Raw genomic sequence first — 53,232 nt, forward strand, 5'->3', positions numbered from 1 at the left:
ACCGGCCGGGGAGGCGCTCCGTGCGGCACGGCACGGCCACCGGCCGGGAAGGCGCTCCGCGCGGCGGGGCGGCCCGGGGCCACCGGCCCGGGGAGGGGCTCCACGCGGCGGCACGGCACGGCCACCGGCCGGGGAGAAGACCCCGCGCGGCACCGGTACGGCCACCGGCCGGGGAGGCGCTCCGTGCGGCACGGCACGGCCACCGGCCGGGAAGGCGCTCCGCGCGGCGGGGCGGCCCGGGGCCACCGGCCCGGGGAGGCGCTCCACGCGGCGGCACGGCACGGCCACCGGCCGGGGAGGCGCTCCGTGCGGCGGGCGGTCCGGGGCCGGGCGCCCTGGCAGTGCGGGGGCTACCCGGCGGTACGCCGGTCTGGCAAGCTGCCGCCCATGACATCGGACCGGGCCCGGTACGACCGGGCGACCGCGCATCTCGACGCGCCCCTGGCCATCGTGGATCTGGACGCCTTCGACGCGAACGCCGGCGATCTGGTGCGGAGGGCCGGCGGGAAGCCGGTCCGGGTCGCCAGCAAGTCCGTGCGGTGCCGGGCGCTCCTCGAACGGGTGCTGGCCCGGCCGGGGTTCGCGGGGATCATGTCGTACACGCTGGCCGAGTCGCTGTGGCTCGCGCGGTCCGGTTTCGAGGACGTGCTGCTGGCCTATCCGTCCGCGGACCGGGCGGGGTTCGGCGAACTGGCGGGTGACGCGAAGCTCGCCGCGGCCGTGACCGTGATGGTCGACGATCCCGCGCAGCTGGACCTCATCGAGCGCTCGCGGGCCGGCGGGGCCGAGGAGATCCGGGTCTGCCTGGAACTGGACACCTCCCTGCGGCTGTTGGGCGGCCGGGTCCGGGTCGGGGCGCGGCGCTCGCCCCTGCGGGAGCCGGGGCAGCTGGCGGAGCTGGCGCGGGCGGTGGCCTCCCGGCCGGGGTTCCGGGTGGTGGGGCTGATGGCGTACGAGGGGCACGTGGCCGGGGTCGGGGACGCGGTGGCCGGGCGGCCGGTGCGCTCGCGGATGGTCCGGCTGATGCAGGGCGCGGCCCGCAGGGAGCTGGCGGCGCGGCGGGCCGAGGTGGTGCGGGCCGTACGGTCGGTGGTGCCGGACCTGGAGTTCGTCAACGGCGGCGGTACGGGGAGCGTGGCGGAGACGGCCGCCGAGGAGGCGGTGACGGAGATCGCGGCCGGTTCGGGGCTGTACGTGCCGCGGCTGTTCGACAACTACACCTCGTTCCGGGGGCGTCCGGCCGCGCTGTTCGCGCAGCCGGTGGTGCGCCGGCCCGGGGTGGGGGTGGTGACCGTGCTGGGCGGCGGCTATCCGGCGTCGGGGGCGGCGGGGGCCGACCGGCTCCCCGTGCCGTACCTGCCCGCGGGGCTGCGCTACGACCCGCAGGAAGGGGCGGGCGAGGTGCAGACCCCGCTGCTGGGCAGCCCGGCCGACGACCTGCTGATCGGCGACCGGGTCTGGTTCCGGCATGCGAAGGCCGGGGAGCTGTGCGAGCGGTTCGAGACCCTCCACCTGGTGGAGGGCGACCGGGTCACGGCGTCCGTCCCGACCTACCGGGGCGAGGGGCGGACCTTCCTCTAGAACACGCTGTCCGTCTGGTCGGGGACGACGCTGGTGTCGGCGCGGCGGACGGGGGCCGGTGTGCCGTCGCGGTCGGTGAAGCCGGTGGTGGAGCAGGGGTAGGGGGTCGTCTTCTGCTTCTTCGGCTCGATGAACATCGGGTTCACGATCCACTTGCCGTCGCTGTTGTCGTAGGCGCGGCACATGAGTTCGTTCTTGTTGCGGTTGACCACCAGGCGCAGGGCGGTGGCGTCGCGCAGGAAGGTGACGTCGGTGTCGGAGTCGCCGGCCGCGAAGACCTGGCGCCGGGCGGCCGGCTGGACCTTCTCGGCGGCCGCGCCGCGGACGCCGAAGACCTCCTTGTTGATCCAGCAGCGCTTGCCGTCCACGTAGGTGATCATCGTGTCGGCGCCGTCGGCGACGGACCCGCAGCCCTGGAGGTGGGCGGTGAGCCTGCCGCCCCGGGTGGTGTTGCGGATGCCGATGACGTGGTCGGCCCCGACGCCGGCGCCCTGGGCCCAGGCCTCGACGACGGGCTGGGGGGAGGCGGAACTGATCCAGACGTCGAAGCCGGCGCGCTGGAGGTTCTTGATGAGGTCGCGCTGCTGGTCGTAGTAGCGGACCCAGCCGGTGGCGGTGCCGGTGCCGACCTGCTGCCTGGTGCCGACGGGCGCGGCGAGGTTCTCGGTGCGGGCGGCGGCGGCGAAGCCGCGGACCTGGGGCGCGGTCCAGCCCTGGAGGAGCTGCGGCAGCCAGGCGTAGGCGGGTTCGATGGTGCGGTGGTCCCAGCCGGCGAAGGCGGCGGCGCCGGTGCGGGTGGCGGAGGTGCCGTAGACGGCGTTGATCTCGTCGGCGCAGGCCGCGCCCGCGGGGGTGCCGGTGGGCAGGGGTGCTCCGGGGCGGGCGAGGGGGCCGCAGGCGGTGGTGAGGGCCTGGGCTGCGGCGGGGGTGAGGTAGCGGCTGGTGCCCTTCCAGTCGGCGGGCTGGCGGATCTTCCCGTTGCGCAGGAGCCAGAACATGGTGGCGTCGCCGACGTCGTTCTTGACGACGGTGTTGTCCCAGTCGAAGACGGCGACGGGCTTGGTGCGGCTGGGGCGGTACGGGTTGCAGCTGCCGTACTGGTCGATGAGCTGCTGGAGCCGGGCCTGGTTGTCCCCGTACCAGCCCGCGGCGAGCCTGGGGGTGGTGCAGGCGGGGTGTGCGGCCTGGGCGGGGGCGGCCGCGGTGAGGGCTCCGGCGGCCATCGCGGCGGCGGCGCCGGCCGCCTGGAGGCGGCGCCGGGTACTGAGTCGGGTCACGGGGGTGGGCACTCCTGGTTCTCGTACAAGATCGTCGGGGACGGTAGAGCACGACAGCCGGGCGTCGTGCGACGCCCGGCTGTCGTGGGGGTGGTGCCGAGGTGAACGTTGGGTGTTCACAGGGCCCGTCGGCGGAGCCGCCTACAGGGGGGTGACATACGCGCCGGAGATGCCGCCGTCGACCAGGAAGTCGGTGGCGTTGACGAAGGAGGAGTCGTCGCTGGCGAGGAAGGCGACGGCGGCGGCGATCTCGGTGGGCTCGGCGAAGCGGCCGAGGGGGATGTGCACGAGGCGGCGGGCGGCCCGCTCGGGGTCCTTGGCGAACAGCTCCTGGAGCAGCGGGGTGTTGACGGGGCCCGGGCACAGGGCGTTGACGCGGATGCCTTCGCGGGCGAACTGGACGCCGAGTTCGCGGGACATGGCGAGGACGCCGCCCTTGGAGGCGGTGTAGGAGATCTGGGAGGTGGCGGCGCCCATGATGGCGACGAAGGAGGCGGTGTTGATGATGGAGCCGCGGCCCTGGCGCTGCATGTAGGGGAGGGCGGCCTTGCAGCAGAGGTAGACGGAGGTGAGGTTGACGTCCTGGACGCGGCGCCAGGCGTCGAGCTCGGTGGTGAGGATGGAGTCGTCGTCCGGGGGCGAGATGCCGGCGTTGTTGAAGGCGATGTCGACCGAGCCGTAGGTGTCGAAGGCCGTCTTGAAGAGCGCCTCGACCTGCTCCTTGTCGGTGACGTCGACCTGGACGAAGGTGCCGCCGACCTCCTCGGCTGCGGCCCTGCCGGCGAGGGGGTCGATGTCGGCGCAGACGACGTTGGCGCCCTCGGAGGCCAGGCGGCGGGCGGTGGCGAGGCCGATGCCGCTGCCGGCTCCGGTGATGACGGCGGTGCGGCCGACCAGGCGGCGGCAGATGATCTCTTCGTTGGTCTGGCTGGACATGGGTTCTCAGGCCTCCGTGCTGATGAAGACGTTCTTGGTCTCGGTGAATGCGGTGAGGGCGTCGGGTCCGAGCTCGCGGCCGAGCCCGGACTGCTTGTAGCCGCCGAAGGGGGTCCAGTAGCGGACGCTGCTGTGGGAGTTGACGGAGAGGTTGCCGGCCTGGACGGCGCGGGACACGCGCAGGGCGCGGCCGACGTCGCGGGTCCAGAGGGAGCCGGAGAGGCCGTACTCGGTCGCGTTGGCGAGGCGTACGGCGTCCTCCTCGTCCTCGAAGGGGAGGACGACGGCGACGGGTCCGAAGACCTCCTCGGCGGCCACGGGCGCGGTGGGGTCGACGTCCGTGATCAGGGTCGGCGGGTACCAGAACCCGGGGCCCTCGGGGGCCGTGCCCCGGACGGCCTTGAGGTCGTCGGTGACGTAGGAGCGGACGCGCTCCAGTTGGGCGGCCGAGACGAGCGGGCCCATCTGGGTCTTCTCGTCGAGCGGGTCGCCCACGACCACCGAGGTGAGGGCCGGGGTGACGAGGTCGAGGAAGCGGTCGTACACCGAGCGCTGGACGAGGATCCGGGTGCGGGCGCAGCAGTCCTGGCCGGTGTTGTCGAGGTAGGCCATGGGGGCGGCGGCCGCCGCCGTTTCGAGGTCGGCGTCGGCGAAGACGATGTTGGGGCTCTTGCCGCCGAGTTCGAGGGTGACCCGCTTCACCCGGTCGGCGCACTTGGACATGATCTGCTTGCCGACCCGGGTGGAGCCGGTGAAGACGATCTTCGCGACTCCGGGGTGTTCGACGAGCGCGTCGCCGGTGACCGCTCCGTGGCCGGGGAGCACCTGGAAGAGGTGTTCGGGGATCCCGGCGTCGAGAGCGAGTTCGGCGAGGCGCAGCGCGGTGAGGGGGGTGGTCTCGGCGGGCTTGAGGATGACGGCGTTGCCCGCGGCGAGGGCGGGCGCCAGGCCCCAGGCGGCGATCGGCATGGGAAAGTTCCAGGGGGCGATCACGCCGATGACGCCGAGGGGTTCGAGGAAGGTGACGTCGATGCCTCCCGCGACGGGGATCTGGCGTCCGGAGAGCCGTTCCACTCCCCCGGCGGCGAAGTCCAGCAGGTCGCGGACGTTGCCCGCCTCCCAGCGGGCGTTGCCGAGGGTGTGGCCGGCTTCGCGGACCTCCAGCCGGGCCAGTTCCTCGACGTGTCCGTCGACGACCGCGGCGAAGCGGCGCAGGATCCGCGCCCGGTCGGCGGGGGCGGCCGCGGCCCAGCCGCGCTGGGCGGCCGCGGCGCGTGCGACGGCGGCGTCGACGTCGTCCCGTGTGGCGGCCGGGACGGTGGCGACGAGTTCCTCGGTGGCCGGGTTGAGCACCCTCAGACGGGAGGGGTCCAGCGCTTCGGACACGTGGTGCCTTTCTGGGGTCGGTGCGGGGCGGGTCGGTGCGGGCGCGGGGTTACAGGCGTTCGAAGGAGCGGCGCCGCTCCCAGTCGGTGACGGCGGAGTCGTAGGCGTCGAGTTCGACGCGGGCCATGTTGCGGTAGTGGGCGACGACCTCGGGGCCGAAGGCGGCCTTGGCGATCTCGCTGTTCTCCCAGAGTTCCGCGGCCTCGCGCAAGGTGGTGGGGACGTGGGCGAAGTCGGCGGTGTAGGCGTTGCCGGCGCAGGCCTCGGGGAGTTCGAGGCGGTTCTCCACTCCGTAGATCCCGGCCGCGACCAGGCCCGCGACGGCGAGGTAGGGGTTGACGTCGCCGCCAGGGAGGCGGTTCTCGAAACGCATGGAGCGGCCGTGGCCGACCACTCGGAGGGCGCAGGTCCGGTTGTCGACGCCCCAGGCGACGGCGGTGGGCGCGAAGGATCCCGGCCGGAAACGCTTGTAGGAGTTGATGTTGGGGGCGTAGAGAAGGGAGAAGTCGCGCAGCGCCGCCAGCTGGCCGGCCAGGAAGTGCCGCATCAACGGTGACATGCCCCCTGGTCCGTCCCCGGCCATGGCGTTGCGTCCGTCGGCGTCGGTGAGCGAGAGGTGGATGTGACAGGAGTTGCCCTCGCGCTCGTCGAACTTGGCCATGAAGGTGAGCGAGACGCCTTCCTGGGAGGCGATCTCCTTGGCCCCGGTCTTGTAGACGGAGTGCTGGTCACAGGTGGTGAGCGCCTCGTCGTAGCGGAAGGCGATCTCGTGCTGGCCGAGGTTGCACTCACCCTTCGCGGACTCGACGACCAGGCCGGCGGCCTGCATCTCATTGCGGATCCGGCGCAGCAGGGGTTCGATACGGCCGGTGCCGAGGACGGAGTAGTCGATGTTGTACTGGTTGGCGGGGGTCAGGCCGCGGTAGTCGGCGTTCCAGGCCTTCTCGTAGGTGTCCTGGAAGACCATGAACTCCAGCTCGGTGCCGACCATGGCGGTGCAGCCGTGTCCGGCGAGGCGTTCGAGCTGGCGGCGCAGGATCTGGCGGGGCGCGGCGACGACCGGCGAGCCGTCGTGCCAGGCGAGGTCCGCGAGGACGAAGGCGCTGCCGGGGTTCCAGGGGATGCGGCGGAGGGTGGCGAGGTCGGGGTGCATGGCGAAGTCGCCGTAGCCCCGGTCCCAGGAGGACATCTCGTAGCCGTCGACGGTGTTCATGTCGGTGTCGACGGCGAGGAGGTAGTTGCAGCCCTCGGTGCCGTGGTCGAGGACCTCGTCCAGGAAGAACTGTGCGGCGAACCGCTTGCCCTGAAGACGTCCCTGCATGTCGGGGAAGGCCAGGACGACTGTGTCGATCTCGCCGCTGGCGACGAGGGCACGGAGCTCCTCGGGCGCGAGCGGCGGCTTGCGGTCTACCACGGGGATCTCTCCTTCGGTGAGCCGAGGAGGCCTAAGGTATTGAACAGAACCATTGCTTGGGAAGGGGAGGAGCCGAGATGACCGGGACGGCGGGCGACGGAGGCGCGGTCGCGCGGCTCAATCCCGTGCTGCGACAGGTGCGGGCGGGCAACGGTTTCGAGGAGGCCCTCGAACAGATCCTCCAGGTGGTCCGGCTGGGACTGGTGCCGGGTGGGGAACGGCTGCCGCCGGAGCGGGAGTTGGCCGAGCGGATGGGGATCAGCCGGGTCACCCTGCGCGAGGTGCTGAAGGTCCTCCAGGACCAGGGCCTGGTGGAGGCCCGGCGCGGCCGGTACGGGGGCACCTTCGTGCTGGCCCGCCCGGACACGCCCGCCGGCGGCGCGGAGGAGGAGCTGAGGCGGCGCGTGGCGGGGGTGGACATCGAGGACGTGCTGCGCTTCCGCGAGGTCCTGGAGGTGGGCGCGGCCGGGCTGTGCGCCTCGCAGGGCCTTTCCGAGGAGGGCTCCGAGCGGCTGCTGGCCGCGCTCGCCGCCACCCACGACGCCCCGCTCGCCGAGTACCGCCGCCAGGACACGCTCTTCCACCTGGCGCTGTGCGAACTGGCCGGCTCGGCCAGCCTGACGGCCCAGTACGCGGCCGTCCGGGCCCGGGTCAACGACCTGCTGGACTGCATTCCGCTGCTGGTGCGCAACCTGGAGCACTCCCAGCAGCAGCACAGCGCGCTGGTGGAGGCGGTGCTGGAGCGCGACGCGGAGGGGGCGCGGGCGGTGATGCGCGAGCACTGCTGCGGCACGGCGGCCCTGCTGCGCGGGTTCCTGGCCTGAGCGTGGCGGGTGAGGTTCTTGTTACTTCCGTTTAACGCAGGGGTCTTGCGCGCTCCACGTCCTTGACGCAAAGGTACGCAGCGAAACCTTTCCCCCTGGGCAGGAGCGCACATGGCCGAAGACCTTTCCACCGCGCCCGCATCACCCGCCGTCGGGGACGCCGACGCGGAGTACCTCCAGCGCCGGACCCTGCGCCGGGGCAGCGCCGGCTGGCTGCTGCTGACCGGGCTCGGCGTCGCCTACGTCGTCTCCGGGGACTTCTCCGGCTGGAACGTGGGCCTGTCCAAGGGCGGCTTCGGCGGCCTGGCCGTCGCCACGGCGCTCATGGGCGCCATGTACGCCTGCCTGGTCTTCTCCCTCGCCGAACTGTCCACCATCCTGCCCACGGCGGGCGGCGGCTACGGCTTCGCCCGCCGCGCGCTGGGCCCCTGGGGCGGCTTCCTGACGGGCACCGCCATCCTGATCGAGTACGTCCTGGCCCCGGCGGCCATCGTCATCTTCATCGGCGACTACGTCGAATCCCTGGGCCTGTTCGGTCTGACCTCCAGCTGGCCGGTCTACCTCGGCTGCTTCGTGATCTTCATTGGCGTCCACCTGTGGGGCGTGGGCGAGGCCCTGCGCTTCAGCCTGATCGTCACCGCCGTCGCCGTCGCCGCCCTGCTGGTCTTCGCGGCCGGGGCGCTCACGGACTTCGACGCGGGCTCCCTCGACGACATCCCCGTGGACCCCGGCGCGTTCGGCTCCGGCTCCTGGCTGCCCTTCGGCGTCCTCGGCATCTGGGCCGCGTTCCCCTTCGGCATGTGGTTCTTCCTCGGCGTCGAGGGCGTGCCGCTCGCGGCGGAGGAGGCCAAGGACCCGGTCCGCTCCATGCCGAAGGCCCTGGCCATCTCCATGGGCGTCCTCGCCCTCCTCGCCCTGGTCACCTTCTTCGCCGCCACCGGGGCCCAAGGCGCCGACGCCGTGAAGTCCGCCGGAAACCCGCTGGTCGTGGCCCTGGAGGGGGACGGCGGCCCGACGGCGCTGAGCCGCTTCGTCAACTACGCGGGCCTCGCCGGGCTGGTCGCCTCCTTCTTCTCCCTCATCTACGCCGGCTCCCGCCAGCTCTTCGCCCTCTCCCGCGCCGGATACCTGCCGCGCTTCCTGTCGCTGACCTCGAAGCGCAAGGCCCCGTACCTCGGACTGGTGATCCCCGGCGCGATCGGTTTCGCCCTCGCGGCGGCCACCGGCAACGGGGCGCGGATGCTGAACATCGCGGTGTTCGGGGCGACCATCTCCTACGCCCTGATGGCCCTCTCCCACATCGTGCTGCGCCGCCGCGAACCGGGCCTGGAGCGTCCGTACCGCACCCCCGGAGGGGTGCTGACCTCGTCCGTCGCCTTCGTCCTGGCCCTGTCGGCGCTGGTCGCCACCTTCCTCGTGGACGTCGACGCGGCGCTCATCGCCCTCGCCGTGTACGCCGTGGCCCTCGCCTACTTCGCCTTCTACAGCCGCCACCGCCTCGTCGCCTCGGCCCCCGAGGAGGAGTTCGCCGCGCTTGCGGAAGCCGAGGCGGAGTTGACCCGCGACTGAAATCCTGGCCCCGCACCCCCCGCTCCGCTGTCCGGCACCACCCTGGAGGTAACACCGTGCCCAGGCCGCTCATCGGCATCACCACCTACGTGGAGGCGTCCACCCGCTACGGGGTGTGGGACCTCCCCACCTCCCTCGTCCCGTCCGGCTACTACGAACTGGTCCAGGCGGCGGGCGGCGCGGCCGTCCTGCTGCCGCCGGACGAGCCGGAGCGCGCGGCGGAGGTGCTGGGACGGCTGGACGGCCTCGTCGTCTCCGGCGGCCCGGACGTCGACCCGGTCCGGTACGGGGCCCCGCGCGACCCCCGTACGGGTGCCCCCGCCACCGTCCGCGACAAGTGGGAACTGGCCCTGCTCCGCGCCGCCCTGGCCGACGGGGTCCCGGTGCTGGGCATCTGCCGGGGCATGCAGGCGCTGAACGTGGCACTGGGCGGCACGCTGGTCCAGCACATCGACGGCCACGTCCACACCCCGGGCGTCACCTCCTGGCACCCCGTCACCCCCGTGCCGGGCACCCGGTACGCGGAGCTGGTCCCCGAGGTCGCGGACGTCCCCACGTACCACCACCAGGCAGTGGATCGGCTCGGCCAGGGGCTGGTCGTCTCGGCGTACGCCGAGGACGGCACGGTCGAGGCCATCGAACTCCCCGACCGGGAGCAGTGGGTGGTGGGCGTGCAGTGGCACCCCGAACGGGACAAGGACACCCGGGTGATGGACTCCCTCGTCGAGGCGGCCGGCGCCCGCCTGGCGGTGCCGGTGTCCTGACGGTGTCCGCGGGCCGCGCGGCGGGGTGGCCGTCCGCGCGGCCCGCGGCCACGAATGGCCTTCCGGGCGGACGGCGCGCACGCTGGGAGGATGCGGACGCAAGCCCACGGCAACGCGGCCGGCCGGGTCTCGGACATCCTGGAGAACCCGGTCGTCGGCATGTCCCCCTGGATCGTCTTCTCCCTGCTGGTCGGCCCGGGACGGTTCGAGATCGCGGTCGGGATCGCCCTGGGCATCACCCTCGTCCTGGTCGCGGCGGCCCGGGTGGTGCACCGGGGCAGCTCCTGGAAGCTGCTGGAGCTGGCCGACGTGGTGTTCTTCGCCGCCCTGGCGGTCATCGGCGCCCTGGCGAGCGACGGCACGCTGCGCTGGCTGGAGACGTACGCGGGCGAGGTCGCGAGCCTCACCCTCACGGCGATCGCCTTCGGGTCGATGGCACTCCGGATGCCGTTCACCCTCCAGTACGCCCGCGAGCAGACCGACCCCTCGAAGTGGCAGAATCCCGTCTTCCTCCGCACCAACTACATGATCACCGGGGCGTGGGGGCTGGCCTTCCTGGTCTCGGCCCTGGCGGGCGGTCTCGGGGACCTGGTGCTGCACGCCCCCGACAACATCTGGACGGCCTGGATCGTCCCGGTCCTGGCCATCGTCGCCGCCCTCCGGTTCACCGTCTGGTACCCGGAGGTCGTCCGCGCCCGCGCCCGCGGCGAGCCCGGCCCGGGCCGGGCCTCCCTGCTGCTGCCGCTGGCGGGGCTGCTGGTGCCGATCGGCATCGCGGTGCTGGTGTTCGACGGCGGGGTGTGGTGGCTGGGCGCGGCCCTGATCGTGGCGGGCGCACTGCTCACGAAGGCCCTCCAGGAACGCAGCGGGGCCGCGGCCGAGCCGGGCCGCCGGCTCGGCTGAGACGACCGCCGGCCGGAGCTTCGGCCCGTTCGGCGGGGCTGGTCTTTCAGCCCCGCCGGCGGTCGAGGCGCGGACGCGGTGGCGCCGTGCTCCGAGCCGCGCCCGGCGATCGAGGGCGGAAACGGAGAAAGGACGGGGCGGGCAGACGGCTCCGCGCAGCGGCGCACCCGCACCCGCCGGATGGTCAGCGGCGCCGGGTCAGGGACAGGAGGTCGCGGGCCGGCCCCGCCGGCCGGGTTCCGGTGGGCCAGACGGCGCGCAGGGCGCGGGTGAGCGCGGCCCCCGCCACCGGAACGGGCACCAGCCGGCGGGACGCCAGCTCGTCCACCAAGGCCAGCTCCGACAGGACGCACGGCCCCGCCCCGCTGACCGCCGCCGCCTTGACGGCGGTCGTGGACGCCAGCTCCAGCAGAGGCTGGGCCAGCCCCCCGGACGGGACCAGCGCCGCGTCCAGGACCTGCCGCGTCCCCGACCCACGCTCCCGCAGGATCAGCGGGGCACCCGCCAGCTCCGCCGGCTCCACCCCGCCCGTGCGCCGCGCCCAGGGGTGCGTCGGGGCCACCGCCACCACCAGGCGGTCCTGGGCGATGACGGCCGAGGCCAGCCCGTCGGGGACGGTCAGCCCCTCCACGAAGCCCAGGTCGGCCTCGTGCGCGAGGACCCGCTGGGCAACGTCCGCCGAGTTCCCCGCGTGCAGGGAGACGGCCGTCCCCGGCCGCTCCCCGCGCAGCGCGATCAGCCAGCCGGGCAGCAGGTACTCGGCGATGGTCATGCTCGCCGCGACCCTCAGCCGCGAGTCCCGCCGCCCGCGCAGCGCCTGTGCGCCCGCGTCGAAGGCCTCGGCGGCCTCGACCACCCGCCGGGCCCAGTCGGTGACCAGCGCGCCCTCCGCCGTGAGCGTCGAGCCGCGCGGGGAGCGGTCCACCAGGGCGACCCCCAGCCGGGTCTCCATCGCACGGATCCGGCTGCTCGCCGCCGGCTGCGTGATGCCGAGCCGGCGGGCCGCGCCGCTCAGGCTGCCGACCCGCGCCACGGTGAGCAGCAGCTCCAGCGCGCCCAGGTCCGGCACGCGGTGTGCGAGCGGAACCGTCTCCTCGTTACCCATAACGTCAGTTTATGACCTTATAGACGTGCGGTCTCTGCCGTACGGCCCTGCCCGACGGGACGCTGGACCCATGGCCACCACCGCCCCCGTGCACTTCCGAACCACCGCCCCCGCCGCTCCCCGGGCCCACAAGGCCCCGCGGCTGAGGGACCTCGGCCCCAACTGGTACGCCTCCGTGATGGGCACGGCGATCATCGCCAACGCCGGCGCGACCCTCCCGTACCAGCTGCCCGGCCAGCGCACCGTCTGCGTGGTCCTCTGGGCGCTGTCCGCCGTGGCCCTCGCCGTCCTGCTCGCCGCCCGCGCCGGGCACTGGCGCCACCACCGCGACCGGGCCCGCGCGCACCTCCTCGACCCGGCCGTGGCCCCCTTCTACGGGTGCCTGGCGATGGCCCTGCTGGCCGTCGGCGCCGGTACGCTCCTCGTCGGCAAGGACCTGATCGGTACGGATGCCGCCCTCGCCGTGGACAGCGTGCTGTTCACCGCCGGTACCGCGGTCGGGCTGGTCATGGCCGTCGCGGTGCCCTACCTGATGGTGGTCCGGCACAAGATCGAGGCCTCGCAGGCCAGCCCCGTCTGGCTGCTGCCGGTGGTCGCCCCCATGGTCTCGGCCGCCGTGGGCCCCCTGCTCGTGCCCCACCTGCCCGCCGGGCAGCCCCGCGAGGCGCTGCTGCTGGCCTGCTACGCGATGTTCGGCGTCAGCCTGCTGGCCGTCCTGCTGCTGCTCCCCCTGGTCTTCGGCCGGCTGATCACCCATGGACCCCTGCCCCTGGCGCTGACGCCCGCCCTGTTCCTGGTCCTGGGCCCCCTCGGCCAGTCCACCACCGCCGTCAACCAGCTCGCCGACTGGCGCCCGGCGCCATCGACGCCCCCCACGCCGGGGCGCTCGGCGCCTTCGCGGTCGTCTACGGGGTCCCCGTGATGGGCTTCGCCCTGCTGTGGCTGGCCCTCGCCGCCGCGATGCTGGTACGGGCCGCCCGGGCGGGCATGGGCTTCGCGATGACCTGGTGGGCGCTGACGTTCCCCGTCGGCACCTGCGTGACCGGGGCCGCCGGGCTGGCCCGCCACACCGGGCTGGACGCCTTCGCCTGGCTGGCCGCGGCCCTGTTCCTGGGCCTGGTCGCCGCCTGGGCGCTGGCCGCCGTCCACACCCTGCGCGGCCTGTTCGCCGGACGGCTGCTCCCCGCCGCCGGGTAGTCCCCCAGCGCGCGGGGCGTCCGCTACCGCGCCGCCCGCACGGACGCCCCCAGCACCCGCGGGGCTTCCACCAGCGAAGGCCCGTACCAGGTCAGGTGGCGGCCGCTGACGAGCGCGGCGGGCAGCCCGGGGAAGGCCTCCGGGCCGTCGTCCGCCGTGAAGCGGTACGGCTCGTCGGGGAGCACCACCAGATCGCAGCCGCTCCCGGCGAGCTCCTCCACCGGCACCCTCGGGTACCGCTCGGGGTGCCCGGCGTAGATGTTGCGCACTCCCAGGCGGGCGAGGAGGTCGCCCGCGAAGGTGTCCCGCCCCAGCACCATCCAGGGCCGGCGCCAGATCGGTACGAAGGCGGTGAGGCCCGCGACGGGCTCCACCGCCGCCCAGGCCTCCTCGGCCCGGTCCAGCCACTCGGGCCGCTTCAGCCCCAGCGCCCCCACCACAACCCGGTCCAGCTCGGAGAACGCCTGGGGCAGGTCCCGGACCTCGGTGACCAGGACCTCCAGCCCCGCCGCGCGGAGCGCCGCCAGGTCGGGGGCCCGGTTCTCCTCCTCATTGGCGATCACCAGGTCGGGGCGCAGCCTCGCGATCGCCGGTACGTCGGGGTTCTTCGTGCCCCCGACGCGCACCGCGTCGCCCAGGCCGGCGGGGTGCGTGCACCAGTCGGTGACCCCGGCGAGCAGGCCCGGAGCGCTCACGGCGACCGCCTCGGTCAGCGAGGGGACGAGGGAGACGACCCGCACCGGCTCAGCGCCCCGGCGAGGGTGGCTCGGAGGTGGCGTGGATGTGGTCCCCGACGGCGACCACCAGCAGCCGGGTGTCGTCGCTGACGGCCCTCCAGCGGTGGCGCACCCCGCCGGAGAGGAACAGGGCGTCCCCGCTCTCCAGCCGGTACGCGCGTCCCTCCGCCTCCACCTGGCAGGCGCCGGAGACCACGTACATCAGCTCGTCGTTGCGGTGCTGGTACTCGCGGCCGGCGTCCTGGTCGCCGTTGAACTCCAGCGCGTGCAGCTGGTGGTGACCCCGCACCAGGGGGCGTACGCCGTTGACGGGCGCGAGCCCGGAGTCGTCCCCGGCCCGCACCAGGTCCACCGTGCGAGCCGTGTCGGAGGCGGCGAGCAGGTCGACCGCCGTGGTCTCCAGGGCGTCGGCGACCCGCTCCAGCGAGCGCATGCTGGGGCGGGCCCGTTCGTTCTCTATCTGGCTCAGGAAGGGGACGGAGAGGCCGCTGCGCGCCGACACCGCGGCCAGCGTGAGGTGGAGCGCGCGGCGCCGCTTGCGCACGGCGACGCCCACCCGCAGCGGCTGCTCCTTGGCGTCCTTCTCCTTGTCGTTCACGTCGGGGTCGTCCGCGCCGGGCGCGCCCGCCCGGGCGAAGCCGTATTCCGTGCCGTCCGTGGCGTCCGTGGCGTCCGCGATGTTTCCGTCTTCCTTGCCGTTCATGTCGGGGCTGCCCTCCCCTACCCGTCGTCGCACATCGGTGTGCTGTAAGCACCTTACGCAGCATCCGGCCCCGGATTCGCGCGCAAGGGCCCACCGGGCCGTTCCCCGGCCGATTCCGGCACCCGGGCCGTCACCCTGAGTGACCGTGTCCGGCCCGCCACAGCACTCGGTCGCCGTCGAGGATCACCGCGTCGCCGGACGGGCGGACCAGCAGCCGGGCCCCGGGGTGGCCGGCGGTGCCGCTGCTCCAGGCCGTCGCGCCGTCGGCGGTGCGCACGATGAGTTCGCCGTCGCGGGAGAAGACGGCCTCGCTGCCCTTGCCGGCGGTTCCGGCGCTCCAGCGGCGGGCGCCGGCGGGAGCGAGGAGGACGAGGTCCCCGTCGGCTCCGAGGGTCAGCCGGGCGGCGCCGGCGTCGAGGACGTCTCCCACGCGCAGGACCGTGCCGCGGTGGACCTCCACGGAGACGTCCAGCCTGCCTTCGGCCAGCTCCCGCAGGGCGGGGATCGAGGGGGTGAAGGCGTAGAGGGCGCCCTCGGTGCGGACGAACCGGCCGAAGCGCAGGGTGGTGGCGCGGCTGCCGCCCTCCGACTCGCTCTCGAAGGCGACGGGTGAACCGGGGCCGAGGACGGGGTCGGCGCCGGTGCGCGGGTTGCGGCCGGCCGGGAAGTCCGCCTCGTTGATCCACTGCTTGGCCACGAACTCGAACTGCTGGACCAGGTCGGCCTGGTAGCCGATGAACACCAGCCCGCGCGAGGCCCCGTTCGTGCCCCGGCCGGGCTCCTGGTCCGGGTCGTACGCGGGCCCGTACGGAATGCCGCGCCGGATGATGCGGTGGCCGTCGGTCACGGCGGGGTCCAGCGGGGGGCGGCCGGGGATGGCGACGAGGCCGTCACGGGGGTTGCCCTTGCGGATGTGCGCGAACAGGGGGGTGTGCCAGCCCTGCGGGTCGTCGCGGTACGAGAGGGCGGCCGGGCCGGGACCGGCGGGGCAGGGCTGTTCGGCGAGCGGGCAGCCCGCCACGGCGGTGCCGCCGGGCCAGCGGCCCACCAGCCGGGCCGCGAGCCAGGTGTCGGTGGCGTCGGCGGGCGCGGCCCCGGCCCGCTTGAGGTCGGCCAGCCGCTCGCGAGCCTGCGCCCACCAGCCGGGGACGTCCTGGGCGAGCCGCCGGACCACCTGGAAGGAGCCCCCGGTGGCCCAGGCGGGCAGCCCGGCGGGCCGCCCGCCGGCCTTCTCCTGCCCCACGAGGAACTCGCCGGCCGGGACCAGCCGGGCACCGGGCTTGCCCTGGACGGTGGTCCCGGCGGCCGGGTCGGGGGCGTGGAAGCCGCGGACCCCGGGCTGGCTGATGCCGTCGGTGAAACCGAAGTGCTCGTGTCCGCGCAGGGCGCCGGACAGGGTGGCCCCGTCCTGCCGGAAGACGAGCACGCCCTGGGCGGGCCCCAGGGCGGCCTGGTGGCGGTCGACCGCGGCCGCGAGCTTCTCGGGGTCGTCCGCCGACAGGTTGAGGACCGCGTGGACGGCGCGGTGCGGCCCCTCCCCGCCGAACAGCCAGGAGTCGGGGGAGCTGTCGCCGGTGTCCCCGAGCGCCTCGGCCCGCAGGGCGGGGCCCTGGGCGAAGGCCTCGGCGGTGCTGCCGGGCGGCAGGGCGGGGAAGGGGTCGCGCCCGGCGAGGAAGCGCAGGCCGGCGTGGGTGAGGGAGAGTCCGGTCCACTGCGCCGACAGGGAGGCCGGGTCGAGGCCGCCCGCCTTGACCCGGGCGGCGCTGAACGCCGCGTTGAACCGGGCCATCTCCTCGGTGGTGGAGATCTCGGGCAGCAGCCTGCGCAGCCAGCGGCGGGCCAGGACCGGGTCGCGGAAGCGCAGCAGCAGCAGGCAGGCGTGGTCCTTGCGGGAGCCGGCCAGGATGTCGCCCTGGCTGCTGCGGTCGGAGCGCAGGGGCAGGTCGGCGGTGTCGGCGGCGGCATGCGGCGCCGCCGGGGCCGCAGCCCGCGGGGCCCGGGCCGCCGCGGCCGCGGCGTGCGGGCACGCGGCGAGCGCGGCGGCGGCCACCGCCCCGGCCCTGATCACGGTCCTGCGGGCGGGTGCGGCGGGCTGGGCGGCATCCATCGGGGCCTCCTGGTGGGGGCTGGGGCGGGGCCGCGCCGCACCGGCGCCGCACGCGCCGACGGCGCGCGGGCAGGGGCGTACGGAGTTCCTCGCACGGGGACCGGGCGCGGCCGAGCGGCCCGCCTGTGATCAACACCCTCGGGGAGGGAGCGCGGGCGCGCGCGCCGGAGGAACTGTTCGAGTGATCATTCACCCACCAGGGGTGACGGCCTTCGGCCGGGCGGGGTTGCGGCATCATCGCCTCCATGACCACGACACGACGGCTGATGCTCCTGGACACCGCGTCCCTCTACTACCGCGCCTACTTCGGCGTCCCGGACTCCGTGAAGGCCCCGGACGGCACGCCGGTCAACGCGGTGCGCGGGCTCCTCGACTTCATCGGGCGGCTGGTGCAGGACCACCGCCCGGACGACCTGGTGGCCTGCATGGACGCCGACTGGCGGCCTCACTGGCGGGTGGAGCTGATCCCCTCGTACAAGGCGCACCGGGTCGCGCAGGTGTCGGAGTCCGGGCCGGACGTGGAGGAGACCCCGGACACCCTCGCACCGCAGGTCCCGATCATCGAGGCGGCGCTCGACGCGTTCGGCATCGCCCGCGTGGGGGTCGCCGGGTACGAGGCGGACGACGTGATCGGCACCCTGACCGCCCGCGCCACCGGCCCGGTGGACATCGTCACGGGCGACCGGGACCTCTACCAGCTGGTGGACGACGCCCGGGCCCGCCGGGTCCTGTACCCGCTCAAGGGCGTGGGCTCCCTCCAGGTCACGGACGAGGCCTGGCTTCGTGGGAAATACGGGGTGGACGGCCCCGGCTACGCGGACCTCGCGCTGCTGCGCGGCGACCCGAGCGACGGCCTGCCGGGCGTTCCCGGCATCGGCGAGAAGACCGCGGCCAAGCTGCTCGACGCCTACGGGGACCTGTCCGGAATCATCGCCGCGGTCGACGACCCGAAGTCGAAGCTGACCCCCGCCCAGCGCAGGCGCCTGGACGAGTCCCGCCCCTACCTGGCGGTGGCGCCGAAGGTCGTCCAGGTGGCCTCGGACGTCCCCCTGCCCCCCTTCGACCCGGCCCTCCCGCGGGTCCCCGCTCGACCCGAGATGGTCGACGCCCTCGCTCATCGGTGGGGTCTGGGAGGAGCAGTGTCACGCCTGAGCAGCGCGCTGCGCCCATGAGGTGGTAACTTAGGTAATCCTAAGCTTCGTGAGCGTCAGGGGAGACACCGTGGCAGAAGGACGCGCCCGTACCGTCGGCACCGCAGTCGTCGTACGCACCGAACGGCTGACGCCGCACATGGTCCGCCTCGTGCTGGGCGGAGACGGACTGGCCGGATTCGGCGCGGGCGCGCACACCGACCACTACGTCAAGCTCCTGTTCGAGCCGGAGGGCGTGCGGTACCCGGAGCCCTGGGACCTCGACGTGATCCGCGCCACGCACCGCCGGGAGGCCTGGCCCCGCCAGCGTGCGTACACGGTCCGCGCCTGGGACCCGGAGCGGCTGGAGCTGACCCTGGACTTCGTGGTCCACGGCGACGAGGGCCTCGCGGGCCCCTGGGCGGCCCGCGTCCAGCCCGGCGAGCCGGTCCACTTCCTCGGCCCGGGCGGCTGCTACGCCCCCGACCCGGCGGCCGACTGGCACCTCCTCGTCGGTGACGAGAGCGCCCTGCCGGCGATCGCCGCGACGATGGAGCGCATGCCGCGGGGCGCGCGGGTGCACGCCTTCGTGGAGATCGACGGCCCGGCCGACGAGCAGGACATCGCCACCCCCGACGGCGTCACCCCGGTCTGGCTCCACCGCGGCGACCGCCCGGTGGGCGCGGCTCTGCTGGAGGCCGTGACCGGCCTGGACTTCCCCTCGGCCGATGTCCACGCCTTCGTCCACGGCGAAGCGGGCTTCGTCAAGGAACTCCGCCGCCACCTGCGCCTGGACCGGGGGGTCCCGCGCGAGCGGCTGTCCATCTCCGGCTACTGGCGTCACGGCGAGACGGACGAGGGCTGGCGCGCGATCAAGCGCGACTGGAACGCCACGGTGGAAGCCGAACAGGACGTCCCGGCCCCGGCTGCGGCGTAACCCCTGCCGGGCAGCCGGTCCCGCCGCGCGTAGCCCGTCCCCGCCCCGCCCTCCCACCGTTCCCAGGGGCACCGCCCCGAGTACCTGGACGCCGAGCACCTGGGCACCTTCACCCGGAGGCAGCCGCCTACCCTGGTCCCGATGAGCCGCAGATCCCACATCCCGCCCGCGCCCCTCCCCCAGCAGGACGGCATCGACCCGGTCCGGATGCGCCTTCCCCCCGACCCCGAGGGGCGCTGGCCGCAGCTGGGCGACTACCTGACCGAGCGCTACGCGGGCACGCGCGGCGCCGCGTCCATGGCCCGGCTGCTCGCGGACGGCCGGGTCCTCGGCGAGGGCGGGCGGGTGCTGCGGCCGCAGGACCCGTACGAGCCCGGCGGCTGGCTCTGGTACCACCGGGACATGCCGGCCGAGCCGCCCGTGCCCTTCCCGATCCGCGTCGTCCACCGCGACCGGCACCTCCTCGTGGTGGACAAGCCGCACTTCCTGGCGACCACCCCGCGCGGCAGCCACGTCACACAGACCGCCCTGGCCCGGCTGCGCCGGGAGCTGGACCTGCCCGCGCTCAGCCCGGCGCACCGCCTCGACCGGATGACGGCCGGACTGGTGATGTTCAGCATCCGCCCCGAGGACCGCGGCGCCTACCAGCGCCTCTTCCAGGAGCGGCGGGTCCGCAAGGAGTACGAGGCCCTCGCGCCCCACGATCCGTCCGTCGACCTGCCCCGGACGGTGCGCAGCCACATCGAGAAGCTCCGCGGGGTGATGGCGGCGGTCGAGCTCCCGGGCGCCGAGCCCAACGCCGAGAGCCTGGTCGAACTCGTGGAGGTCCGGGGCGCCCTGGGCCGCTACCGGCTGACTCCGCACACCGGCCGCACCCACCAGCTGCGGGTGCACATGAACAGCCTGGGCCTGCCCATCCTGGGCGACCCGGTGTACCCGGTGGTGGCCGGACCGGCCGACCCCGCGGACTACCGGCGCCCGCTCCAGCTGCTGGCCAGGACCCTGGCCTTCACCGACCCGGTCACGGGCCTCGCCCACCGCCTGGAGACGGGTCTGAGCCTCCAGGCCTGGGACGACCCACAGGGCTGGGAGGCCGGCCCCGGAGCGGGCCCGTCGTGAGGCGGTGAACCCTTCCGGTCAGAGCACCGGGGGCCGGGCCACGCCGGCCATCCGCAGCGCCGCGTCCGCGGCGGCCTCCGCGAAGGCCGCGGCGGTCGAGTTCGTCGCCCGGCAGGTACAGGTGCCCTCATCCGAGCTGGACGCGTACGAGTGGACCGGCCGGCCGAGCGCACGTGAGCCGAGCAGCATGGTGTCCGGTCCGAGGATCGGACCGGAAGCGAACGACAGGCAGGCGGTACGACCACGGGCCGATCCGAAAGTGTGGTCCCTGCTCCGACGACGCGGTACGTGCGGAGGCAGCATCGTTGCCCCATGACCGTCACGACTGCGTCAATCGCCCTTCCTCGTACTGCCTTTCCGGGACGCTGGGTGGGCGGTGCCTCCCTCGTCCTCGGCCCCCTGCTGCTGCTCGCCGGCGTCCTGCTGCGCCTGCGCTTCGACTTCTTCTTCCCCGCGCAACTGAGTGCGTACGGGCACCATCCGGGCCTCATGACGGCCTCGTACAGCTTGGTGTCCGCCGGGTGGGTGCTGCTCTGGCCGGGAGTCGTGCTTCTCGCCGCCAAGATCGGCGAAAGCTTCCGGGAACTCGCTCTGTGGGGCGGCACACTCACGGTCCTCGGCCTCTTCGCCCGCGCGTTCCACGCCGGTGTGGACCACCTGGCCTTCCAACTGGTGGCTGTGCAGGGGGCGGCATCGGCGACGCGAACGGTGAGCGAGACCTACGGCGCGTTCCACATCTTCAGCACACTCAACGCAGCCATCATGGGCGGCTGGCTCCTGCTGGCCATCGGCGCCTACCGCTCCCAAGTGCTGGGACCGCTGCGTGCGGCGGCCCTGGCCTTGGCATCGACGATGCCGCTGGGGGTTCTGAAGGGAACGACCCCTCTATCGGTCGCTGCCGCTGCGGGACTGTGTGTCGCGCTCGTTCCCTTGGGCGTGGCCGCGTTGCGCAGCGGGGCGACCTCGCGGGCGGCCACGGTCGCCGGAAGGCTTCTCCTGTTGGTCGCCGTGGGTACCGCGATGTTTCTCTTCGGGCAGGCCGGATGAGCGGCCGTCGGTATCGTCTGGCGATGCACAGAATGGGGCGGCGCCTGCGGACCGGAGCGCATCTGCTGGCGATCGACGCCTGCGTGGCGGCCGTAATGACAGCCGGGTACGTGGCACTGGCCGACCAGGGCGCCTCGGACGGTCTGCCTCGGTTCTCCGGCCCGTGGTGGCTGGGCTGGCTGGTGGCCGTCTGTGTGGGAGTGCCGCTGGCCGTTCGGCGCCTGTGGCCCCTGCATGCCCTGGCCGTAGTTCTGGGTGCTTCGGCGACAGCGACACTGCTCGACATCACCCGTGACCCTTATATCTCTGCGGCCTTGGCCGTCTACGCGGTGGCGCTCATCGAGCCGACACGCCGGGCTTCGGCGGCGTTCGCCCTGACCCTGGTTGTCTCGGCAGCCGCGGTCATCACCGGTGAAGCGGTCCTGACGCCCTCTGGCCCGTGGACGGAAACCGTCGGCACTGCCGCCCTCGTCTGGCTCGTCATCGGGGCAGCGTGGGCCGCAGGGCGTGTCGTGCGCGAACGGAGATCCCGAGCGGCCCGCAGGGACCGTCGCCTCGCGGAGGAGGCACTGGCCGAAGAACGCCTGCGCATCGCCAGAGAACTGCACGACATCGTCTCGCACAGTCTCAGCGTGATCGTCGTCAAAGCAGCGGTGGCCAACCATGTGGCCGAGGCACGCCCCCAAGAGACGCGCGATGCCATCCAGGCGATCGAGCAGACCGGCCGGGAGGCGCTCACCGAGATGCGCCGTGCCCTGGGAGTGCTACGCGGCGACACTGCTGGTCGGCGCACGCGAGAGCCCGGCTCGGCGGAGACGGCTCCCCCTCCCGGACTGGACGACCTGCCGGCCCTCGTCCAGCGTGCCGAGCGAGCGGGAGTTCGTACCCGACTCCACACCCGGCTGGCCGTCGGCCTCCCTGCGGGGACGGCGCTGGCTGTCTACCGGATCGTGCAGGAGGCCCTGACGAACGTGGTCAAGCACGCCGGCGACGGAACGCACTGCCAGGTGACGATCACCGTCGACTCGCGAGGAGAAGTGCGCATCGAGGTGGCGGATGACGGAGCCGGGAACGCGACCGCGACCGGCCGGGTGGAACTCAGGGGCGGTCATGGACTCGTGGGGATGCGCGAACGCGTGATGATGTATGGCGGGACGCTGGCCGCCGGGCCACGGCCCGGTGGCGGGTTCGCCGTGTCGGCCTGTCTCCCGTCCGAACCCGCTCACGGCACGGCCACGAGCCGGAAGGAGAGGACCGCGTGACCGAACCGATCCGGGTACTCGTCGCCGATGACCAGTCCCTGCTCCGAGGCAGCTTCCGGGTGCTCATCGACACCTCCCCCGGCCTGACGGCGGTGGGCGAGGCCGGCACCGGGGCCGAAGCTGTCGAGGGTGCACAGCGGCTCTGCCCGGACGTGGTGCTGATGGACATCAGGATGCCCGGCATGGATGGGATCGAAGCGACACGGCACATAGCCGGATCCCCCGCGACAGCCGGGACACGCGTTCTCATCCTGACCACCTTCGACCTCGACGAGTACGTGTACGGCGCGTTGCGTGCGGGGGCAGCGGGGTTCCTCCTCAAGGACACATCTCCAGAGGTGCTGCTGGCAGGCATCCGCACTGTCGCCGCCGGAGAGTCCCTTCTCGCCCCTTCGGTGACCCGACGCCTGATCGCCGAGTTCGCCCGTCTTCCCCACACGCACCATGCGCCGGGCTCCTCGCTTGAGGACCTCACGGACCGCGAGCGTGAGGTCCTGGTGCTCGTGGCACGTGGCCTCTCCAACGCCGACATCTCCGAGTACCTCCACCTCAGCAACGGCACCGTCAAGACCTACATCGGTCGGCTGCTGAACAAGCTGCGTGCACGGGACCGCGCGCAGCTGGTGATCAGCGCCTACGAGTCAGGGCTCGTCAGCGCCGCTCATCGATCGACCGATGGATGAGCCAGATCGGTAAGCGAGGGCTCACGACCGGATCGGCGCCGGGATCACGCCCGTAAAACGGTGTCAAAAAGCCGATGTGCTCGCGAACTCGAGGAACGCCGCTTTCTGGACCGGCTCGGCCGCTCCATCCAGGACCTCATCTGGTCTTCCACGTGTTCGCGGCCCTCGCGGAGTTCATCCGCGAACTCATCGTGCAGGGCACCAACGAAGGCCTGGATGCCGCTCGCGCCCGCGGCGCCCGGCTCGGCCGCCCGCCGGCGATGACGGAGGAGCAGGTACGTCACGCCCGCGACCTGCTCGCCCGCCCGGAGAACACCGTCACCTCGATCGCGAAGCTCCTCGGTGCCTCCAGGAACACGATCTACAACTACGTGCCCGAGCTGAAGGGCGGCCGCCTCGCACTCGCCGAGGCGACGAGGCGGGGCGGCCGGCCGCGGCTTCGGAGGAAGCGACGAAAGGGGCTACCCGACCGAGCTGTAGGCCACGACACCCCGCAGCAGGGCGTCGACGGCCTTCCGCGCGTTCTTCGCCACCGTGCTCCCGCCCGCCGAGGACGGCGGGGCGGTGGAGGCCGGTGCCGCCGCCGCGATCTGGCCGAGGACGTCGATGACCTGCTTGCACCAGCGCACGAAGTCGCCGGCCGGCATCTCCGCCTCGCGCAGCACCTCGTCCAGGCTCTTGTCGGAGGCCCACTGGTAGGCCGCCCACGCGAAGCCGAGGTCCGGCTCGCGCTGGCCCACGCCCTCCGCCTGGTTGATGCGGTACTCCTCCTCCAGGGCGTCGAGCCGGCCCCAGATGCGGACCATCTCGCCGAGCGCCGCCTTCGCCGGGCCGCCCGGCACCTTCGGTGGGGCCGCGTCGTCGGACTGGCGGGCCTCGAAGACCAGCGCCGAGACGCAGGCGGCCAGTTCGGCCGGGTTCAGCCCCTCCCAGACCCCCTCGCGCAGGCACTCGGAGGCCAGCAGGTCCAGCTCTCCGTAGAGCCGGGCCAGCCGCCTGCCGTGCACGGTGACCTCGTCCTCGCGCAGGTAGTCCAGCTCGGTGAGCAGGGCGTGGATCCGGTCGAAGGTGCGGGCGATGGTGTTCGTCCGGCCCTCGATGCGCCGCTCCAGCTGCTGCGTGTCCCGCTTGAGCCGGTGATAGCGCTCCGCCCAGCGGGCGTGGTCCTCGCGCTCGTCGCAGCCGTGGCAGGGGTGCGCCCGCAGCTCGGCGCGCAGCCGGGCGATCTCGCGGTCGTCGGCCGCCGCGGCCCGGCCGGGCCGGTGCCGCTCGGGCCGGACGTTGCCGGCCTTGTTGCGCAGGGCGGTCGCCAGGTCCCGGCGGGACTGCGGGGAGCGGGGATTGAAGGTCTTCGGGATCCGCATCCGGTCGAAGGCCTCGACCGGCACCGGGAAGTCGATCGCGGCGAGCCGCTTGACCTGCCGCTCGGCGGTGAGCACCAGCGGGCGGGGGCCCTCGGCGTACTCGTAGCCGCGGTGCCCGTGGACCCGCCCGGCCGGCACGCCCGGGTCGAGGACCAGGGCGAGTCCGGCGAACTTGCCCGTGGGGACGTGGATGATGTCGCCGGGCTTGAGCCGCTCCAGCGAGCCGGCCGCCTGGGCGCGGCGCTGCGCCGCGCCCTGCTTGGCCAGTTCGGTCTCGCGGTCCTTGAGGTCGCGGCGCAGCCGCGCGTACTCCGCGAAGTCGCCGAGGTGGCAGGTCATGCCCTCGCGGTAGCCCTCCAGGCCCTCCTCGTTGCGCTGGACCTGGCGGGAGATCCCGACGACCGAGCGGTCGGCCTGGAACTGCGCGAAGGAGGTCTCCAGGAGCTCGCGGGAGCGGTGCCGACCGAACTGCTGGACCAGGTTGACGGCCATGTTGTACGAGGGCTTGAAGCTGGAGCGCAGCGGATAGGTGCGGGTTCCGGCGAGGCCGGCGAGCTGGACCGGGTCCATGCCGCGCTGCCACAGCACGACGGCGTGGCCCTCGACGTCGATGCCGCGGCGGCCGGCCCGGCCGGTGAGCTGCGTGTACTCGCCGGGGGTGATGTCGGCGTGCTGCTCGCCGTTCCACTTGACGAGCTTCTCCAGGATGACCGTGCGCGCGGGCATGTTGATGCCCAGGGCGAGGGTCTCCGTGGCGAAGACGGCCTTGACGAGGCCGCGGACGAACAGCTCCTCGACGACCTCCTTGAAGGTGGGCAGCATGCCCGCGTGGTGGGCGGCGATGCCCCGCTCCAGGCCCTCGAGCCACTCGTAGTAGCCCAGGACGTGGAGGTCCTCGGCGGGGATGGAGGCGGTGCGCTCCTCGACGATCTCGCGGACCCTCAGCCGCGCGCTGTCGTCGTTGAGCCGCAGGCCCGCGAAGAGGCACTGCTGGACGGCGGCCTCGCAGCCGGCGCGGCTGAAGATGAAGTTGATGGCCGGGAGCAGGTCGTCGTTGTCCAGGCGGGCGATGACCTCGGGGCGGCCGGGGGTCCAGACGCGGCCCCGGGAGCGGCGTTCGCGCTCGCGGTCGGCCTCGCGGACCATCTTGCCGCGCCGCCGGTCCTTGGGGCTGTAGCTGCGGGTGTTCTCCTCGCGGGCCATGCGCAGCAGGTCGGGGTTGACCTCGCGGCGGGCGGAGCCGCGGCCCCCGTGGTCGGACTCCTCCTCGAAGAGGTCGTAGATCCGCCGGCCGGCCATGACGTGCTGCCACAGCGGTACGGGCCGCTCCTCGGAGACGATCACCTCGGTGTCGCCGCGCACGGTGTCGAGCCAGTCGCCGAACTCCTCGGCGTTGGAGACGGTGGCGGAGAGCGAGACGAGGGTCACCGACTCGGGGAGGTGGATGATCACCTCCTCCCAGACGGCGCCGCGGAAGCGGTCGGAGAGGTAGTGCACCTCGTCCATCACGACGTAGCCGAGGCCGCCGAGCGCCTGGGAGCCGGCGTACAGCATGTTGCGGAGCACCTCGGTGGTCATCACGACCACGGGGGCGTCGCCGTTGACGCTGTTGTCGCCGGTCAGCAGGCCGACCTTGGCGGCGCCGTAGCGCTTGACGAGGTCGGCGAACTTCTGGTTCGACAGGGCCTTGATGGGCGTCGTGTAGAAGCACTTGCGGCCCTGCTGGAGGGCGAGGTGCACGGCGAACTCGCCCACGATGGTCTTGCCCGAGCCGGTCGGGGCGGCCACCAGGACGCCCTTGTCGGCCTCCAGTGCCTTGCAGGCCTCCACCTGGTACGGGTCCAGGTCGAATTCGTACATCTCGCGGAAGGAGGCCAGGGCGGAGGCCTCTTCGGCGGCGCGGATCCGGGCAGCGGCGTACCGCTCGGCGGGTGAGAGTTCTTCGGTCATCTTGCTGTCGAGCCTACCCGCCGCCTCTGACAACAGTCTCGACCATTTATGTGATCAGCCTGAGGGCGCCGGGAACGCACGCGGCGGCCGCCGGGAGGGGACCGAGCGGCTCGCCGTCCGCGCAGGCGGTCAGGTCCGGGGCCTCCAGGGCGACCTTCGCGTCCTGCGGTGGGATTGACGAAGAGGGTGATCTCTGCGCTCATCCCGGGAAATCCGCCGGTCAGGTGGCGTCGTCGTAACCGTTGATCTGGCGGCGTCCGCCGTCGGCCTGCTCGGGCAGCACTGAGGGGGCCGGGGCCGTGTCCGCCGCGCCGATCGGCGAGGGGGTCAGGTCCAGGTCCGAGGCCTCGTCGTCGTCGAGGTCGGCGTCCGGGTTGGAACGCCGGCGGCGGCGGTCGTTGAGGAGGCAGATCCCGAGGGCCAGGAAGTACAGGGCCACGATCGGGGAGGCGAGGGTCAGCATGGTGACCGGGTCGCCGGTGGGCGTGGCGAAGGCCGCGAAGATCGTGATGCCCAGGACCATGCCCCGCCACCAGCTGCCCAGCCGCTTGGCGCTGAGGATGCCGGTGAAGTTCAGCAGCACCAGGATCAGCGGGAGCTCGAAGGCCAGGCCGAAGACGACGACCATGCGCGTGACCAGGTCGAGGTAGTCGTCGACCGGGAGCAGGTTCTTGACGTGGTCGGGGGTGAAGCCGAGGAGGATCTCCGCGGTCTGCGGGAGGATCTTGTACGCGAGGATCGCGCCGGCCAGGAACAGCGGCGCGCCGACGGCCACGAAGCTGAGCGTGTACCGCTTCTCGTTCTTGTGCAGGCCGGGGGCGGCGAACGCCCACAGCTGGTAGAGCCAGATCGGTGCGGACAGCACCATGCCCGCGGAGAGGCCGACCTTCAGGGCGATGGAGAAGGGCCCGGTCAGGCCGTTGGCCGTCATCTCGGCGCAGGGGGCGCCGTTGCGCTGGTGGGTTGCCCCGTTGACACAGCCGACGGAGGAGAGCATCGGCTCCAGCAGGAAGTCGATGATCGGCCGGAAGAAGTAGGCGCAGACGATCGTGACCACGGCGATCGCCAGGACCGACTTCAGCAGGCGGTTTCTCAGCTCACGCAGGTGCTCGACGAGTGGCATGCGCCCTTCGGCGTCCTTCGGAGGCCGATCTCGCTTCTCCTGCTTGCGGGCAGACTTGAGCAACCCACGTCCCTTGTCTCGTTGCAAATGGCCGGCGTGCTGGGGGTGACCCCCGGAGGTCAGCCCTGGGTGGTACGGCCCGGCTCGCCGACCGGACGGGAGCTGGTGACGTCACCGGGCGCGGCCTGGATGGTGCGCGGGGCGACGGGCTGCTGGGCGTCGGCGGCCGGGGCGGCGGCGGGCGCGTCGTCGACCTCGCCGTCCTTCTTCATGGCCTTGGCCTCGCTCTTGAGGATCCGGGCCGACTTGCCGAGCGAGCGGGCCATCTCGGGGAGCTTCTTGGCACCGAACAGCAGCACGATGACAGCGATGATCAGAAGGATCTCGAGGGGCTTCAGATTGCCGATCATGTGTGTCTTCCTTACTCACCGAAACGGCTGGTTGGTGGTGGCCTCGAGGTACCGGACAGACGTCCGGCACCTCTCTGACATGGATCGTAACCCCCGAGGGTTAACGCCCGGCAATCCCCAGGGGGGTGTCCGGGCCCGCCCGCGGCTCCGACGGTACGGGGCAGGCCGCGCGGTTTCCATAAGGAGGACGCACCGACCTGCCGCTGCCCGCTAGGTCCGCAGCGCGCCCTCGCGGCGTGCGGCCCCGGCCAGGTCGGTCGCGGCCCGCTCCAGGTCCCCGGAGGCCTCGGTGATCCGGCGGCTGGCCACGGCCACCTGCCGCGACAGCCGGCGGACCTCCAGGAAGACCCGCAGAGCCAGCACGGACAGGACGGCGATCCCGAGGAACCCCAGGGCAATCGCGAACATCGGCCACAGCATGGGACGAGCCTAGCGCGCCCGACTCAGAGGCTGCGCAGGGTGCTCACTCCCCCGCCGGTCAGCAGCTCCACGATGCGCTCACCGGCGGGTTTGCGGACCTGGGCGGAGCACTCGGGACAGGTGAAGGAGTAGAAGGTCGTCCGCCGACTCCCGCCGATCGCCAGCCGCAGGGCGTCCGCGGCGAGCTCGAAGGACGCCCGGCACTCGGGACAGGCGGCCTTGAAGGTGACCGGTTCCGCACCGGAAGATGGCGACATCTCTCCGTTCTCCTTCTAGACCTGTTCCCCGTACCCCGCGAGTGCTTCTGTGGCGGCCTCGCGGGCGCTCTGCGCCAGCTCCGGCGGCGAGACGATCCGGCCGTCGCGGCCCAGGCGCAGCGCGAGCCGGCGCAGCGAGGCCGGGTCGGGGCTGCGCAGCACGATCCGCAGGCCCCCGCCGGGCAGCTCCTCGGCGCTGTCGTGGGGGTAGTACTCGGCGACCCAGCGCCCGCCGGGGCCGACCTCGACGACCACCTCCGGATCCTCAGCGGCCGGCTGGACCAGGCCCTCGGACAGGTCGCGCGGCTCGATGGCCGGCGGTTCGGCGCGCTCGTCGAGGAGGCGGATCTCCGCGACCCGGTCGAGGCGGAAGGTGCGCCGGGCCTCGGAGAGGTGGCACCACCCCTCCAGATAGGTGTGTCCCACCGCGAAGAGCCGGATCGGGTCGACGGTGCGCTCGGTGAGCTCGTCGCGGGCGGGCGAGTAGTAGCGCAGCCACAGTCGGCGCCGCTCGGAGATGGCCCGGTCGACGTCGGCGAAGACCCCGCCCTCGGACTCGAAGGTCACCGACAGCCGGGAGCTGGCCCCGGCCGCCTCGCCCGCGGCCGCCTCCAGCTTGGCGGTGGCCCGCAGCAGCGCGTCCCGGTCGCTCTCGCGCAGCCCCGGCAGGGTCGCCACCGCGCGGGCGGCGACCAGCAGGGAGGTGGCCTCGTCCGCGGCCAGGCGCAGCGGCTCGGCGGTGGACTCCCCCGAGGCGTCGGCGTTGTGCCACCAGATGCGGTCGCCGTCGGTGTCGATGTCGAGCAGGTCCCCGCCGCGGAAGCTGGTGCCGCACATGGGCAGCACGTCGAGGTCCGAGATCAGCTCGTCCTCGGTGATCCCGAAGGCCCGGGCGACGTCCGCGACGTGCGCTCCGGGGCGCTCGCGCAGGTAGGTCACCAGGGACAGCATCCGGCGGGTCTGGTCGATGGCGTTCGCGGCCATGCTGGTACGTCTCCCCCTCAGGGCGTTGCTAGTGAAGTTCCGGTCAGCCCTGGGCGACGGCGCGCAGCCGGTCGACCACGTCGGACCGCAGGTCCGCGGGCCCGACCACCACGACGTCCGGGCCGAACTCCACGAGCCAGGCGTCCAGCCCGTGCCCGTACGGGATCTCCAGCTCGTCCCACCCGTCGGCGCCCTCGCGCACCGCGGTGGCCTTGGCCCGCAGCGGGTAGCCGGAGCCGGCGCGCAGCCGGATCAGCGCGGAGCGCTGGGCGCCTTCGCCGGCCCAGGCCGCCACGGTCTCCCGCACGGTCACCACGTCCGGCACCTCGGCGGTGTACTTCCCCGCGCGCGAGCGGACCTTGCCGGTGATCCGGGAGAGCCGGAACACCCGCTCCGCCCCGCGGTCGCGGTCGTGGCCGGCCAGGTACCAGTGGCCGCGCCAGCACTCCAGGGCCCACGGCTCGACCTGGCGGAGCTCGGGCCGGGCGGCATTGGACTTGCGGTAGTCGAAGACCACCGGCCGGCGGTCCCGGCAGGCCAGCATCAGGGGCTCGAAGGCCGCCTCGTGGACCGGGATGCGCGGCTCGATCGCGCTGTGCTGGCCCTCGTACGGGTCGCCCGCCTCCGGCATCCCGCCGGCGCGCAGCTTCTGCAGGGCCCCGCTGGCCGCGCCCGCGAGGCGGGCCTGCTGCCAGACCTTGGCGGCCAGCCCCAGGGCGGCGGCCTCCTCGGCGTCCAGGGAGACGGGCGGGAGGCGGTTGCTGTCGCGGCGGGCCAGGTAACCGGTCTCGCCCTCCAGGTTCTCCACCGTCTCGATCACCAGGCCGAGTTCGCGCAGGTCGTCCTTGTCCCGCTCGAACATGCGGTTGAAGGAGTCGTCGTTCCCGGCTTCCAGGTACGCCTCGATCGACCCGCGCAGCTCGCGCTTGCTGAGGGGACGTCGGGTCCCCAGCAGACACAGCGCCAGATTCATCAGCCGCTCGGCCTTGGCGATCGCCATCGACGCCCTTCCCCCGCTCCTCGACACACACACTCGTGACCGTTGACCGTACCGCCAAGGCGCTCCCGGACAAAAGCGAGGACCCCCGCCTCACGGCGGGGGCCCTGCGCGGTGACGGCCCGTGGATCAGGCGGCCATCAGGTCGCAGACGAAGATCAGCGTCTCGCCCGGCTTGATGGCGCCGCCGGCGCCGCGGTCGCCGTAGGCGAGGTGCGCCGGGATGACCAGCTTGCGGCGGCCGCCGACCTTCATGCCCTGGACGCCCTTGTCCCAGCCGGGAATGACCTGGCCGACACCCAGCTTGAACTGCAGCGCGGAGCCGCGGTTCCAGGAGGCGTCGAACTCCTCGCCGGTGGAGTAGGCCACGCCCACGTAGTGGACGGAGACCATGGAGCCGGCCTTCGCCTCGGCGCCGTCACCCTCCCAGATGTCCTCGATGACCAGGTCGGCCGGGACCGGGAAATCGGGGAAGTCGATCTCGGGCTTCTCGAGCTTGTCGCTCACGGAACTGCTCCTCATACGTACCGAAAGGGGGCCCCTCGCCCGCGGAGGCGGAAAGGGGCAACCTCACCAGTCTTACACTGCTCCGACGATGTCCACGACGAAGACGAGGGTGGAGTTGGCCGGGAGGTCCTCACCCTTGGCCTGGTCCTTGTAGGCCTGCTCCGGCGGGATCACCAGCAGGACGCGGCTGCCGACCTTCTTGCCCACGAGGCCCTTGTCCCAGCCCTCGATGACCTGGCCCTCGCCGATCTTCGTCGAGAACGGGGCGCCGGTCTTCCAGGAGGTGTCGAAGAGCTTGGCGGCGTCCTTGCCCTGGTTCGGGGCCCAGGCCGCACCGCTGTACTGCATGTACACGGTCTGACCGGACTTGACCTCCGGGCCCTTGCCCTCGATCAGGACCTTGTCGACCAGCTCCTTCGGCGGGTCGTTCTTCGGGATCGTGATCGTGGCCTCCTTGTCCTCGTCGGCCTTGACCTGCGGCAGGTCCGACGGGATCGGGGCCTGGGTGCCCTCGGCCTTCTTCGGCATGACCTGGTCGAGGTCCATCACGAAGACCAGGTTGTCCTTCGGGCCCACGCCCAGCTGCGGCTGGCCCTGGTCACCGAAGGCGGCGGCCGGCGGAGCCACGACCAGCAGACGGCTGCCGACCTTCTTGCCGAGCACCGAGTCGCTGAACAGCGGCAGAATCGTCTGCGAGCCGGCCGGGACGACGACCGGCTGGCCGTCCTTGTCGTAGGAGCCCTGGAGCTCCTTGCCGCTCTTCCAGACCTTGCCCGCGTACTTGGTGACCACGAGATCGTCCTTCTTGATCTCCGGCCCGGTGCCCTCCTTGAGGACGTTCACCACGAACTTGCCGCTCGGCTCGCCCTTGGGGACGGTGATCTCGGCCTTCTTGCCCGCCTCACCGGCCACGGTCGGCATCGGGTCCGCGGACGCGACCGGCTTCGGCACGTCAGCGGGCTTGGAGGCGGAGGCCGACGGAGAGGAGTCCTTCTTCCCGGAGTCGTCGCCCCCTCCGCAGGCCGCGGTGAGCATCAGAGCCGGCACGATGAGCGCGGCAGCAAGTCGGCGTCGCACAGTGGTCCTCAGGGTCGCTGGAATGGTCCGTCGTAGCGGCCCACTCTACGGGCTGGCCCCTGCGCCACAAGGCTCTGGCATGCGAGGACCCCGCACGCTGGCGCGTACGGGGGCCCCCGGCCGCACCGGTCACATACCGGCGATCAGCTTCTCCACCCGGTCGTCCACCGACCGGAACGGGTCCTTGCACAGCACGGTCCGCTGCGCCTGGTCGTTGAGCTTGAGGTGGACCCAGTCGACGGTGAAGTCCCGCCGCTGCTCCTGGGCGCGGCGGATGAAGTCCCCGCGCAGCCTCGCCCTGGTGGTCTGCGGGGGCACCGACTTGCCCTCGAAGATCTTCAGGTCGTTGCAGACCCGCTCGGCCTGCCCCTTGCGCTCCAGCAGGTAGTACAGGCCCCGCCGGCGGTGGATGTCGTGGTAGGCGAGGTCTATCTGGGCGACCCGCGGGTTGGACATGGTCATGTTGTGCTTGGCCCGGTAGCGCTCGATCAGCTGGTACTTCATGACCCAGTCGATCTCGCGGCCGATCCGGTCCAGGTCCTCGACCTCGATGGCCTCCAGGGTGCGGCCCCACAGCTCCAGCACCCGGTCCACGACCCCGGTGCGGATCCCCCGCCGTTCGGCGAAGTCCAGGGCCTTCTCGTAGTACTCGCGCTGGATCTCCAGGGCGGAGGCCTCGCGGCCGCTGGCCAGCCGCACCTTGCGCTGGCCGGTGACGTCGTGGCTGACCTCGCGGATGGCCCGGATCGGGTTCTCCAGGGTCAGGTCCCGCATCACCGTGCCCGCCTCGATCATGCGCAGCACCAGGTCGGTGGCGCCGACCTTGAGCAGCATGGTCGTCTCGGACATGTTGGAGTCCCCGACGATCACGTGCAGACGGCGGTAGCGCTCCGCGTCCGCGTGCGGCTCGTCGCGGGTGTTGATGATCGGCCGGGAACGGGTGGTGGCGGAGCTGACGCCCTCCCAGATGTGCTCGGCCCGCTGGCTGACGCAGTAGACCGCGCCCCGGGGGGTCTGCAGCACCTTGCCCGCGCCGCAGATCAGCTGGCGCGTGACGAGGAAGGGAATGAGGATGTCCGCCAGACGGGAGAATTCACCGTGCCGGGCCACGAGGTAGTTCTCGTGGCAGCCGTACGAATTGCCCGCCGAGTCGGTGTTGTTCTTGAAGAGGTAGACGTCGCCGGCGATTCCCTCCTCGTGCAGCCGGCGTTCGGCGTCGACGAGCAGGCCTTCGAGAATGCGCTCGCCCGCCTTGTCGTGGGTGACCAGTTCGGTCAGGCTGTCGCATTCGGGTGTTGCATATTCCGGATGCGATCCCACGTCGAGGTACAGGCGGGCGCCGTTCCGCAGGAACACATTGCTGCTGCGGCCCCATGACACGACACGGCGGAAGAGGTAGCGCGCCACTTCGTCAGGAGACAGTCGGCGCTGTCCCCTGAACGTGCACGTGACGCCGTACTCGTTCTCCAGCCCGAAAATGCGGCGGTCCATGACTGAACATTACGCCTTCTGCCCTCTTCTGAAACCGGGTTCGAGAGCGGCGTTCCGATCAGTTTTTGATCAACTGCTCCGAGGACGCCCCCGCTGAGCCCGCCACGGCCCGGCTGCGACCACCGCGGGACAGGACCGACTGAGTGGCCGTCAGGACGAGGAAGGCCGCCACGCCCGCGCCGCCCGCCACCGCGAAACCGGCCGTCGTCCCGCCCAGTTCCACCGCCGGACCGGCCGCCGCCGTGCCGAGGGCCGCGCCCACGCCGAAGAAGGTCACCAGCCAGGAGAAGGCCTCGGTCACCGTGCCCGCCGGCGCGTGCCGGTCCACCACGATGAAGGCGCAGGCCAGCGAGGGGGCCAGGAACACGCCGGACAGCGCGGCCAGCGCCGTCATCGCCACCGGGCCGACGCTCAGCATCAGCGGCAGGTAGCCCACGGCCAGCAGGCCCACCAGCAGCCGCAGCCGCCGCTCCGGGGCCCCCGCCCACTGCCGGGCGCCGTAGACCACGCCGCCCACCAGCGCGCCCAGGCCCAGGGCCGCCATCAGCCAGCCGTACACCGCCTGGCCGCCGTGCCCGTCGGAGTACGCCACCGCCGCGACCGCGATCGAGCCCAGCGCCATGCCCACGAAGAAGAACGCGCCCAGCAGCGCCAGCAGCCCCCGCGAGCGCAGCGCGCCCAGCCAGTGGGCCTCGCGCGGCGCCGAGCGCCAGGTGCGGGAGGGCTCGGAGAGCACCACCATCAGCACACCGACCAGCCCCACGCCGTTGAGCACCAGCAGCGCCGCCGCCGGGGACCACAGCGCGACGCACAGCGTCACCAGCAGCGGGCCGACCGTGTACATGATCTCCTGGGCCACCGCGTCCATCGCGTACGCGGCGTGCACCCGTTCCTCTCGGCCGCCGAGCACCGACGGCCACAGGGCCCGCAGGCCGCCCTCCAGGGGCGGCGTGAACAGACCGGAGACCAGCACCGCCGCGTAGGCGGCGGCCATGGAGCCCGTACCGGCCAGAGCCAGCCACACCATGCCCAGCGCGGAGACCAGCGCCGCGGGCAGCTGCACCCGCGGCTGCCCGTAGAGGTCCACCGCCCGGCCCAGCAGCGGCTGCCCCACGGCGTTGGCCAGCCCGTACGCGGCCGCCAGCGCGCCCGCGAGGCTGTAGCTGCCCCCCTCGGACCGGATGAAGAGGACGATGGCGATGGCGGCGGTGGCGTTCGGCAGCCGCCCGAGCAGCGTGCCCGCCAGCAGCCTCGCGGCGTACCGGGTCCTGAGCAGCTCCGCGTAACCCGCGGCCATGAATGCCCCCTTCTGCCCGGACTCTCCGCCGGGGTAATACGTATAACTCGACCGGTCATACGTACCATGGCGACAGACCCGGGGTCCACCCGGCGGACCACCCGCACCCGCCCCACCTGGCACTTCAGGAGCTTCCTGTGACGAGACCCACCAGCCGCGACGTCGCCACCGCCGCCGGGGTCTCCCAGGCCACCGTCTCCCTCGTCCTCGGCGACAAGTGGCGCGGCCGCGTCTCCGAGCGCACCGCCGCCCTGGTCCGCGAGGCCGCCTCCACCCTCGGCTACCGCCCCAACCTCGCCGCCCGCAACCTCCGCCTCGGCAGCACCCGCACCGCCCTCCTCGTCGTCCCCGCCCTCACCAACGAGTTCTTCGCCCGCGTCTACACCGGCGCCGCACGCGTCGCCGCCGCCCACGGCTTCGGCGTCGTCCTCTACCCCTCCCCCGACGGCACCGGCCCCGCCCGCGACCCCTTCGCCTCCGCCCGCGCCGCCCTCGACGGGGTCATCGCCTCCTCCATGGCCGCCGGAGCCCTCGACGCCATCGGCGGCGACGACCTCCCCCTCGTCATGCTCGACAGCGACCCCGGCTCCGGACGCGCCGCCGCCCACGTCAACCTCGCCATGGCCGACGGCGTCCGCCAGGCAGCCGAACACCTCCTCGCCCACGGCCACCACCGCTTCCTCCACCTCGCCGCCGGCGTCGACACCTGGACCTTCCACATCCGCGCCCGCGCCCTCGCCGCCCTCCTGGGCCCCGGCACCGAGCTGCGCACCGTACGGGCGGCCCTGAGCGTCGACGCCGCCCGCACGGCCATGGAGACGGCCCTCGCCGACCCCGGGGACCGGCCCACCGCCGTCCTCTGCGACGACGACGTCCTGGCCGCCGGCGCCTGCAAGGCCGCCCGCCGCCTGGGCCTGCGCGTCCCCGAGGACCTCTCCGTCACCGGCATCGACGACCTGGGCCTGGCCACCGCCGTGGAACCCGAGCTCACCACCGTCCGGCTCCCCGCCGAGCAGGTCGGCGAACAGGGCATGAACGCCCTCCTCGCCGTCCTCGACGGCTCCCCCTGGACCGCCCCCGACATCCCCGTCGAACTGGTCGTCCGCGACTCCACCGGCCCCGCACCGGCCGGCCCCTGACGCACGAGGCCCCGGCCCGGCCCCCCGAGGGGAGCGGACCGGGGCCTCGCGCCGGACCGGAACTACTCGGCGTCGTCCTCCGGCGCCTCGTCGTTCGACACGGCGTCCACCTGGGCCGCCGCCGGGACCTCCGCCTCCAGCAGCCGCGCCAGCTGCCGGCCCCGGATCCGCTTGAACTTGCGCTGCTGGGCCCGCGTACGGTCCAGCACCGCGACCTCCAGCCGCTCGGCCGGGATGGTCTTCTCGGCCCCGTTGGCCTGGCTGGACAGCGCCTGCACCGCGAGCTTCAGCGCCTCGGACAGGTTCATCCCGTCCCGGTGCCGCTGGTCGAGGTAGCTGCTGATCTGCTCGGCGTTGCCGCCGACCGCCACCGAGCCGTGCTCGTCGACGATCGAGCCGTCGTGCGGCAGCCGGTAGATCTGGTCACCGGCGGCCGTCGCACCGACCTCCGCCACCACCAGCTCCACCTCGTACGGCTTCTCGCCGGCCGAGGAGAAGATGGTGCCGAGGGTCTGCGCGTAGACGTTGGCCAGCCCACGGGCCGTCACGTCGTCACGGTCGTAGGTGTATCCGCGCAGATCGGCGTAGCGCACACCGCCGATGCGCAGGTTCTCGTACTCGTTGTACTTGCCGGCGGCCGCGAAGCCGATCCGGTCGTAGATCTCGCTGAACTTGTGCAGCGCGCGGGACGGGTTCTCGCCGACGAACACGATGCCGTCGGCGTACTGCAGCACGACGAGGCTGCGTCCGCGGGCGATGCCCTTCCGGGCGTATTCCGCCCGGTCGGCCATGGCCTGCTGGGGTGACACATAGAACGGAGTCGACACCGGTGTTCCGTCCCTTTCTTCTGGGCGACGAGAGGACTGGTCAGAGCAGGGCGGCGCGCGGGCCGTCGGGCTCCTGGAGCCGGCGGTCCGTCACCTTGCGGGCGAGCGCCTGCGACTCGTCCTCGTCCAGCCTGCGGAAGCCCTCGTCGGTGATGACGGTGACGATGGGGAAGATCTTGCGGTACAGGTCCGGGCCGCCGGTCGCCGAGTCGTCGTCGGCGGCGTCGTACAGCGCCTGCACGACCAGCGTGGTGGCCTGCTCCTCCGTCAGGTCGGGGCGGTAGAGCTTCTTCATGGAGCCCCGGGCGAAGATGGAACCGGAACCGGTGGCGGCGTAGCCGTGCTCCTCGGAGCGGCCGCCGGTCACGTCGTAGGAGAAGATCCGGCCCTTCTCCTTGCCCTCGTCGTAGCCCGCGAAGAGCGGCACGACCGCCAGCCCCTGCATGGCCATCCCGAGATTGCTCCGGATCATGGTCGAGAGCCGGTTCGCCTTGCCCTCCAGCGACAGCGTCGCCCCTTCGACCTTCTCGAAGTGCTCCAGCTCCAGCTGGAACAGCTTGACCATCTCCACGGCGAGGCCGGCCGTACCGGCGATGCCCACCGCGGAGTACTCGTCGGCCGGGAACACCTTCTCGATGTCCCGCTGCGCGATCATGTTCCCCATCGTCGCCCGCCGGTCACCGGCGAGGACGACCCCGCCGGGGAAGGTGGCGGCGACGATGGTCGTCCCGTGCGGGGCCTCGACGATCCCCTCGGGAAGCTTCCGGTTCCCCGGCAGCATCTCGGGCGCGTGCGCGCCCAGGAAGTCCATGAAGGACGACGACCCCGGCGTCAGGAAGGCTGCCGGTAGACGCCCTGTGCCACGACTGTTGGGTTCCACAGGTTTCCTTCCACGTATGCGGCTGCACGCCTGATGACGTCCGGCCGATCCTTGAACTGCCCCAGGGCTGCGTTGCAGCTGAAGCACAGTACGCCTCGGACCTTACCCGTCTGATGATCGTGATCAACGTGCTCGGCGGGAGCCATCCTGCAGATCACGCAGACCCCGCCCTGAGCGGTGATCATCTCGTCGCGCTGGGCCTCGGTGATGCCGTGGGAACGCTTGAGATGGCCCGCCCGTCCACGAGCCGCTTTGCACGGCTTGCAACACGTGGCGAGGCCGTCCGAGGCGGTCGCATTCTTGTGCCACTCGCTCTGCGGCTTCACCTCGCCGCATGATCGGCACCGCTTCCAGTCCGGTGGCGCCTCTCCCCTGTCCCAGACGCGCTTGCCCTTCTCGGCCTGCTGCCGCCGATAGCGTTCGGCTCCATACGCCGCCACGCACTCGCGGCACCTGGCCTGCAAGCCGTCCCTGGTGACCCGATTCGCCGCGAACGAGCTGAGCGGCTGGTGTCGGCCACATCCACGACAAAGCTTCGATTCCGTAGACATGGCCCCACCCCACCAGACCCACCTTCAATTCGAAGGCGAAGGGGCCTACTGGCCACCCTTCTGAACGAAGCTTCGAACGAAATCCTCAGCATTTTCCTCGAGCACATCATCGATTTCGTCCAAAACCGAGTCGACGTCGTCGGAGAGCTTCTCCTGCCGCTCCTTGAGGTCGGACTGCGCTTCCGCGGCCTGCTCCTCGACCTCCTCGGTCGAGCGAGTGGCCTTCTGCTGTCCGCCGCCGGTGTCCTTGGTCGCCATGTCTACCTCACCCCGCTCGGTTCGCGCGCTCACACGGAGAGACCCCGGGATTCGGGACCTCTCAAGATCAGACCCTACGCCGGACCCTACAAGGAGGGTCCGACATTCGTCCCCGTACTTTCACAACGTCCGTCCGACTTCATGATTCCCTGACGGGCCGCATTTCAGGCCCGCTCACTGCCCCGAAAGCACCCGCACCAGGTCCTCCGCCGTGCGACAGCGGTCCAGGAGTTCCTTGACGTGCTTGCGGGTCCCCCTCAGGGGCTCCAGGGTCGGGACCCGCTGGAGCGAGTCGCGGCCCGGGAGGTCGAAGATCACCGAGTCCCAGGAGGCCGCCGCCACGTCGTCCGCGTACTGCTCCAGACAGCGGCCCCGGAAGTACGCCCGGGTGTCCTCCGGGGGCTTGCCCTCGGCCCGCTCGACGTCCGCCTCGTCCAGCAGGCGCCGCATCTTCCCGCGGGCCGCGAGGCGGTTGTACAGCCCCTTCTCGGGCCGCACGTCCGAGTACTGGAGGTCGACCAGGTGCAGCCGCGCCGCGTCCCAGCCGAGTCCGTCGCGCCTGCGGTAGCCCTCCAGGATCTCCCGCTTGGCGATCCAGTCCAGCTCTCCCGCCAGGCTCATCGGGTCGGTCTCCAGCCGGCCCAGCACGTCCTCCCAGCGGGTCAGGACGTCCTTGGTCTGCTCGTCGGCGTCGGTCCCGAACCGCTCGTCCACGTACTTCCTGGCCAGCTCGAAGTACTCCATCTGGAGTTGTACGGCGGTCAGGGTGCGCCCGCTGCGGAGCGTGATCAGGTGCTGGAGGTCCGGGTCGTGGGAGACCTGGTGCAGGGTGCGCACGGGCTGGTCCACCGCCAGGTCCACGCTGATGAACCCGTCCTCGATCATGGCCAGGACCAGCGAGGTCGTGCCCAGCTTGAGGTACGTGGAGATCTCGGAGAGGTTCGCGTCGCCGATGATCACGTGGAGCCGGCGGTACTTCTCCGCGTCCGAGTGGGGCTCGTCGCGGGTGTTGATGATGGGGCGCTTGAGGGTGGTCTCCAGCCCCACCTCGACCTCGAAGTAGTCCGCGCGCTGGCTGATCTGGAAGCCGTGCTCGCGCCCGTCCTGCCCGATGCCGACCCGGCCGGCGCCCGTGACGACCTGGCGGGAGACGAAGAAGGGCGTCAGGTGGCGCACGATGTCCGAGAAGGGGGTCTCCCGCTTCATCAGGTAGTTCTCGTGCGTGCCGTAGGAGGCGCCCTTGTTGTCGGTGTTGTTCTTGTAGAGGTGGATGGGCTGCGCGCCCGGCAGCTGGGCGGCCCTCTCGGCGGCCTCGGCCATGATCCGCTCGCCGGCCTTGTCCCAGAGCACCGCGTCGAGGGGGTTGGTGACCTCCGGCGAGCTGTACTCGGGGTGCGCGTGGTCGACGTAGAGCCGCGCACCGTTGGTGAGGATGACGTTGGCGAGGCCGATGTCCTCGTCGGTGAGCTGGCTGCTGTCGGCGGCCTCGCGGGCGAGGTCGAAGCCGCGGGCGTCCCGCAGCGGGTTCTCCTCCTCGAAGTCCCAGCGGGCGCGTCGCGCCCGGTGCATCGCCGCCGCGTACGCGTTGACGATCTGGGACGAGGTGAGCATGGCATTGGCGTTCGGGTGCCCCGGGACGGAGATCCCGTACTCCGTCTCGATCCCCATTACTCGCCGTACGGTCATGCGGCCCTCCTTGCCCGGCGGCGCTCCCGTTCGGGGCGGCGCTCAAGTACCGCTGGTGCTCCGGTGCGTCATGTGCGGTGCCCTTCCCGCACTGCGCGACCGGCGGTACGGAAGAGCCTAGAACCACTCCGCGCTGGTGGGGAGATCATTTCAGTCATTGACTTCGCCTTGTCACGGCCGGAAAAGGCGGGCGGTAAAACAGGCGGCCACGAATGCCCCGTGAGGCACCCGCAGCCGCCTCGGACCGTCAGAGGTACTGACCGGTGTTCGCCACCGTGTCGATGGAGCGTCCGGTGTCGGCGCCCTGCTTTCCGGTGACGAGGGTGCGGATGAATACGATCCGCTCGCCCTTCTTTCCGGAGATCCGGGCCCAGTCGTCCGGGTTGGTGGTGTTCGGCAGGTCCTCGTTCTCCTTGAACTCGTCCACGCACGCCTGGAGGAGGTGGGAGACCCGGAGGCCCTTCTGGTTGTGCTCGAGGAAGGCCTTGATGGCCATCTTCTTCGCCCGGTCGACGATGTTCTGGATCATCGCTCCGGAGTTGAAGTCCTTGAAATAGAGGACTTCCTTGTCGCCGTTGGCGTACGTGACCTCGAGGAAGCGGTTTTCCTCGCTTTCCGCGTACATCTGCTCGACGACGGTCTGGATCATGCTGTGGACGGCCACGTCGGGCGAGCCCGAGTGCTCGCTGAGGTCGTCCGTGTGCAGCGGCAGCGAGGCCTTGAGGTACTTCGCGAAGATGTCCTTCGCGGCCTCGGCGTCCGGGCGCTCGATCTTGATCTTCACGTCGAGGCGGCCGGGCCGCAGGATCGCCGGGTCGATCATGTCCTCGCGGTTGGAGGCGCCGATGACGATGACGTTCTCCAGGCCCTCCACACCGTCGATCTCGGCGAGCAGCTGCGGGACGATGGTGTTCTCCACGTCCGAGCTGACGCCGGACCCGCGGGTGCGGAAGAGGGATTCCATCTCGTCGAAGAAGACGATGACGGGGGTGCCCTCGCTGGCCTTCTCACGGGCGCGCTGGAAGACGAGGCGGATGTGCCGCTCGGTCTCGCCGACGTACTTGTTGAGGAGCTCGGGGCCCTTGATGTTCAGGAAGTAGGACTTGCCCGCCGCCTGTCCGGTGACCTCCGCGACCTTCTTGGCAAGGGAGTTGGCGACGGCCTTGGCGATGAGCGTCTTGCCGCATCCGGGCGGCCCGTAGAGCAGGATGCCCTTCGGGGGCCGCAGTTCGTGCTCCTTGAAGAGGTCCGGGTAGAGGTAGGGGAGCTCGACCGCGTCGCGGATCAGCTCGATCTGGTCGCCCAGGCCGCCGATCTTGTCGTAGTCGATGTCCGGGACCTCTTCGAGGACGAGGTCCTCGACCTCGCTCTTGGGGACCACCTCGTACACGTAGCCGGAGCGCGGTTCGAGCAGGAGGGCGTCGCCGGGGCGGATGGTGATGTCCAGGAGCGGCTCGGCGAGCCTCACCACCCTCTCCTCGTCGGTGTGCCCGACCACCAGGGCGCGCTCGCCGTCCTCGAGGATCTCCTTGAGGGTGACGATGTCCCCGGCGCGCTCGAACTGCATGGCCTCGACCACGTTGAGCGCCTCGTTGAGCATGACCTCCTGGCCGCGCCGGAGCTCTTCCGGTTCGACGCTGGGGCTGACGTTCACGCGGAGCTTGCGGCCGCCGGTGAAGATGTCGACGGTGCCGTCCTCGTTCGCCTGAAGGAAGACACCGAAGCCGGCCGGCGGCTGCGCGAGCCGGTCGACTTCCTCTTTGAGGGCCACGATCTGGTCCCGGGCCTCACGGAGGGTGTTCGCCAGTCGTTCGTTCTGGGCGGAGACGCCTGCCAGATTCGTCTGGAGCTCGACGATCCGCTCTTCGAGAATCCTCGTGTGACGCGGAGAGTCGGCGAGCTTGCGGCGCAGGACGGCGATTTCCTGCTCGAGATAGGCAACCTGGCCAGCGGGGTCCTCAGACCCTCGCCCGGGCCGGATGCCGCGGTTGATGTCGTCGTCGTGGGCTGCCACGGTCCTCACCTCCTCCAAGGGGAGCTGGACGCTTCCTGACCCTACCTGGGCTGGTGGTGATTGAAACCCCTAGATCACAAAGACGGTAGGGGTGTGTCCGATCTTCACCCTTGCGTACTCCCTCACGCGAGGGAAATACCCACCCTTCAACATCGGAAAGCAGCCGGTTGTAAGGTCGAAGCGTTCAACACCCGTCCGGGCCCGCGCGACTTGCCGAGAGCCGCCTCCGGTACGGATCGATCAGAGCAGGGAACGGCGGGAGATATGACCGTGCAGCAGGAGGCCCCGACGGGCGGAACCGGCGGGACCGGAGAGCCGCTGGAGGTCTGGATCGACCAGGACCTCTGCACCGGGGACGGGATCTGCGTCCAGTACGCCCCGGAGGTGTTCGAGCTGGACATCGACGGTCTGGCGTACGTGAAGAGCCCCGAGGACGAGCTCCTCGTGGAGGCGGGAGCGACGACTCCGGTTCCCCTGCCGCTGCTCCAGGACGTGGTCGACTCGGCCCGGGAATGCCCGGGCGACTGCATTCACGTAAGGCGCGTTTCAGACGGGGTCGAGGTGTACGGCCCGGACGCCGAGTGACGGTTCAAACACGCCCGGCGGTCGAGTCCGTAAGCTCCTGGCGGAATTTCCCGCCGGTCCAGCGCCACTTGGCGAACTGCTTGACGTCGGGGCTGTAGCGGGGCACGGAGGGCGAGGAGTAGCCCAGCAGGTTCGCCGTGACGACCCGGTCGCGCACGGTCAGGTCGGTGGCCGTCCGGCGTTGGGCGGGGTCGAGGAGGGTGGCCACGACGCGGGGCGGGGCTCCGGGGGCGGCCTCCCGGGTCAGGACGTAGATCGCGTGGGGCGGAGTGCCGGAGCCGGCGTCGCAGCGTACGGCCGCCACCGTCTCGGGCCGGTCGTCTCCGTCGAGGTCGCCCTCCGCGGTGGCGGTGACCAGGTGCGGGGCCCCCTTGCAGTCGAGGGGGTACGCGGCGGCGTGGGCGTCGGGCGCGGCGGCCCGCGGGCCCTTGGCGGTCTCGGGGGCGGGGGTGGCCCCGGTGGCCCGGTCGGGCTGGAGCAGTCCCGCGCCGGCTATGACGGCCGCCATGGCGGTGGCGGTCGCGACCCAGTGGACGGGCTTGGCGCGGCGGTGCGCGAGGTCCTCGGGCGACAGGTCTTCCAACGACGGGGCGTGGCCGGTGGGGCTGTGCGTCACGCGGGGTGTCTCCTGTACGAACGGTGACGGTGAGCCAGCATCGTGCCATACCTCACACCGCGGTGGAACGGCCGGGTCCGCACCGGTCGGAGCGGACAACGAAAAGGCGCTGTGGCGCAGTTCCGGGAGCTCTTCCGGGAACTGCGCCACAGCGCTTTCGTGTTGGGTGCGCCGCCCCGGGCCGGGGCGGCGGGGAGGGCTAGGCGGAGCGGTCGCTGCCGGGGCCCTCGTAGTCCTCGCCGTAGGCGCCCTTGGCGGGGCGGCGGCGGCGCATGGGGGGCTCGACGCCGTCCGCGAGGCGGCGGGCGGTGACGAGGAAGCCGGTGTGGCCGATCATCCGGTGGTCCGGGCGGACGGCGAGGCCTTCCACGTGCCAGTTGCGGATCATCGATTCCCAGGGCTGCGGCTCGGCGAAGCAGCCGATCTCGCGGATGGACTCGACGGTCTTGGACAGCTGGGTGGTGGTGGCCACGTAGCAGCAGAGGATGCCGCCGGGGACGAGGGCCTTCTTGACCGCCTCGAGGCACTCCCAGGGGGCGAGCATGTCGAGGATGACGCGGTCGACGTCGGTCTCGGCCAGGTTGTCCTGGAGGTCGCCCACGGTCAGCTTCCACGCGGGGTGGGGGCCGCCGAAGTAGCGTTCGACGTTGGCGGTGGCGATCTCGGCGAAGTCCGCGCGGCGCTCGTAGCTGTGGAGCATGCCCTGGTCGCCGATGGCGCGCAGCAGGAAGCTGCTCAGGGAGCCGGAGCCCACTCCCGCCTCCACGACGCGGGCGCCGGGGAAGATGTCGGCGAAGGCCAGGATCTGGCCCGCGTCCTTGGGGTAGACCACGGCGGCGCCGCGGGGCATGGACAGGACATAGTCGGGGAGCAGGGGGCGCAGCGCGAGGTAGGCGACGTTGCCGGTGGTGCGGACAACGCTGCCCTCGGGAGCGCCGATCAGCTCGTCGTGCGGGAAGGAACCCTTGTGGGTGTGGAAGTTCTTCCCGGCTTCGAGCGTGAACGTGTAGTGGCGGCCCTTGGGGTCGGTCAGCTGTACCTGGTCCCCGACCTCGAAGGGCCCGCGTCGGCGGGCGGCACCGGTCGGTTCGGACATGTGACCAGTGTATTGGCTTCAGGACTGGGGCCGCGCCATGGCCTTCACGAAGGCCTTCTCGACGTCGAGGGTGGACAGGACGCCGTAGATCTGGCCGCTCTTCTCGAGGACGAGGTACTCGGTGGCGGGGGTGGTGCGGAGGTGGTCGAGGAGTTCCTCGCCGGTGAGTTCCGCCGAAACCTTCATTCCGTCGGTGAGGTCCTGGGCGAGGGTGCTGACGGCGACCCACGGCCGGCGGTGTTCGGGGACGGAGGCGATGGCGGTCTCGCGGACGATGGCGGTGGGGTCGCCCTGGCCGTCGACGACGACGAGGGCTCGGGCTCCGGCCTCGTTGGCGCGGCGCAGGGCCTCGGAGAGGGGGGTGGCGCTCTGGACGGGGATGGCGCGCCGGGTGAGGGTGCGGGCCCGCAGCTCGGGAAGGTGTTCGCGGAGGCGGGCCATGCGCAGGCTGTTGCCGGCGCCGGTCCAGATGATCGCGGCGAGGATGGCGGCGAGGAGGGCGTCCATGACGGTGTCCATGCCGCCGATGTCCTGGGGCGGGTTGCCGAGGACGCCGGTCTGGGTGATCAGGGGCAGACCGAGCAGGACGGTGACGGCGAGGGCGCGGCCGACCCAGGCGGCGGCGACGGTGCCGGTCATGGGTTTGCCGGTGAGGCCCCAGATGAGGGCGCGGAGCATGCGGCCGCCGTCGAGGGGGAGGCCGGGGAGCAGGTTGAAGGCGGCGACGAGCAGGTTGGAGACCATCAGGCCGGCGAGGAGGACGCCGGGGACGCTGGCGGGCTCGACGGCCTTCATGCCGAGGTAAAAAATCCCGGCGAGGACGAGCGAGAGGAGGGGGCCGACGAAGGCGAGGACGAATTCGCGGCCGGGGGTCTCGGACTCCTTCTCGATCTCGGAGACCCCGCCGAAGAACTGCAGCTGGATCCGGCGCACGGGGAGCCTGAAGCGGAGTGCGGCGACCGTGTGGGCGAGTTCGTGGACGAGGACGGAGGCGTAGAAGGCGACGGCGAAGAAGAGCGAGACGAGGTAGCGGGCCGGGCCGAGGTCGGGCAGGATCCGGTCGAGCTGGTCGCCGAAGACCCAGGTGATGAGGGCGGCGACGAGGAACCAGCTGGGCGAGACGTAGACGGGTACGCCGAAGGGGCGGCCCATGAGGATGCCGCCGCCCGGTTCGGAGCGCTTGGTGGGGCGCTCGCCGGTTTCGTCGGTGTCTGCCACGGCTGTCCTTCGTTCGGTGCGTGTGCTTCCAGTGTGGTCCACGTCGTGCGGGTGGTGGCGTGGGGCTGTCGCGCGGTGTGATGCTCCGATCATGCAGGGCGATGGGCCCGGAGTCGATGGTATGCGCGTGCTGTCGGTCCCGGGTCGTAGGGTTTCACGCATGACGACGATCCCCGGCGCCGGTTCCGCCGACGCTTCCCCGGGTGCCGCCCGGCCCGCCTCGCTGTCGCCTTCGCGGGCGGGCGATTTCATGCAGTGCCCGCTGCTCTACCGGTTCCGGGTGATCGACCGGCTGCCGGAGAAGCCGAGCGCGGCGGCGACGCGGGGGACGCTGGTGCACGCGGTACTGGAGCGTCTGTTCGACCATCCGGCGGCGGAGCGGACGGTGCCGCGGGCTAAGGCGCTGCTTCCGGGGCAGTGGGAGCGGCTGCTGGAGGCGAAGCCGGAGCTGGCGGAGCTGTTTCCGGCGGAGGACGGGGGCGCGGGGCTGGCGGCCTGGCTGTCCGAGGCCGAGGCGCTGGTGGAGCGCTGGTTCACGCTGGAGGACCCGAAGCGGCTGGAGCCGGTGGAGCGGGAGTTCTTCGTGGAGACGGAGCTGGAGTCGGGGCTGCGGCTGCGCGGGATCATCGACCGGGTGGACGTGGCGCCGACGGGCGAGGTGCGGATCGTCGACTACAAGACGGGCAAGGCGCCGCGGCCGGAGTACGCGGAGGGCGCGCTCTTCCAGATGAAGTTCTACGCGCTGGTGGTGTGGCGGCTGAAGGGCCTGGTGCCGCGGCGGCTCCAGCTGGTGTACCTGGGCAGCGGGGACGTGCTGACGTACGACCCGGTGGTGGCGGACCTGGAGCGGGTGGAGCGCAAGCTGCACGCGCTGTGGGAGGCGATCCGGGAGGCGACGGAGACGGGCGACTGGCGGCCCCGGCCGACGAAGCTGTGCGGCTGGTGCGACCACCGGTCGGTGTGTCCGGAGTTCGGCGGCACTCCCCCGGTGTATCCGCTGGAGGTCGTCCCGCGGCCCGGCCGCCCGGCGGGTTCCTGACCTCGCGGTCAGGGCAGAATGGGCGGCGCCGAAGCCGTCCGACGAAATACGAGGTAGTTCCCGTGGCGATCCGCGTCCTGCTGGTCGACGACCAGCCACTGCTGCGCACCGGCTTCCGGATGATCCTGGAGGCGGAGCAGGACCTGGTGGTGGTGGGTGAGGCCGGGGACGGTCTGCAGGCGCTGGAGCAGGTGCGGGCGCTGCAGCCGGACGTGGTGCTGATGGACATCCGGATGCCGCGGATGGACGGGGTCGAGGCGACCCGGCAGATCACGGGTCCGGAGCGGAACGGGCCGGCGAAGGTGCTGGTGCTGACCACGTTCGACCTGGACGAGTACGTGGTGGAGGCGCTGCGGGCGGGGGCGAGCGGCTTCCTGCTGAAGGACGCCCCGGCCGATGAGCTGGTGCAGGCGATCCGGGTGGTGGCGGCGGGCGAGGCGATGCTGGCGCCGAGCATCACGCGCCGGCTTCTGGACAAGTACGCCGGCCATCTGCCGTCGGGCGAGGAGAGCGTCCCGGACGCGCTGGGGACGCTGACCGAGCGCGAGGTCGAGGTGCTGAAGCTGGTGGCCCGGGGGCTGTCGAACGCGGAGATCGCGGCGGACCTGTTCGTGAGCGAGACGACGGTGAAGACGCACGTGGGCCACGTGCTGACGAAGCTGGGCCTGCGCGACAGGGTGCAGGCGGCGGTGTACGCGTACGAGAGCGGCCTGGTGCGGCCGGGCGCGCAGTAGGCACCGCCCTGGATACGGCTCCGCCCCGGCACCCTTCTCGGGTGCCGGGGCGGAGCCGTGTCGGCTTTGACGAGGGTCTCAGCCCTTGCTGATCTCCCAGAAGCGGAAGACCGTGGAGGCGTCCAGGGACCACTGGAGGCCGGTGACGTTCTGGCGGGCGACGGCGTACTGCTTGCTCTGCCAGAGCGGGAGGACCGGGAGCTCGTCCGCGACGATGTCCTGGAGACGCGTGTAGTCCGGGTTGGCCGCGGTGCGGTCGGACTTGGCGTTGGTCGTCGGGATGATGGTCCCGCTGATCTCCTTGTTGTCGTAGTTGTTCTGCAGGACGTTGTCCGGCCCGAAGAACGGCTGCGTGAAGTTGTCGGCGTCGGGGTAGTCGGGGACCCAGCCCTTGACGTAGACGCCGTACTTGCCGGCCTTGATGTCCTTCTCGTACTGCTCGAACTCGACGGACTTCACGTCGGCGTCGAACAGGCCGCTCTCGTTGAGCTGCTTGGCGATGACCTGGAACTGCTGGTCGGTGGAGGGGCCGTAACGGGTCGGCGTGGAGTACAGCGTCAGCTTGATCTTGCCGGTGATGTTGGCGGCCTTGAGGACGGCCTTGGCCTTCTCCAGTTGGGGGCTGCCGCCGTAGCGGTCGAAGAAGGGGGTGGTGTGTCCGGCGATGCCGGCCGGGACGATCGAGTACAGCGGCACGGCGGTGCCGGAGTACACGTCCTTGACGAGCGCCTCGCGGTCGACGAGGTACGCGATGGCCTTGCGGACGGGGAGCTTGCCGACGACCGGGTCGCTGACGTTGAAGACCATGTGCTGGACTTCGGCGCCGGTGCCCTGGACGACGTCGACCTTGTTGTCCCCGGTCTTGGTCGCGGCGAGGCCGGCGATGTCCTTGGCGGCGAGGCCGCGGAAGGCGAAGTCGACGTCCCCGCTCTCCAGGACGGTCTTGAGGCCGGCCTGGTCGCCGTTGAAGAACTTCAGCGTGACGCCGGTGTTCTTGGCCTTGGCCTTGCCGCTGTAGGAGTCGTTGACCGAGAAGTTGGCGCTCTTCTCGCTGAAGGCGTCCAGCTTGTAGACGCCGGAGCCGATCGCCTTGTTGTCGGTGCGCAGCTTGTCGGCCGGGTACTCGGCGTGGTCGACGATGGCGCCCGCGCCCGAAGCGATCTTGCTGGGGAAGGTCGCGTCGGGGGTCTTCAGCTTGAAGACGACGGTCTTCTCGTCGGGGGCGTCGATGCTCGCGATGGAGGCGAGCATGACGGCCGGGCCGTTGGGGTCGTTGATCTTCAGCGTGCGCTCGAAGGAGAACTTGACGTCCTTCGAGGTGAGGCTGTGACCGTTGCTGAACTTCAGGCCGGAGCGCAGGGTGCACTTGTACACCTTGCTGTCACCGCCCTCGAAGTTGCAGGCCTGCGCGGCGTCGGGCTCGGGCGTGGTGCCGCCCTTGGGGAAGCTCAGCAGCGACTGGAAGACGTTGTTGAAGAGCAGCCAGGAGCCCGGGTCGTAGCCGGAGGCCGGGTCGGTGGACTTCACCTTGTCGGATATGCCCATGACCACGCCCTTGCCGTCGCCGGCGGCCGAGCCGTCCTGCGAACCGCAGCCACTGAGCAGCGCGGCGGCGGTCGCCGCCCCGAGCGGGGCCACCAGCCACTGGTTACGTCTCTTCACGCGATGTCCTTCACAGTTCTTGTCTGATCGTTGCGCCGGCCTGCGACGTCCGCCGCCGGTTGCTGCCGGTCTCAGCCGCTGACACCTCGGCCGAGCTCCCACAGCTGGAGGTCGGAGATGGCGTTGACCGACCATTCCACTCCGGTGATCCCGTCGCGTGCGGCGACGTACTGCTTGCCCTGCCACAGCGGCAGGACGGGCACGTCCTCGGCGACGATGTCCTGCATCTCCGTGATCGCGGGGACGGCGACGTTGCGGTCGGCGGCCTTGCGGGACTCGGGGATGAGCTTGGTGCGCACCGTGTTGTTGGCGTACGGCGTGCCCAGGAAGTTGTCCTGCTCCAGGAACGGGGCGAGGAAGTTGTCGGCATCCGGGTAGTCGGGGAACCAGCCGAGCCCGTAGGCGGCGTAGTCGCCCTTCTTCTGGGCCGGGCGGAAGTCGCCCCACTCGTTGCCCTGGACGCTGACGTCGAAGAGCTGGGTGGAGTTCAGCTGGGCCTTGAGGGCCGCGAACTCGGCCGCGGTGCCGTCGCCGTAGTGGTCGCTGGTGTAGTTCAGCGTCAGCTTGACGGGGGTCTTGATCCCGGCGGCCTTCAGCAGGTCGGCGGCCTTGGCGGTGTTGGCCTCGCCGTACTTGTTGAAGAAGGAGTTGACGTGCCCGGTGACGGTGGTGGGGACCAGCGAGTACAGGGGCTGCGCGGACTTCCCGTAGACCTTGGAGATGACGTTGTTGCGGTCGACGGCGGCGGCGAGGGCCTGGCGGACGGCCTTCTCCTTGGTGACCGGGGCGTCGGTGTTGAAGCCGATGTAGCGGATCTCCAGGCCCGGCATGGGGACGAGCCGGACACCCTTGGGGGGCTTGGCCGAGAGCTCGGTGATCTGGGCCGGGGAGAGCGTGCGGGAGACCATGCTGATGGAGCCGTCGGAGAGTGCCTTGGTGGCGGCCGCCGAGTCGGGGAAGGTGCGCAGTTCGACCTTGTCGTTCTGCAGCTTGATGTCGCCCTTGTAGTTCGGGTTCTTGCTGAAGACGGCCCGGACGAGGTGGTCGTCCTTGACCTCGGCCTTCATCGTGTACGGGCCGGAGCCGTCGACGGCGAAGCCGGTGCGCAGCTTCTTGGCCTCGTAGTTCTTCTCGCTGACGATGCCGGCGGCGGGGGTGGAGAGCTTGTACGGGAAGGTCGCGTCCGGGGTCTTCAGGTGGAAGACGACGGTGTCGGCGCCCTTGACCTCGACGGTGTCGAGCGTGGAGAGGAGGGCGGAGGGGCCGTTCTCGTCCTTGATGGCCCGGACCCGGTCGATGGAGAACTTGACGTCCTTCGCGGTGAGCGGGTCGCCGTTGGCGAACTTGAGGCCCGGCCGTAGGGTGCAGCGGTAGCTCTCGTTGTCGTTGTCGGTGAAGCGGCAGTCGGAGGCCGCTTCGGGGACGGGCTGGCCGCCGCCGCGCGGGGTGTGCATCAGCGTCTGGACGGTCTGGCGCAGGACGTTCCAGGTGGTGGCGTCGTACGCGTAGGCGGGGTCGAACGGGGCGGGGGCGTAGTCGGCTGCCTCGAACCGGTCGGTGGTGCCGACGACGATCGCTCCGGACCCTGCTCCGTTTCCACTCGCGCTGCCGCATGCGGACAGCGCGGGGGTGAGCAGGCCGATCGCGGCCGTCAGCACCATGGTCTTGCGGTTCATGCTGGAAGTACTCCCTCACCCGGCACTTGTTAAGCGGCGTAGAGGGCACTTCGCGGCGGTCGCCCGTTCAGGGCGGAACGATCGGGCCGGTGTTTGACGATCGGTCCACGCGCGTGCCGGTGCAAGGGTGTGCGGCCGGCACGGCAGAGGTGCATGCGGAGTGCCCGCGTCGACATTAGTGGTCCGGGACGGGGTGGCTTGAACCAGTGGCGCAGGGGTCGTAATCGCACTGTGATGGGTGCGGACTGACCGCTTACACCGGAGTCTTCGCAGATGGTGTCAGGAGATGATCAATCCGGACACATGGGAAGCCCGTGCAGGCTCGGGGCAGGTCCGGCGAAGGCTGCGCGGGTGACCAAAGTCACCCGCTCCGTCCCCCATCATCGGGATGGAATTTCGGCCTCCGGGGGCCTGGGCGGAAGATCCTTCCGCGAGACCGGGGACTGGCCCCGGTTCCGTTCGGCACTGACGGTGTGCCCTCAGTTCATCGGAGTGATGAGGGAGCGCAGGAAGGCCAGGTCCACGTCCTCCAGCGAGCGCACAACGGTCCGCCCGGGAGCGGGCTCGATCAGGCCGACGGAGGGCACGGCCACGACCCGGCAGCCGGCCGCCTCGGCGGCGGCCACTCCGGTGGCGGTGTCCTCGATGACGGCGCACCGCGAGGGGTGCGCGCCCAGGCTGCTCGCGGCGAACAGGTACGGGTCGGGGTGGGGCTTCGTACGGGGGACCTCGTCGCCGGCGACGGTGAGGTGGAAGCGGTCGCGGCCCAGGGTGAGCAGGACCTGGTCGATGACCCGGCGGTGCGAGGCGGAGACGAGGGCGGTGGGCACGTTGTGCCGGGCCAGCTCGCTCAGGAGCCGCTCGGCGCCGGGCATGAGGGGGACCTGTTCGGCGATGCGGGCCGCGAAGCGCTCGTTGAGCAGGACGCTCAGCTCGGCGAGGCCGATGTCGGCGCCGGTCGCCTCGATCAGGAAGGCCGCGCTGCGGCTCATGGGGCCGCCGACGACGACGTCGCGCCAGGCCTCGTCGAGGCGGTGGCCGAGCTCGTGGAAGATCTGGGCCTCGATCTCCCACCAGAAGCCCTCGGTGTCGACGAGGGTGCCGTCCATGTCGAGCAGCACCGCCTGGAGGGCGTGCCCGTCGGCCGTGCGGACGGCGGGGGCGGGAACGGTGCTGGTCATGCGTACGCCTCTCTCCGGGGACGACAAGGCCGGTCACCTCGTGCCCGCGCGGGGCATCCCCTGGGGGACAGGTGACCGGCCTGTTTGGGACCGACCAGTGTACGCCGGTACGTGTCAGCGTGCGTTGAAATACTTCGCTTCGGGGTGGTGGATGACCAGGGCGTCGGTGGACTGCTCGGGGTGGAGCTGGAACTCCTCCGAGAGGTGGACGCCGATCCGCTCCGGCTGGAGGAGGTCCGCGATCTTCGCGCGGTCCTCCAGGTCGGGGCAGGCGCCGTAGCCCAGGGAGAAGCGGGCGCCCCGGTACTTGAGGTCGAACATGTCCTCGATGGCCGCCGGGTCCTCGGCGCCGAAGCCGAGTTCGGTGCGGACGCGGGCGTGCCAGTACTCGGCCAGGGCCTCGGCGAGCTGGACGGACAGGCCGTGCAGCTCGAGGTACTCGCGGTAGGAGTCGGACTCGAAGAGCCTGGCCGTGGCCTCGCCGATCCTCGAGCCGACGGTGACCACCTGGAGGCCGATGACGTCGGTCTCCCCGGACTCCTCCGGGCGGAAGAAGTCCGCCAGGCACAGGCGGCGGCCCCGGCGCTGGCGCGGGAAGGTGAACCGGGTCCGCTCGTTGCCCTGGTCGTCCAGGATGATCAGGTCATCGCCCTTGGAGACGCAGGGGAAGTAGCCGTAGACCACGGCCGCTTCCAGGAGGTTCTCGGTGTGCAGCTTCTCCAGCAGGCCGCGCAGGCGCGGACGGCCCTCGCTCTCGACGAGCTCCTCGTAGGTGGCCCCGCCGGCGCGGGCCTGCTTGAGGCCCCACTGGCCCTTGAACAGCGCGCCCTCGTCCAGCCAGGAGGCGTAGTCCTTGAGCGGGATGCCCTTGACGACCCGGGTCCCCCAGAAGGGCGGGGAGGGCACCGGGTTGTCGACGGCCACGTCCGAGCGGCCGCCCGGCTCCTCGGCCTCCTCGGCCTGGAGGACGGGCGTGTCCCGCTTGGCCACGCGGCGCTGCTTGAGTTCGGGCAGGGTGGCGCCGGGGACGCCGCGCTTGACGGCGATCAGCGCGTCCATCAGGCGCAGGCCCTCGAACGCGTCCCGGGCGTAGCGGACCTCGCCCTCGTAGATCTCGTGGAGGTCCTGTTCCACGTAGGCGCGGGTCAGGGCCGCGCCGCCCAGGATGACCGGGTAGTCGGCGGCCAGCTTGCGCTGGTTGAGCTCCTCCAGGTTCTCCTTCATGATCACGGTGGACTTCACCAGGAGGCCCGACATGCCGATGACGTCGGCCTTGTGCTCCTGCGCGGCCTCCACGATCGCCGAGACCGGCTGCTTGATGCCGATGTTGACGACGTTGTAGCCGTTGTTCGTGAGGATGATGTCGACGAGGTTCTTGCCGATGTCGTGGACGTCACCGCGGACCGTGGCCAGCACAATCGTGCCCTTGCCCTCGGCGTCGGTCTTCTCCATGTGCGGCTCCAGGAAGGCCACCGCGCTCTTCATGACCTCCGCGGACTGCAGGACGAACGG

49 protein-coding genes and 2 pseudogenes are annotated in these 53,232 nt (G+C 71.8%); 17 read left to right on the plus strand and 34 right to left on the minus strand.

The genetic code is table 11. The features are described from left to right. The first annotated feature begins 387 nt into the window (after positions 1 to 387). Entirely contained in the window at positions 388 to 1,581 is a 1,194-nt protein-coding gene (locus tag ACFY15_RS23510; RefSeq protein ID WP_390689275.1) for an amino acid deaminase/aldolase, read from the plus strand. Here ACFY15_RS23510 and ACFY15_RS23515 read toward each other — a convergent pair. The 4 genes from ACFY15_RS23515 to ACFY15_RS23530 all read right to left on the minus strand — a co-directional run bounded on the left by ACFY15_RS23515 (position 1,578) and on the right by ACFY15_RS23530 (position 6,594). Next, a complete protein-coding gene (locus tag ACFY15_RS23515) occupies positions 1,578 to 2,858 on the minus strand; it encodes a haloacid dehalogenase-like hydrolase (RefSeq protein ID WP_390689276.1) in 1,281 nt (426 codons plus the stop codon). The two genes, ACFY15_RS23510 and ACFY15_RS23515, sit on opposite strands and share 4 nt — an antisense overlap. Before the next feature lie 141 nt (positions 2,859 to 2,999). Next, positions 3,000 to 3,794, minus strand: a complete 795-nt coding sequence (locus ACFY15_RS23520; protein ID WP_390826019.1) for a 3-oxoacyl-ACP reductase — start codon at positions 3,792 to 3,794, stop codon at positions 3,000 to 3,002. A gap of 6 nt (positions 3,795 to 3,800) precedes the next feature. Further along, entirely contained in the window at positions 3,801 to 5,180 is a 1,380-nt protein-coding gene (locus ACFY15_RS23525; protein ID WP_390689278.1) for an aldehyde dehydrogenase family protein, read from the minus strand. Positions 5,181 to 5,229: 49 nt separating this feature from the next. Next, the gene (locus ACFY15_RS23530; RefSeq protein WP_390689279.1) at positions 5,230 to 6,594 is read right to left on the minus strand and encodes a glutamine synthetase family protein; all 1,365 of its coding nucleotides are present in this window, start codon (positions 6,592 to 6,594) and stop codon (positions 5,230 to 5,232) included. A 77-nt stretch (positions 6,595 to 6,671) separates the two neighbouring features. On the opposite strand from ACFY15_RS23530, the gene ACFY15_RS23535 reads away from it, so the two are divergent. The 4 genes from ACFY15_RS23535 (at position 6,672) to ACFY15_RS23550 (ending at position 10,654) form a co-directional block, all read left to right on the plus strand. Further along, entirely contained in the window at positions 6,672 to 7,418 is a 747-nt protein-coding gene (locus ACFY15_RS23535) for a FadR/GntR family transcriptional regulator (protein WP_390689280.1), read from the plus strand. 111 nt (positions 7,419 to 7,529) lie between these two features. Then, a complete protein-coding gene (gene eat / locus ACFY15_RS23540) occupies positions 7,530 to 8,987 on the plus strand; it encodes an ethanolamine permease (protein ID WP_390689281.1) in 1,458 nt (485 codons plus the stop codon). 56 nt (positions 8,988 to 9,043) lie between these two features. Then, positions 9,044 to 9,751 carry a gamma-glutamyl-gamma-aminobutyrate hydrolase family protein gene (locus ACFY15_RS23545; RefSeq protein WP_390826020.1) on the plus strand — a complete coding sequence of 236 codons (708 nt, stop codon included), beginning with the start codon at positions 9,044 to 9,046 and terminating at the stop codon, positions 9,749 to 9,751. A gap of 90 nt (positions 9,752 to 9,841) precedes the next feature. After that, complete coding sequence (locus ACFY15_RS23550) at positions 9,842 to 10,654, plus strand: hypothetical protein (RefSeq protein ID WP_390826021.1); 813 nt, start codon at positions 9,842 to 9,844, stop codon at positions 10,652 to 10,654. 184 nt (positions 10,655 to 10,838) lie between these two features. On the opposite strand, the gene ACFY15_RS23555 is transcribed toward ACFY15_RS23550, so the two are convergent. Beyond that, positions 10,839 to 11,759 (minus strand): LysR family transcriptional regulator, encoded by a 921-nt coding sequence (locus ACFY15_RS23555; RefSeq protein ID WP_390689284.1) that lies wholly within the window; start codon positions 11,757 to 11,759, stop codon positions 10,839 to 10,841. Between the two features lie 178 nt (positions 11,760 to 11,937). Here ACFY15_RS23555 and ACFY15_RS23560 point away from each other — a divergent pair. Beyond that, positions 11,938 to 12,956: pseudogene (locus tag ACFY15_RS23560) on the plus strand (TDT family transporter). 23 nt (positions 12,957 to 12,979) lie between these two features. On the opposite strand, the gene ACFY15_RS23565 reads toward ACFY15_RS23560, so the two are convergent. The 3 genes from ACFY15_RS23565 to ACFY15_RS23575 form a co-directional block, all read right to left on the minus strand. Next, entirely contained in the window at positions 12,980 to 13,696 is a 717-nt protein-coding gene (locus ACFY15_RS23565) for a helical backbone metal receptor (protein ID WP_390826022.1), read from the minus strand. Between the two features lie 4 nt (positions 13,697 to 13,700). Then, complete coding sequence (locus ACFY15_RS23570; protein WP_390826023.1) at positions 13,701 to 14,396, minus strand: helix-turn-helix domain-containing protein; 696 nt, start codon at positions 14,394 to 14,396, stop codon at positions 13,701 to 13,703. A 130-nt stretch (positions 14,397 to 14,526) separates the two neighbouring features. Beyond that, positions 14,527 to 16,503: a Dyp-type peroxidase gene (locus ACFY15_RS23575; protein ID WP_390826024.1), complete on the minus strand. Its 1,977-nt coding sequence runs from the start codon at positions 16,501 to 16,503 to the stop codon at positions 14,527 to 14,529. A gap of 266 nt (positions 16,504 to 16,769) precedes the next feature. Between ACFY15_RS23575 and ACFY15_RS23580 the strand changes: the two genes are divergently transcribed. From ACFY15_RS23580 to ACFY15_RS23590, 3 genes are all read left to right on the plus strand, one after another. Continuing rightward, on the plus strand, positions 16,770 to 17,675 hold the full coding sequence (locus ACFY15_RS23580) for a 5'-3' exonuclease H3TH domain-containing protein (protein WP_390689321.1): 906 nt from the start codon (positions 16,770 to 16,772) through the stop codon (positions 17,673 to 17,675). Positions 17,676 to 17,724: 49 nt separating this feature from the next. Next, entirely contained in the window at positions 17,725 to 18,570 is an 846-nt protein-coding gene (locus ACFY15_RS23585; RefSeq protein ID WP_390689289.1) for a siderophore-interacting protein, read from the plus strand. Positions 18,571 to 18,711: 141 nt separating this feature from the next. Then, entirely contained in the window at positions 18,712 to 19,689 is a 978-nt protein-coding gene (locus ACFY15_RS23590) for a pseudouridine synthase (protein WP_390826025.1), read from the plus strand. 18 nt (positions 19,690 to 19,707) lie between these two features. On the opposite strand, the gene ACFY15_RS23595 is transcribed toward ACFY15_RS23590, so the two are convergent. After that, positions 19,708 to 19,878, minus strand: a complete 171-nt coding sequence (locus tag ACFY15_RS23595; protein WP_390826026.1) for a hypothetical protein — start codon at positions 19,876 to 19,878, stop codon at positions 19,708 to 19,710. Between the two features lie 123 nt (positions 19,879 to 20,001). Between ACFY15_RS23595 and ACFY15_RS23600 the strand changes: the two genes are divergently transcribed. The 4 genes and pseudogenes from ACFY15_RS23600 to ACFY15_RS23615 all read left to right on the plus strand — a co-directional run. Further along, positions 20,002 to 20,736 (plus strand): hypothetical protein, encoded by a 735-nt coding sequence (locus ACFY15_RS23600; RefSeq protein WP_390826027.1) that lies wholly within the window; start codon positions 20,002 to 20,004, stop codon positions 20,734 to 20,736. Positions 20,737 to 20,759: 23 nt separating this feature from the next. Beyond that, positions 20,760 to 21,998, plus strand: a complete 1,239-nt coding sequence (locus tag ACFY15_RS23605; RefSeq protein WP_390826028.1) for a sensor histidine kinase — start codon at positions 20,760 to 20,762, stop codon at positions 21,996 to 21,998. Beyond that, positions 21,995 to 22,681 (plus strand): response regulator, encoded by a 687-nt coding sequence (locus tag ACFY15_RS23610; protein WP_390826029.1) that lies wholly within the window; start codon positions 21,995 to 21,997, stop codon positions 22,679 to 22,681. Before ACFY15_RS23605 ends, ACFY15_RS23610 begins: the two co-directional genes overlap by 4 nt. A gap of 260 nt (positions 22,682 to 22,941) precedes the next feature. Next, positions 22,942 to 23,001 (plus strand): annotated as a pseudogene (locus tag ACFY15_RS23615) (hypothetical protein); the annotation flags it as partial. A gap of 141 nt (positions 23,002 to 23,142) precedes the next feature. On the opposite strand, the gene ACFY15_RS23620 reads toward ACFY15_RS23615, so the two are convergent. From ACFY15_RS23620 to ACFY15_RS23675, 12 genes are all read right to left on the minus strand, one after another. Further along, on the minus strand, positions 23,143 to 25,995 hold the full coding sequence (locus tag ACFY15_RS23620; RefSeq protein WP_390689294.1) for a DEAD/DEAH box helicase: 2,853 nt from the start codon (positions 25,993 to 25,995) through the stop codon (positions 23,143 to 23,145). 46 nt (positions 25,996 to 26,041) lie between these two features. Then, the gene (locus ACFY15_RS23625; protein WP_390689322.1) at positions 26,042 to 26,170 is read right to left on the minus strand and encodes a hypothetical protein; all 129 of its coding nucleotides are present in this window, start codon (positions 26,168 to 26,170) and stop codon (positions 26,042 to 26,044) included. 45 nt (positions 26,171 to 26,215) lie between these two features. Next, positions 26,216 to 27,181, minus strand: a complete 966-nt coding sequence (gene tatC / locus ACFY15_RS23630) for a twin-arginine translocase subunit TatC (RefSeq protein ID WP_390689295.1) — start codon at positions 27,179 to 27,181, stop codon at positions 26,216 to 26,218. Between the two features lie 56 nt (positions 27,182 to 27,237). Then, positions 27,238 to 27,528 carry a Sec-independent protein translocase subunit TatA gene (gene tatA / locus ACFY15_RS23635; protein ID WP_390689296.1) on the minus strand — a complete coding sequence of 97 codons (291 nt, stop codon included), beginning with the start codon at positions 27,526 to 27,528 and terminating at the stop codon, positions 27,238 to 27,240. A 210-nt stretch (positions 27,529 to 27,738) separates the two neighbouring features. Continuing rightward, positions 27,739 to 27,948, minus strand: a complete 210-nt coding sequence (locus ACFY15_RS23640) for a hypothetical protein (protein ID WP_390689297.1) — start codon at positions 27,946 to 27,948, stop codon at positions 27,739 to 27,741. A gap of 23 nt (positions 27,949 to 27,971) precedes the next feature. Then, complete coding sequence (locus ACFY15_RS23645) at positions 27,972 to 28,205, minus strand: hypothetical protein (RefSeq protein WP_390689298.1); 234 nt, start codon at positions 28,203 to 28,205, stop codon at positions 27,972 to 27,974. A gap of 15 nt (positions 28,206 to 28,220) precedes the next feature. Further along, on the minus strand, positions 28,221 to 29,189 hold the full coding sequence (locus ACFY15_RS23650; protein WP_390689299.1) for a helix-turn-helix transcriptional regulator: 969 nt from the start codon (positions 29,187 to 29,189) through the stop codon (positions 28,221 to 28,223). A 43-nt stretch (positions 29,190 to 29,232) separates the two neighbouring features. Continuing rightward, entirely contained in the window at positions 29,233 to 30,189 is a 957-nt protein-coding gene (locus ACFY15_RS23655; protein WP_390689300.1) for a helix-turn-helix transcriptional regulator, read from the minus strand. A gap of 126 nt (positions 30,190 to 30,315) precedes the next feature. Further along, positions 30,316 to 30,708 (minus strand): FKBP-type peptidyl-prolyl cis-trans isomerase, encoded by a 393-nt coding sequence (locus ACFY15_RS23660; protein ID WP_390689301.1) that lies wholly within the window; start codon positions 30,706 to 30,708, stop codon positions 30,316 to 30,318. Between the two features lie 57 nt (positions 30,709 to 30,765). Further along, positions 30,766 to 31,770: an FKBP-type peptidyl-prolyl cis-trans isomerase gene (locus ACFY15_RS23665; protein ID WP_390689302.1), complete on the minus strand. Its 1,005-nt coding sequence runs from the start codon at positions 31,768 to 31,770 to the stop codon at positions 30,766 to 30,768. 129 nt (positions 31,771 to 31,899) lie between these two features. Then, positions 31,900 to 33,261 carry a Pup--protein ligase gene (pafA, locus tag ACFY15_RS23670; RefSeq protein WP_390689303.1) on the minus strand — a complete coding sequence of 454 codons (1,362 nt, stop codon included), beginning with the start codon at positions 33,259 to 33,261 and terminating at the stop codon, positions 31,900 to 31,902. Between the two features lie 58 nt (positions 33,262 to 33,319). Further along, entirely contained in the window at positions 33,320 to 34,558 is a 1,239-nt protein-coding gene (locus ACFY15_RS23675; protein WP_390689304.1) for an MFS transporter, read from the minus strand. A 137-nt stretch (positions 34,559 to 34,695) separates the two neighbouring features. Here ACFY15_RS23675 and ACFY15_RS23680 point away from each other — a divergent pair, with 137 nt between their 5' ends. Then, positions 34,696 to 35,697 carry a LacI family DNA-binding transcriptional regulator gene (locus ACFY15_RS23680; RefSeq protein ID WP_390689305.1) on the plus strand — a complete coding sequence of 334 codons (1,002 nt, stop codon included), beginning with the start codon at positions 34,696 to 34,698 and terminating at the stop codon, positions 35,695 to 35,697. Between the two features lie 62 nt (positions 35,698 to 35,759). Here ACFY15_RS23680 and prcA read toward each other — a convergent pair whose 3' ends face one another. From prcA to arc, 6 genes are all read right to left on the minus strand, one after another. After that, positions 35,760 to 36,524 carry a proteasome subunit alpha gene (prcA, locus tag ACFY15_RS23685; RefSeq protein WP_390689306.1) on the minus strand — a complete coding sequence of 255 codons (765 nt, stop codon included), beginning with the start codon at positions 36,522 to 36,524 and terminating at the stop codon, positions 35,760 to 35,762. A gap of 40 nt (positions 36,525 to 36,564) precedes the next feature. After that, entirely contained in the window at positions 36,565 to 37,404 is an 840-nt protein-coding gene (gene prcB, locus ACFY15_RS23690; RefSeq protein WP_390689307.1) for a proteasome subunit beta, read from the minus strand. Continuing rightward, positions 37,356 to 37,844: an endonuclease VII domain-containing protein gene (locus ACFY15_RS23695; protein WP_390689308.1), complete on the minus strand. Its 489-nt coding sequence runs from the start codon at positions 37,842 to 37,844 to the stop codon at positions 37,356 to 37,358. The genes prcB and ACFY15_RS23695 overlap by 49 nt, the downstream gene beginning before the upstream one ends. Before the next feature lie 156 nt (positions 37,845 to 38,000). After that, the gene (locus tag ACFY15_RS23700) at positions 38,001 to 38,213 is read right to left on the minus strand and encodes a ubiquitin-like protein Pup (RefSeq protein WP_042803062.1); all 213 of its coding nucleotides are present in this window, start codon (positions 38,211 to 38,213) and stop codon (positions 38,001 to 38,003) included. Positions 38,214 to 38,387: 174 nt separating this feature from the next. Then, a complete protein-coding gene (gene dop / locus ACFY15_RS23705; protein ID WP_390689309.1) occupies positions 38,388 to 39,899 on the minus strand; it encodes a depupylase/deamidase Dop in 1,512 nt (503 codons plus the stop codon). Positions 39,900 to 40,146: 247 nt separating this feature from the next. Further along, positions 40,147 to 41,913: a proteasome ATPase gene (gene arc, locus ACFY15_RS23710; RefSeq protein WP_390689310.1), complete on the minus strand. Its 1,767-nt coding sequence runs from the start codon at positions 41,911 to 41,913 to the stop codon at positions 40,147 to 40,149. A gap of 264 nt (positions 41,914 to 42,177) precedes the next feature. Here arc and ACFY15_RS23715 point away from each other — a divergent pair, with 264 nt between their 5' ends. After that, positions 42,178 to 42,498 (plus strand): ferredoxin, encoded by a 321-nt coding sequence (locus ACFY15_RS23715; protein ID WP_366454385.1) that lies wholly within the window; start codon positions 42,178 to 42,180, stop codon positions 42,496 to 42,498. A gap of 4 nt (positions 42,499 to 42,502) precedes the next feature. On the opposite strand, the gene ACFY15_RS23720 is transcribed toward ACFY15_RS23715, so the two are convergent. From ACFY15_RS23720 to ACFY15_RS23730, 3 genes are all read right to left on the minus strand, one after another. Continuing rightward, on the minus strand, positions 42,503 to 43,081 hold the full coding sequence (locus ACFY15_RS23720; RefSeq protein ID WP_390689323.1) for a hypothetical protein: 579 nt from the start codon (positions 43,079 to 43,081) through the stop codon (positions 42,503 to 42,505). A gap of 232 nt (positions 43,082 to 43,313) precedes the next feature. Further along, complete coding sequence (locus ACFY15_RS23725; protein WP_390689311.1) at positions 43,314 to 44,210, minus strand: tRNA (adenine-N1)-methyltransferase; 897 nt, start codon at positions 44,208 to 44,210, stop codon at positions 43,314 to 43,316. Positions 44,211 to 44,228: 18 nt separating this feature from the next. Next, positions 44,229 to 45,680, minus strand: a complete 1,452-nt coding sequence (locus ACFY15_RS23730; protein ID WP_390826030.1) for a site-2 protease family protein — start codon at positions 45,678 to 45,680, stop codon at positions 44,229 to 44,231. On the opposite strand from ACFY15_RS23730, the gene ACFY15_RS23735 reads away from it, so the two are divergent. Then, the gene (locus ACFY15_RS23735) at positions 45,589 to 46,467 is read left to right on the plus strand and encodes a RecB family exonuclease (RefSeq protein ID WP_390826031.1); all 879 of its coding nucleotides are present in this window, start codon (positions 45,589 to 45,591) and stop codon (positions 46,465 to 46,467) included. The genes ACFY15_RS23730 and ACFY15_RS23735 overlap by 92 nt on opposite strands. A 62-nt stretch (positions 46,468 to 46,529) precedes the next feature. Continuing rightward, positions 46,530 to 47,201, plus strand: a complete 672-nt coding sequence (locus tag ACFY15_RS23740; RefSeq protein WP_390826032.1) for a response regulator — start codon at positions 46,530 to 46,532, stop codon at positions 47,199 to 47,201. Between the two features lie 78 nt (positions 47,202 to 47,279). Here the strand turns inward: ACFY15_RS23740 and ACFY15_RS23745 are convergent, their stop codons facing one another. From ACFY15_RS23745 to ACFY15_RS23760, 4 genes are all read right to left on the minus strand, one after another. Next, the gene (locus tag ACFY15_RS23745; RefSeq protein WP_390826033.1) at positions 47,280 to 48,863 is read right to left on the minus strand and encodes an ABC transporter substrate-binding protein; all 1,584 of its coding nucleotides are present in this window, start codon (positions 48,861 to 48,863) and stop codon (positions 47,280 to 47,282) included. Between the two features lie 71 nt (positions 48,864 to 48,934). Beyond that, a complete protein-coding gene (locus tag ACFY15_RS23750) occupies positions 48,935 to 50,539 on the minus strand; it encodes an ABC transporter substrate-binding protein (protein ID WP_390689315.1) in 1,605 nt (534 codons plus the stop codon). Positions 50,540 to 51,018: 479 nt separating this feature from the next. Continuing rightward, positions 51,019 to 51,720: an HAD family hydrolase gene (locus ACFY15_RS23755; RefSeq protein ID WP_390689316.1), complete on the minus strand. Its 702-nt coding sequence runs from the start codon at positions 51,718 to 51,720 to the stop codon at positions 51,019 to 51,021. Between the two features lie 114 nt (positions 51,721 to 51,834). Then, the coding region (locus ACFY15_RS23760; RefSeq protein ID WP_390826034.1) for a vitamin B12 dependent-methionine synthase activation domain-containing protein at positions 51,835 to 53,232 on the minus strand (1,398 nt) is incomplete at its 5' end.

It is taken from the genome of Streptomyces sp. NPDC001373 (assembly GCF_042895815.1).
Lineage (GTDB): Bacteria > Actinomycetota > Actinomycetes > Streptomycetales > Streptomycetaceae > Streptomyces.

Excerpts from the sequence above, each read along its gene's own strand:
- ACFY15_RS23700 (WP_042803062.1), bottom strand. The coding sequence starts at position 38,213 with ATGGCGACCAAGGACACCGGCGGCGGACAGCAGAAGGCCACTCGCTCG.
- ACFY15_RS23620 (WP_390689294.1), bottom strand. The coding sequence starts at position 25,995 with ATGACCGAAGAACTCTCACCCGCCGAGCGGTACGCCGCTGCCCGGATC.
- ACFY15_RS23755 (WP_390689316.1), bottom strand. The coding sequence starts at position 51,720 with ATGACCAGCACCGTTCCCGCCCCCGCCGTCCGCACGGCCGACGGGCAC.
- ACFY15_RS23650 (WP_390689299.1), bottom strand. The coding sequence starts at position 29,189 with ATGGCCGCGAACGCCATCGACCAGACCCGCCGGATGCTGTCCCTGGTG.
- ACFY15_RS23735 (WP_390826031.1), top strand. The coding sequence starts at position 45,589 with ATGACGACGATCCCCGGCGCCGGTTCCGCCGACGCTTCCCCGGGTGCC.
- ACFY15_RS23600 (WP_390826027.1), top strand. The coding sequence starts at position 20,002 with ATGACCGTCACGACTGCGTCAATCGCCCTTCCTCGTACTGCCTTTCCG.
- ACFY15_RS23660 (WP_390689301.1), bottom strand. The coding sequence starts at position 30,708 with ATGAGGAGCAGTTCCGTGAGCGACAAGCTCGAGAAGCCCGAGATCGAC.
- ACFY15_RS23575 (WP_390826024.1), bottom strand. The coding sequence starts at position 16,503 with ATGGATGCCGCCCAGCCCGCCGCACCCGCCCGCAGGACCGTGATCAGG.
- ACFY15_RS23715 (WP_366454385.1), top strand. The coding sequence starts at position 42,178 with ATGACCGTGCAGCAGGAGGCCCCGACGGGCGGAACCGGCGGGACCGGA.
- ACFY15_RS23605 (WP_390826028.1), top strand. The coding sequence starts at position 20,760 with ATGCACAGAATGGGGCGGCGCCTGCGGACCGGAGCGCATCTGCTGGCG.
- ACFY15_RS23580 (WP_390689321.1), top strand. The coding sequence starts at position 16,770 with ATGCTCCTGGACACCGCGTCCCTCTACTACCGCGCCTACTTCGGCGTC.
- ACFY15_RS23640 (WP_390689297.1), bottom strand. The coding sequence starts at position 27,948 with ATGCTGTGGCCGATGTTCGCGATTGCCCTGGGGTTCCTCGGGATCGCC.
- ACFY15_RS23550 (WP_390826021.1), top strand. The coding sequence starts at position 9,842 with ATGCGGACGCAAGCCCACGGCAACGCGGCCGGCCGGGTCTCGGACATC.
- ACFY15_RS23535 (WP_390689280.1), top strand. The coding sequence starts at position 6,672 with ATGACCGGGACGGCGGGCGACGGAGGCGCGGTCGCGCGGCTCAATCCC.
- ACFY15_RS23645 (WP_390689298.1), bottom strand. The coding sequence starts at position 28,205 with ATGTCGCCATCTTCCGGTGCGGAACCGGTCACCTTCAAGGCCGCCTGT.
- ACFY15_RS23570 (WP_390826023.1), bottom strand. The coding sequence starts at position 14,396 with ATGAACGGCAAGGAAGACGGAAACATCGCGGACGCCACGGACGCCACG.
- tatA (WP_390689296.1), bottom strand. The coding sequence starts at position 27,528 with ATGATCGGCAATCTGAAGCCCCTCGAGATCCTTCTGATCATCGCTGTC.
- eat (WP_390689281.1), top strand. The coding sequence starts at position 7,530 with ATGGCCGAAGACCTTTCCACCGCGCCCGCATCACCCGCCGTCGGGGAC.
- ACFY15_RS23725 (WP_390689311.1), bottom strand. The coding sequence starts at position 44,210 with ATGTCCGAACCGACCGGTGCCGCCCGCCGACGCGGGCCCTTCGAGGTC.
- ACFY15_RS23595 (WP_390826026.1), bottom strand. The coding sequence starts at position 19,878 with ATGCTGCTCGGCTCACGTGCGCTCGGCCGGCCGGTCCACTCGTACGCG.
- ACFY15_RS23590 (WP_390826025.1), top strand. The coding sequence starts at position 18,712 with ATGAGCCGCAGATCCCACATCCCGCCCGCGCCCCTCCCCCAGCAGGAC.
- ACFY15_RS23730 (WP_390826030.1), bottom strand. The coding sequence starts at position 45,680 with ATGAAATCGCCCGCCCGCGAAGGCGACAGCGAGGCGGGCCGGGCGGCA.
- ACFY15_RS23520 (WP_390826019.1), bottom strand. The coding sequence starts at position 3,794 with ATGTCCAGCCAGACCAACGAAGAGATCATCTGCCGCCGCCTGGTCGGC.
- dop (WP_390689309.1), bottom strand. The coding sequence starts at position 39,899 with ATGACCGTACGGCGAGTAATGGGGATCGAGACGGAGTACGGGATCTCC.
- ACFY15_RS23510 (WP_390689275.1), top strand. The coding sequence starts at position 388 with ATGACATCGGACCGGGCCCGGTACGACCGGGCGACCGCGCATCTCGAC.
- pafA (WP_390689303.1), bottom strand. The coding sequence starts at position 33,261 with ATGGACCGCCGCATTTTCGGGCTGGAGAACGAGTACGGCGTCACGTGC.
- ACFY15_RS23750 (WP_390689315.1), bottom strand. The coding sequence starts at position 50,539 with ATGAACCGCAAGACCATGGTGCTGACGGCCGCGATCGGCCTGCTCACC.
- ACFY15_RS23655 (WP_390689300.1), bottom strand. The coding sequence starts at position 30,189 with ATGGCGATCGCCAAGGCCGAGCGGCTGATGAATCTGGCGCTGTGTCTG.
- ACFY15_RS23555 (WP_390689284.1), bottom strand. The coding sequence starts at position 11,759 with ATGGGTAACGAGGAGACGGTTCCGCTCGCACACCGCGTGCCGGACCTG.
- ACFY15_RS23675 (WP_390689304.1), bottom strand. The coding sequence starts at position 34,558 with ATGGCCGCGGGTTACGCGGAGCTGCTCAGGACCCGGTACGCCGCGAGG.